The sequence below is a fragment of the Paenibacillus profundus genome, assembly GCF_021369635.1.
GTDB lineage: Bacteria > Bacillota > Bacilli > Paenibacillales > Paenibacillaceae > Paenibacillus_B > Paenibacillus_B profundus.
Genome location: NZ_JAJNBZ010000002.1, coordinates 377,320 through 434,990, shown reverse-complemented (window position 1 = coordinate 434,990; position 57,671 = coordinate 377,320). Strand labels below are relative to the sequence as shown.

At 51.6% G+C, this 57,671-nt stretch carries 48 protein-coding genes (1 of these 48 running past the window's edge); 9 read left to right on the top strand and 39 right to left on the bottom strand.

The annotated features are described in order from the left end of the window. Window positions 1-853, top strand: partial view of a Na+/H+ antiporter NhaC family protein gene (locus LQV63_RS04870; protein WP_233695860.1) — the 3' portion only. The gene continues 503 nt to the left of window position 1, outside the view; the window shows 853 of its 1,356 coding nt (coding positions 504-1,356); its start codon lies off the left edge, out of view; the stop codon is at window positions 851-853. 177 nt (window positions 854-1,030) lie between these two features. Next, on the top strand, window positions 1,031-1,444 hold the full coding sequence (locus LQV63_RS04865) for a hypothetical protein (protein ID WP_019419354.1): 414 nt from the start codon (window positions 1,031-1,033) through the stop codon (window positions 1,442-1,444). 1,000 nt (window positions 1,445-2,444) lie between these two features. Here the strand turns inward: LQV63_RS04865 and nadE are convergent. The 5 genes from nadE to LQV63_RS04840 form a co-directional block, all read right to left on the bottom strand. Continuing rightward, entirely contained in the window at window positions 2,445-3,254 is an 810-nt protein-coding gene (gene nadE, locus LQV63_RS04860) for an ammonia-dependent NAD(+) synthetase (protein ID WP_233695859.1), read from the bottom strand. Window positions 3,255-3,343: 89 nt separating this feature from the next. Next, a complete protein-coding gene (locus tag LQV63_RS04855) occupies window positions 3,344-3,778 on the bottom strand; it encodes a BrxA/BrxB family bacilliredoxin (RefSeq protein WP_019420362.1) in 435 nt (144 codons plus the stop codon). 157 nt (window positions 3,779-3,935) lie between these two features. After that, window positions 3,936-4,055 (bottom strand): hypothetical protein, encoded by a 120-nt coding sequence (locus LQV63_RS04850; RefSeq protein WP_019420361.1) that lies wholly within the window; start codon window positions 4,053-4,055, stop codon window positions 3,936-3,938. A 79-nt stretch (window positions 4,056-4,134) separates the two neighbouring features. Next, window positions 4,135-4,935, bottom strand: a complete 801-nt coding sequence (locus LQV63_RS04845; protein WP_233695858.1) for a hypothetical protein — start codon at window positions 4,933-4,935, stop codon at window positions 4,135-4,137. A gap of 46 nt (window positions 4,936-4,981) precedes the next feature. After that, on the bottom strand, window positions 4,982-6,730 hold the full coding sequence (locus LQV63_RS04840; protein WP_233695857.1) for a two-component system sensor histidine kinase NtrB: 1,749 nt from the start codon (window positions 6,728-6,730) through the stop codon (window positions 4,982-4,984). A 145-nt stretch (window positions 6,731-6,875) separates the two neighbouring features. Here LQV63_RS04840 and LQV63_RS04835 point away from each other — a divergent pair, with 145 nt between their 5' ends. Then, the gene (locus LQV63_RS04835) at window positions 6,876-8,144 is read left to right on the top strand and encodes a BaiN/RdsA family NAD(P)/FAD-dependent oxidoreductase (protein WP_019420358.1); all 1,269 of its coding nucleotides are present in this window, start codon (window positions 6,876-6,878) and stop codon (window positions 8,142-8,144) included. A 116-nt stretch (window positions 8,145-8,260) separates the two neighbouring features. Here LQV63_RS04835 and LQV63_RS04830 read toward each other — a convergent pair whose 3' ends face one another. The 4 genes from LQV63_RS04830 to LQV63_RS04815 form a co-directional block, all read right to left on the bottom strand. Next, entirely contained in the window at window positions 8,261-8,677 is a 417-nt protein-coding gene (locus LQV63_RS04830; protein ID WP_233695856.1) for a DNA/RNA helicase, read from the bottom strand. Between the two features lie 68 nt (window positions 8,678-8,745). Beyond that, window positions 8,746-10,050 (bottom strand): ABC transporter permease, encoded by a 1,305-nt coding sequence (locus tag LQV63_RS04825; RefSeq protein WP_233695855.1) that lies wholly within the window; start codon window positions 10,048-10,050, stop codon window positions 8,746-8,748. Continuing rightward, window positions 10,050-10,748 (bottom strand): ABC transporter ATP-binding protein, encoded by a 699-nt coding sequence (locus LQV63_RS04820; RefSeq protein WP_019420355.1) that lies wholly within the window; start codon window positions 10,746-10,748, stop codon window positions 10,050-10,052. Before LQV63_RS04820 ends, LQV63_RS04825 begins: the two co-directional genes overlap by 1 nt. A 26-nt stretch (window positions 10,749-10,774) precedes the next feature. Next, window positions 10,775-11,770, bottom strand: coding sequence for an NAD(P)H-quinone oxidoreductase (locus tag LQV63_RS04815; RefSeq protein WP_019420354.1), 996 nt, complete (start codon window positions 11,768-11,770; stop codon window positions 10,775-10,777). A 151-nt stretch (window positions 11,771-11,921) separates the two neighbouring features. On the opposite strand from LQV63_RS04815, the gene LQV63_RS04810 reads away from it, so the two are divergent. Continuing rightward, a complete protein-coding gene (locus tag LQV63_RS04810; RefSeq protein ID WP_019420353.1) occupies window positions 11,922-12,395 on the top strand; it encodes a MarR family winged helix-turn-helix transcriptional regulator in 474 nt (157 codons plus the stop codon). Window positions 12,396-12,500: 105 nt separating this feature from the next. Here LQV63_RS04810 and LQV63_RS04805 read toward each other — a convergent pair whose 3' ends face one another. From LQV63_RS04805 to LQV63_RS04785, 5 genes are all read right to left on the bottom strand, one after another. Next, complete coding sequence (locus tag LQV63_RS04805; RefSeq protein WP_019420352.1) at window positions 12,501-14,051, bottom strand: MDR family MFS transporter; 1,551 nt, start codon at window positions 14,049-14,051, stop codon at window positions 12,501-12,503. Between the two features lie 99 nt (window positions 14,052-14,150). Then, window positions 14,151-15,791 carry an ABC transporter ATP-binding protein gene (locus LQV63_RS04800; RefSeq protein ID WP_233695854.1) on the bottom strand — a complete coding sequence of 547 codons (1,641 nt, stop codon included), beginning with the start codon at window positions 15,789-15,791 and terminating at the stop codon, window positions 14,151-14,153. Between the two features lie 15 nt (window positions 15,792-15,806). Then, a complete protein-coding gene (locus LQV63_RS04795; protein WP_051004477.1) occupies window positions 15,807-16,352 on the bottom strand; it encodes an ECF transporter S component in 546 nt (181 codons plus the stop codon). Between the two features lie 195 nt (window positions 16,353-16,547). Next, a complete protein-coding gene (locus LQV63_RS04790; protein ID WP_233695852.1) occupies window positions 16,548-17,285 on the bottom strand; it encodes an energy-coupling factor transporter transmembrane component T family protein in 738 nt (245 codons plus the stop codon). After that, a complete protein-coding gene (locus LQV63_RS04785) occupies window positions 17,267-18,196 on the bottom strand; it encodes a TetR/AcrR family transcriptional regulator (protein WP_019420348.1) in 930 nt (309 codons plus the stop codon). Before LQV63_RS04785 ends, LQV63_RS04790 begins: the two co-directional genes overlap by 19 nt. Window positions 18,197-18,509: 313 nt before the next feature. Here LQV63_RS04785 and LQV63_RS04780 point away from each other — a divergent pair, with 313 nt between their 5' ends. Then, window positions 18,510-20,147, top strand: coding sequence for an MDR family MFS transporter (locus tag LQV63_RS04780; RefSeq protein WP_233695851.1), 1,638 nt, complete (start codon window positions 18,510-18,512; stop codon window positions 20,145-20,147). Window positions 20,148-20,344: 197 nt separating this feature from the next. Here the strand turns inward: LQV63_RS04780 and LQV63_RS04775 are convergent, their stop codons facing one another. The 6 genes from LQV63_RS04775 to LQV63_RS04750 form a co-directional block, all read right to left on the bottom strand. Next, window positions 20,345-20,629 (bottom strand): WGxxGxxG family protein, encoded by a 285-nt coding sequence (locus LQV63_RS04775; protein ID WP_233695850.1) that lies wholly within the window; start codon window positions 20,627-20,629, stop codon window positions 20,345-20,347. 139 nt (window positions 20,630-20,768) lie between these two features. After that, the gene (locus tag LQV63_RS04770; protein ID WP_019420345.1) at window positions 20,769-21,065 is read right to left on the bottom strand and encodes a spore coat protein; all 297 of its coding nucleotides are present in this window, start codon (window positions 21,063-21,065) and stop codon (window positions 20,769-20,771) included. A 13-nt stretch (window positions 21,066-21,078) separates the two neighbouring features. Further along, window positions 21,079-21,285, bottom strand: coding sequence for a hypothetical protein (locus tag LQV63_RS04765; protein ID WP_019420344.1), 207 nt, complete (start codon window positions 21,283-21,285; stop codon window positions 21,079-21,081). Between the two features lie 164 nt (window positions 21,286-21,449). Beyond that, complete coding sequence (locus tag LQV63_RS04760) at window positions 21,450-22,541, bottom strand: cohesin domain-containing protein (RefSeq protein ID WP_233695849.1); 1,092 nt, start codon at window positions 22,539-22,541, stop codon at window positions 21,450-21,452. Window positions 22,542-22,790: 249 nt separating this feature from the next. Continuing rightward, window positions 22,791-24,641: an asparagine synthase (glutamine-hydrolyzing) gene (asnB, locus tag LQV63_RS04755; RefSeq protein ID WP_233695848.1), complete on the bottom strand. Its 1,851-nt coding sequence runs from the start codon at window positions 24,639-24,641 to the stop codon at window positions 22,791-22,793. 151 nt (window positions 24,642-24,792) lie between these two features. Then, window positions 24,793-26,349, bottom strand: a complete 1,557-nt coding sequence (locus LQV63_RS04750) for a cobyrinate a,c-diamide synthase (RefSeq protein WP_233695847.1) — start codon at window positions 26,347-26,349, stop codon at window positions 24,793-24,795. Window positions 26,350-26,523: 174 nt separating this feature from the next. Here LQV63_RS04750 and LQV63_RS04745 point away from each other — a divergent pair, with 174 nt between their 5' ends. After that, window positions 26,524-27,552 carry an alpha/beta hydrolase gene (locus LQV63_RS04745; RefSeq protein WP_233695846.1) on the top strand — a complete coding sequence of 343 codons (1,029 nt, stop codon included), beginning with the start codon at window positions 26,524-26,526 and terminating at the stop codon, window positions 27,550-27,552. Between the two features lie 403 nt (window positions 27,553-27,955). On the opposite strand, the gene LQV63_RS04740 is transcribed toward LQV63_RS04745, so the two are convergent. From LQV63_RS04740 to LQV63_RS04715, 6 genes are all read right to left on the bottom strand, one after another. Further along, window positions 27,956-29,692 carry a DUF4091 domain-containing protein gene (locus LQV63_RS04740; RefSeq protein ID WP_233695845.1) on the bottom strand — a complete coding sequence of 579 codons (1,737 nt, stop codon included), beginning with the start codon at window positions 29,690-29,692 and terminating at the stop codon, window positions 27,956-27,958. A gap of 26 nt (window positions 29,693-29,718) precedes the next feature. Beyond that, entirely contained in the window at window positions 29,719-30,561 is an 843-nt protein-coding gene (locus LQV63_RS04735) for an alkaline phosphatase family protein (RefSeq protein ID WP_233695844.1), read from the bottom strand. A 171-nt stretch (window positions 30,562-30,732) separates the two neighbouring features. Further along, entirely contained in the window at window positions 30,733-32,475 is a 1,743-nt protein-coding gene (locus LQV63_RS04730) for a glycoside hydrolase family 35 protein (protein ID WP_233695843.1), read from the bottom strand. 211 nt (window positions 32,476-32,686) lie between these two features. Further along, on the bottom strand, window positions 32,687-33,961 hold the full coding sequence (locus LQV63_RS04725; RefSeq protein WP_233695842.1) for a methyl-accepting chemotaxis protein: 1,275 nt from the start codon (window positions 33,959-33,961) through the stop codon (window positions 32,687-32,689). A gap of 38 nt (window positions 33,962-33,999) precedes the next feature. Then, window positions 34,000-34,422: a disulfide oxidoreductase gene (locus LQV63_RS04720; protein WP_019420335.1), complete on the bottom strand. Its 423-nt coding sequence runs from the start codon at window positions 34,420-34,422 to the stop codon at window positions 34,000-34,002. Window positions 34,423-34,444: 22 nt separating this feature from the next. Further along, complete coding sequence (locus LQV63_RS04715; RefSeq protein WP_407672887.1) at window positions 34,445-35,161, bottom strand: DsbA family protein; 717 nt, start codon at window positions 35,159-35,161, stop codon at window positions 34,445-34,447. A 243-nt stretch (window positions 35,162-35,404) separates the two neighbouring features. Between LQV63_RS04715 and LQV63_RS04710 the strand changes: the two genes are divergently transcribed. Continuing rightward, window positions 35,405-36,184 (top strand): methyltransferase domain-containing protein, encoded by a 780-nt coding sequence (locus LQV63_RS04710; RefSeq protein ID WP_233695841.1) that lies wholly within the window; start codon window positions 35,405-35,407, stop codon window positions 36,182-36,184. Between the two features lie 49 nt (window positions 36,185-36,233). Here the strand turns inward: LQV63_RS04710 and LQV63_RS04705 are convergent, their stop codons facing one another. Next, window positions 36,234-37,538 (bottom strand): cell wall-binding repeat-containing protein, encoded by a 1,305-nt coding sequence (locus LQV63_RS04705; protein WP_233695840.1) that lies wholly within the window; start codon window positions 37,536-37,538, stop codon window positions 36,234-36,236. Between the two features lie 191 nt (window positions 37,539-37,729). On the opposite strand from LQV63_RS04705, the gene LQV63_RS04700 reads away from it, so the two are divergent. After that, the gene (locus tag LQV63_RS04700) at window positions 37,730-38,272 is read left to right on the top strand and encodes a GNAT family N-acetyltransferase (protein WP_233695839.1); all 543 of its coding nucleotides are present in this window, start codon (window positions 37,730-37,732) and stop codon (window positions 38,270-38,272) included. A 69-nt stretch (window positions 38,273-38,341) separates the two neighbouring features. Here the strand turns inward: LQV63_RS04700 and LQV63_RS04695 are convergent, their stop codons facing one another. The 10 genes from LQV63_RS04695 to LQV63_RS04650 all read right to left on the bottom strand — a co-directional run bounded on the left by LQV63_RS04695 (window position 38,342) and on the right by LQV63_RS04650 (window position 52,864). Next, the gene (locus tag LQV63_RS04695) at window positions 38,342-40,603 is read right to left on the bottom strand and encodes a heavy metal translocating P-type ATPase (protein WP_233695838.1); all 2,262 of its coding nucleotides are present in this window, start codon (window positions 40,601-40,603) and stop codon (window positions 38,342-38,344) included. After that, on the bottom strand, window positions 40,572-41,009 hold the full coding sequence (locus tag LQV63_RS04690) for an ArsR/SmtB family transcription factor (protein WP_019420329.1): 438 nt from the start codon (window positions 41,007-41,009) through the stop codon (window positions 40,572-40,574). Before LQV63_RS04690 ends, LQV63_RS04695 begins: the two co-directional genes overlap by 32 nt. Window positions 41,010-41,650: 641 nt before the next feature. Further along, window positions 41,651-42,388, bottom strand: a complete 738-nt coding sequence (locus LQV63_RS04685) for a DNA-3-methyladenine glycosylase (RefSeq protein ID WP_233695837.1) — start codon at window positions 42,386-42,388, stop codon at window positions 41,651-41,653. 89 nt (window positions 42,389-42,477) lie between these two features. Beyond that, a complete protein-coding gene (locus tag LQV63_RS04680) occupies window positions 42,478-43,425 on the bottom strand; it encodes a PD-(D/E)XK nuclease family protein (protein WP_019420327.1) in 948 nt (315 codons plus the stop codon). Between the two features lie 241 nt (window positions 43,426-43,666). After that, a complete protein-coding gene (locus LQV63_RS04675) occupies window positions 43,667-44,341 on the bottom strand; it encodes an SOS response-associated peptidase (protein WP_233695836.1) in 675 nt (224 codons plus the stop codon). Window positions 44,342-44,529: 188 nt separating this feature from the next. Continuing rightward, window positions 44,530-47,589 carry a DEAD/DEAH box helicase gene (locus tag LQV63_RS04670; protein ID WP_233695835.1) on the bottom strand — a complete coding sequence of 1,020 codons (3,060 nt, stop codon included), beginning with the start codon at window positions 47,587-47,589 and terminating at the stop codon, window positions 44,530-44,532. Beyond that, on the bottom strand, window positions 47,586-49,232 hold the full coding sequence (locus tag LQV63_RS04665; protein WP_233695834.1) for an SWIM zinc finger family protein: 1,647 nt from the start codon (window positions 49,230-49,232) through the stop codon (window positions 47,586-47,588). Before LQV63_RS04665 ends, LQV63_RS04670 begins: the two co-directional genes overlap by 4 nt. A 228-nt stretch (window positions 49,233-49,460) precedes the next feature. Next, entirely contained in the window at window positions 49,461-50,018 is a 558-nt protein-coding gene (locus LQV63_RS04660) for a hypothetical protein (RefSeq protein WP_233695833.1), read from the bottom strand. Further along, the gene (locus LQV63_RS04655; RefSeq protein ID WP_325175851.1) at window positions 50,015-51,106 is read right to left on the bottom strand and encodes a DUF4179 domain-containing protein; all 1,092 of its coding nucleotides are present in this window, start codon (window positions 51,104-51,106) and stop codon (window positions 50,015-50,017) included. Before LQV63_RS04655 ends, LQV63_RS04660 begins: the two co-directional genes overlap by 4 nt. A 528-nt stretch (window positions 51,107-51,634) precedes the next feature. After that, window positions 51,635-52,864, bottom strand: coding sequence for an Ig-like domain-containing protein (locus tag LQV63_RS04650; RefSeq protein WP_233695831.1), 1,230 nt, complete (start codon window positions 52,862-52,864; stop codon window positions 51,635-51,637). A gap of 359 nt (window positions 52,865-53,223) precedes the next feature. On the opposite strand from LQV63_RS04650, the gene LQV63_RS04645 reads away from it, so the two are divergent. After that, window positions 53,224-55,218, top strand: a complete 1,995-nt coding sequence (locus LQV63_RS04645; RefSeq protein WP_233695830.1) for a methyl-accepting chemotaxis protein — start codon at window positions 53,224-53,226, stop codon at window positions 55,216-55,218. An 86-nt stretch (window positions 55,219-55,304) separates the two neighbouring features. Here the strand turns inward: LQV63_RS04645 and LQV63_RS04640 are convergent, their stop codons facing one another. After that, on the bottom strand, window positions 55,305-55,631 hold the full coding sequence (locus tag LQV63_RS04640; RefSeq protein WP_325175850.1) for a Ger(x)C family spore germination C-terminal domain-containing protein: 327 nt from the start codon (window positions 55,629-55,631) through the stop codon (window positions 55,305-55,307). Between the two features lie 35 nt (window positions 55,632-55,666). Beyond that, complete coding sequence (locus LQV63_RS04635) at window positions 55,667-57,208, bottom strand: spore germination protein (protein WP_407672886.1); 1,542 nt, start codon at window positions 57,206-57,208, stop codon at window positions 55,667-55,669. Between the last annotated feature and the right edge of the window lie 463 nt (window positions 57,209-57,671).

Sequence of the window (57,671 nt, the reverse complement as noted above, 5' to 3'; positions counted from 1 at the left end):
CCTCGTCGCCGATTCGACCGGAACGACCGTCGGACGCCAGTATCCGGCGCTTGTTCCCACGACGCTGCTCGGCTTGGCAACCGCCACGGTCATCTTTGTCCTATTTGACATCGCAGGAGGCTGGTCGGTGCCAGCCGAGGCCTTGCGAATGGAGGAATTCCGCAGCAGCTTCACATTCAGTCCGTGGCTCATCTTACCCGCAGCGGCTTTAATCGTTGCGATTTTGCTGCGTTGGAAGACGCGCTATGCCTTCATGCTGGCCATCGTGACGGCGATCATTATCGGCTCTTGGCTGCAAGGAACCGAACCATCCGCCTGGCTGAACGGGATGCTCTTCGGGTACGGAAATGCCGCACTTCCTTCTCTGCATACGAAGGGGGTGCTGCCCATCATTGAGCTTGTCTTGCTAATCGCGCTGGCCGGGGCGTTTAATGGGATTTTGGAATCGACGCGCAGCCTGGAGCCGTATATGGCCGCATTTATCGGAGAGAACACTTCGATGCCCGGAGCGACCACCCGCGTCGGTCTGTACGGACTCGCGCTGGCCCTCGTCTCCTGTACCCAGACGCTGCCTATCATGATGGCGGGACGAAGCGTGCTCCCACTCTGGTCCGAGCGGTTCCCGAAGGAGCAATTATCCCGGGTCGTGGCTGATACCGCGCTTGTTTTTGCGGCAATAATCCCTTGGAACATGCTTGCTGTGCTATGCGGCACCATATTGGACGTTCCCGTTCACTCATATGCGCCATATGCTGTCTTCTTATGGAGCTTACCGCTATGGACGTTAGCCGTGTCTTGGCTGAATCAACGCCGATCGCAGATTGTACGTCGCGCCTCGTCGCTTTCGAGCTAGTCGCGTGGACACAGGACACGTTCTAACCTCTAGAACGGGATAAAGCCATTTCAGGCGATCAAATGTCGCAAATGTGCCACATCCCGTTCGCTTGTTTTTTCGTTTCAGTCTGATAAAATACGGGTAATCTTTCAGATAGGCAGTTGTCTGGGATGACAGCAGCAAGGAGGATACCATATGACAACCATTTATTCGGCTCCAAGCACAAGCATTGTAAGACAGCAATCCATCTTCGCGTTGCAGCAAGTGTTGGTATCGCTTACACAACGTTCAGTGGAACAGTGCCATGTCCGGTTTGTTGAACCTGCCCTGTTTCCCGAGCACAGTATACTGATTTACAGTCAAGATGAATTGAATCATCCCGAATCTCCCCTGCGGTTGAAAAGCACCCTCCATGCGGATGAGATGCTGATTGCCTATATCGATTCCCGTGGTCTGCTCATTACCGCCGGCTCGGAAGCGACTATGGAACAAGCATGCCATCTCGCATGCAAGCTGATCTCTGAGCAATGCGCTTCACCAGCGCAGCGTCCGCGATTAAAAGAATTATTCTGGCGCGGCTCAGCCAGCAGCATATCTCAGGCAGTATAACCATATCAGACTTAATCTCAATAAATGAAATGACATGAACTGCCAATGCGTAGTTCTTTTTCTTTATATCCGCATATCCGCAATGATTGGAAAAACCGTTGCAAGTTCCTGCTCAACCTGCTGTTATGAAAAGTGGCGGAGAATTGAAATTAGTACGGAGCTGCTGGCGATGATCATCCGTATCCAGTCGCGCTTATATCCATTCTGCCCTACACTCAGAAATCCAAGAAACTGGACAGCTAGTATACAGATTGGTGGCCGATTGAGGTAAAAATAGGAAGCTGCTGGCGACGAGCATCCATATCTAGTCGCACTTATGTCCATTCTCCCCTACACTCAGAATTATAAGAGATTTGGAATTCGGACAGGGGAATACGGCTTAAAATTAAACCGTTTTCGAATTTTACATTCGTAGCGGTAGCAACCTAGAAAAGTAACGAAAATAACGAAGAGATGATAAAAAGAGCAAAAAGGAACCCGCTCCTGACGAAAGGGTAGAGTGAGCAAAGGGGGAGTGACAAGAACTACATAGAGATGTGTAGAGATACCTAGAGATATGTAGAGATACGTAGAGATACGTAGAGATACCCAGATATATGTAGAGATATCTAGATATACCTAGAGATATGTTGATATATGTAGAGATACGGAGAGATACAGATAGTTACAGAGGTTTACAGGGAGCTACAGAGAGACACATAAATCTGCTTAGAACTACTTAGGGTTACTTAGGGTTACATAGATCTACTTAGAGCTACAGAGAGACATGTATAATTTTAAATCCCCCTTAAAGCAGCCAGCCAACTCGATATAACTCTCTTTCCACTCGTTAGATTACGCCGCTGCATTCAAATTACTGATTGAATGGGAGAGTGAAGCTAAGAGAGCGCAGCAAACACAAAAGCACCCCGAGGCAGTTGCTTAAGCCTTGGGGTGCTGCAATGCATTCGCCGTCAGATTATGTTCGTCTTCGATCAAATAAAACCTGGGCGACGTCTGACTATATTCCTGGAATCGGCGAGCGCTTGTGCTCTGTCTTGCGGTATTGGCGCTCGATTTTCTCGCGCACGTCATCTGGTACGGCTTTGCCTTCCAAATAGTCGCTATTTTGATCGTAGGAAATGCCGAGCTCCTTCTCGTCTGTCTGGCCGTCCCACAGACCAGCCGTCGGCACCTTGTCAATCACACTTTTTGGAACGCCCATGTGGGCGGCCAATTGGCGAATTTGGCGTTTGTTGAGTGAAGATAGCGGCGTAATATCCACGGCGCCGTCGCCCCACTTCGTATAGAAGCCAGTTAATGCTTCCGATGCATGATCCGTACCTACGACAAGCAAATTCAAGTCAAAGGCAAGAGCGTATTGGGCCACCATGCGGACGCGCGCCTTCACGTTCCCTTTGCCCGGAATGCTGAGATGGCGCGGTTGGTTCAACTGCTTGAAGCCCTGCTCCACCTCAAGCGTCACCTCGTTCACCGCATCTTCAATGTTCGTCTCCACCGTATGCTGGAGAGCGAACGCTTGCGCCACGGCATAGCTGTCCGAGATGTCCGCTTGATTGCCGAACGGTTGAAACACGCCGAGTGTGATGTATTCTTGTCCCGACTCCTTCGCCAGCTCATCCGTCGCTTGCTTGCACAAGCCGGCAACGACTGCGCTGTCTATCCCGCCGCTAATCGCGATAAGAAGCCCTGTCGTTCCGGAGCTTTTCACATATTGCTTCAAGAAGTCTATGCGCTTGCGAATTTCCGCATTCTCATCAATTTGTGGTTGTACGCCGAAACGCTTAATAATGTCTTGTTGCAAGCTCATCGTCTCGTCTCCTTCCTATTCCAGCTGCTCTTTGTAAAAATCCCCGCACCATAAAGGTGCGGGGCTCATCACTGCATGCTTTCGTCTTCTTAGCGGCAGAAGCGATCGAATGCAGCTTTCAAATCTGCTGCAATATCTTCTGCCGAGCGATCTTCCACACTATGACGCTCAATAAAGTGCACCAATTCGCCATCCTTCATCAATGCGATGGAAGGAGAAGACGGAGGAAACGGTGCGAAATATTCGCGCGCCTTCGCTGTCGCTTCTTTATCTTGGCCGGCGAACACGGTGAACAAATGATCCGGTGTCACCTCGTGTTCCAGCGCTTTACGCACGCCCGGACGGCATTGTCCAGCCGCACAACCGCATACCGAGTTCACCACAACCAATGCGGTGCCCTTTGCCGCAGGCAATTTTTCTTCTACTTCCTCCGCTGTCCGCAGCTCAACACAGCCGATGGAAGTCAGTTCATTACGCATCGGTTGAACCATATCACTCATATATTGCTCAAAAGACATGGACATCAGTGCTCACTCCTTACCTTATAAATAATTCCGTTGATAGATTGGTTGAATATAAGCTATCGTTAAATATTTAACCATTTGCAGCGACGTAAAGCAAGGGAAAGCCGAAGATCCCGTAAACAGAATCTTTGCTTTCCCTCGGACAGTCCCGTCACCGTTACGTGGAAGGACGGTTAGGTCCATCCAACTTCTTATCTACGACAGTGCTCTCGTTCGACTTATTTTCACGATTTTTTTGCTGTTGCCGCTCCTGCGCTTTCGAGTCTTGACTGCTCATCGCATGGGCCTCCTTTCCGCTATGTCGCTTCTATAAAGTGCGTGTGAACAACCTCTATTATGCGCATAGAGAAGGAAGCCTATCCTTTCAGATGATCTGCTTCATCAGCCTCCGGTGCTTGTTCAGTCAGGTTAGCCAGTTCAACCGATTCAGTCGGTTCAGCCGCCCCTTGCTTCCCTTGTTCACGGCGGCGCACAGCGACGTAGCCTGCAGCCAACATTGCGGCACACAGCCATTGCTCATACCCCAATCCGAGCCAAAGCGACTCGTACGGCTTGAAGTAGCTGCCCAGCATGCCGATGCTCCCTCCTGCGAGAAAGCCAAGCTCAGCATCTGCAAGCGTACCTAACGGGCAGCGGCGCATCCACATCCCGACAAGCAGGATGAGGCAAGCCAACGTCTCCGCCGGAGGCAGGCCATGAGCCGGAAACCCGCTTGGCAGCGGCAGCGGCGTAAAGCCCGGAGCATTGGACCCGTTCAGCGTATAGAGCCAGCCGTAGGCCGCTACCCACGTGAAGATACCGTGAGCCAACAGATCAAACAATATCGTATATGAAAGTTTGTGCTTACGTACATATATAGTCGTCCATACGGCAATCCCGAGCAGAAGCAGCATATTGCCGTTCGCGGACGTTCCGTTCAAATAAAGCAGCGTACGCGGCTGCTGCCATATAATAGACGGGGAATCCCACAGAAATCCGAGTTTTTCGTTCAAAATAAACAGAAGTGCTACCGTTAGCGCCCAGTCGGTATAATGCCGTAAAGCTTGCCCTTCCATACGTGAGCGAAGTGAAATGATGAATACCGCGATAAGAAAAGAGGCAAAGCTGACAAACAACTCCCAATTGATTGTAATATTTCCGATTTGAAGCACATTCATACGGTCCCCCCCCATATGTCTATCATAACGAACGTTTACGACGGGTTCAATTCAATGCGGGGGCCCCGGCTTCATCATTGAGTGACGGGAAGCTTCCCTCCGAATCAGCGGCATGTAACCGGAACGTCACTTCAAAAACAGTTCCTTCTTCAGTACTGAATACCTCTATCGTCCCCTTATGCCGCTCCATAATGCTCAAACACAAAGGCAAGCCGAGCCCCGTTCCTTTTGATTTGGTCGTATAGAAAGGCTCGAACAACTTATCCAGCTCTACCTGAGGAATACCTGATCCCGTATCACGTACCCGGAGCTGAACGCCTTGCGGAACAAGCACCGTCTCTAAAGTTAATATTCCCTCCGTATCCGAAGCTTCCATCGCCTCCATCGCATTTCGCGCCAAGTTCAGAATGAGCTGCTTCATTTCCTTGGTATTCAAATATAGCGTTGGAATAAGCTCGTGTTCAGCAAGCCGGAATATGATTTGTTGACCGCGGAGATTCGCATCCGCCCAGAGGAGCGGAGACAGTTGCTGAATGATATCGTGCAGATGAATCTGTTCCTTCTCCACGATTCGATTTTGCGCCAGCGCCAAAAAATCATTAATAATCCCGTTGGCACGGTCAATTTCATCCATAACGATATGAAAATAATTTTGTAAATTGTCAGGACTCTTCTCTTGCATCAGCTGCATAAAACCGCGAATAACCGCCATCGGATTGCGAATTTCATGTGTAATGCTTGCTGCCATCTGCCCCACCAGATGGAGCCGTTCCATATTGCCGATTTCGGTGCGCAGCTGGGTTAGCTCTGTGATATCGTGCGCCATACCGACCGCTCCGACGATTTCTCCCGTCTCCTGACTTCGAATGGCATTGGCAAGTATGTAATATTCCCGATCTCCGAACCGGGCCACTTCCCCGTCCACGACGCCTCCCTGCAGCGCCCCCTCTAAAATAATGAACTGATTCGGATTGTCCCCCATCTTTTGCAGCAATTCGCTCAGCGGCCGATCAATCAACTCAGCCCGTGCAACATTGGGCACTTGCAAAAGTATTCCTTCAATCATATTATCGTTAATTGCTGTAATTCTCGTCTCAACATCAATAGCAATTACACAGAGCGGCGCTGTATTCAAAATTTGACTTAGCTTCTCCATTTCTTCCCGATAGCGCCGAGAGACCGTCTGATATCCTTGCTGCAAAAAAGCTTTCTCCCGCGTTTCTTCAATCATATAAATGAGCAGGCAGGCGGTAATCAGAAACATGACGGCGAACATAACCATGAACAGCATCACTTTCGCATCAGTGAACAAAAATAGCCTCCCGTGTGGTGAAGCGGTTGCATAAAACCCGTAATAAAGCATAATTCCGAGCAAAGAAAAGGAAAGATAAATAAAAAGGCGCATCCGCAATCCAGATTGACGGAATTTATTAATGAAAGCAAAAATAAACGGCGTCAAATAAATAAGCGCATCGCCCCACATCATTTGCGGCTGTTGAACTCCTTGGAAGCCGAACATCATTAATATATAGAGCCCAACGATGGCAAGCCCGATACGGTAACCTCCATACCAAATACCGAGCATGTACGGGAGCAAACGGAAATCAAAAGGTTGCGCCGTATCCATATAAAATGAGAACACCATGCAAAGAAGTACGGAGAAAGCCGATGTCAGTCCGATGATAACCGGTGCGCGCGCTACGCGCTCCGGCTTGATGGAGCAGAGCTGCCAAGAGAACGCCGGAATACAAGCAATTAGAACTTGCAGCAGGGTTTCCTTGAGGGCCACGTACATGTTATATCTCCTCTATAAAGTAAGTTAAAGATGCCTTGGTTAAATCATAATTATTCTTTATTAACAATGGAGCAACACAACCTTTTCGTCAAGTTTCGATTTTTGCGTTACAATAGCGTAAGAACAATAGCAGAAGGAGAACGAAATGAAACAAACCGATATTATCGTCATTGGGGGAGGCCCTTCCGGTCTAATGGCCTGCATCGCAGCTGCTGAACACGGCGCGCGGGTGGTGCTTGTCGACAAAGGGGACAAGCTCGGACGCAAGCTCGCCATATCCGGCGGCGGACGATGCAATGTAACTAACATTAAAGACCAAGAGGAACTAATTCGACACATTCCGGGTAATGGTAAATTTTTGCACAGTGCCTTCGCCCACTTTAATAATCGGGATATTATCCGTTTTTTTGAAGGCCTTGGCATCGCTTTGAAGGAAGAAGATAACGGACGTATGTTTCCCGTCTCGGATAAAGCAAAGACTGTGGTCGAAGCGTTAATCGGCGAGGTTCGCCGCCTTGGCGTCACGATACTCGTAAACCAACCGGTCGCCGACGTATTATATCACGAAGGAGCAGTTCAAGGCGTGCGCTTCAAAAACGGAGCAACGCTGCATAGCAACGCTGTCATTATTGCAACGGGCGGAAAATCTGTACCTCACACCGGCTCCACCGGCGATGGTTACGCTTGGGCGACGGCAGCAGGTCATACGATAACGGAGTTGTATCCGACCGAAGTGCCGCTTACTTCAAATGCGTACTTTATTCGAGAGAAACTGCTGCAAGGGTTGTCGCTGCGCAGCGTTCGTGTCGCAGTATGGAATGAGAAAGGCAAAAAGGTGGTTGAACACGAAGGCGACCTGCTGTTCACTCATTTCGGTCTATCTGGACCGACCGCGCTTCGTTGCAGTCAGTTCGTCATCAAGCAATTACAACGTTCGGGACGCGAGACCGTCAATCTGACGATCGACCTCCAGCCAGAGATGTCTCTGGCCGAACTCGAACGGAAATCTTTGCAGCTTTGCGCGCAAGAACCGAAGAAAGCCGTAAAAAATGTGCTCAAGCTGCTGCTGCCCGAGCGAATCATCCCCATTTTGTTACAGCAAGCAGGAATCGATGACACGGTAACCTACGATCATATTCCGAAGCAGCCCTGGCAGGATCTGTGCCGTCTTATAAAAGCATTTCCGATCAAAGTGAACGGAACCCTCTCATTGGAAGAAGCATTCGTAACCGGAGGCGGAGTCCACCTGAAGGAGATTGAACCAAAGACGATGCAATCCCGGAAGATGCACGGGTTGTTCTTCTGCGGAGAGATTTTGGACGTTCACGGCTATACAGGGGGATACAATATTACGGCCGCCTTTGCGACAGGCTATACAGCCGGCAAACACGCTGCCCAAGCCGTTCATGAATAGCTCGATTAAATGACAAACAGGGCAGTCCGCTATCCCCTCTCAGGGGTACAATAGACGGAACTGCCCTTATTTCATAAAATGCACCATTAAATTATGTTCATCGTATATTCTGCGACTCAGATATGAATGCCGCCTGGGAATTGATTGGTCGTCTCGTCATCGATCCAACCAAAGGCTTCTTCCTCCCGATGAGACAAGTCATCATGATTCGGAGTACGCTCCTTCACAGCATATCGATCATCATCAGCCCAATCCTCATTAACGACATGTGCCGGAATCGGAATCCAATCCATGCCGTAAGCCTGATTCATGACGGACACTTCAGTTAAATCCGCTTCCTCTACAAGCTGTCCACCATGCGCCTCTGCTATTTCGAGCGCAGACGTGAGATCTCTTTTTTCCACATGCACATGAAGTTCCGTATGGTTGTCTCCGTCATATGCCGGAGTGTATCCCAATTCCTCCAACGTATCAAATGCCAACATGGCACTGGCGGCGTCCGTGAACCGGAACCGAATGGCTGCTTCTGGCATATTCGTTCCTCCTATTTGGTGAGCTATCCGTTAATATGCCCGAGTCGAAGAGGAACATACCCCGCCCATTATTGCCCTGCCATATCTTCCGCGGCATCTGCCTGCTTGCGCTTCTCTTTCCAACCAGTCATCAGTATGACAATACTGCCGATATACGCAGCGGCCAGCCCTCCGAATGCCGCCAAGCCGATGCTTAGGAGAGGCGTCGTCATAACTAAGCCCCCTGCGAGCGCCCACAGAGCGCCAGGAACTGCACAGAGCACCATTACCATATGCTGCGCTGCTTTATGCAGCTGCTCGGAACGGAATGAGAACATGGCAGGAACATCGCCTTCAATGAACTCTCGCCAGTACATGCTAAGCCAATAACTGAGGATGACGTACAATACAGGCACAATAATGAGAAAGAGCCCGAACTGGGATGCAACGAACGATGCTCCAAGGCCAACCATGGTGAGTTGAATATAGAAAGTCAGATGAGATCTGCTGCGCAGCAAAGATTTGACGGCAATTGCGCCGATTTGCTGGCTGCCATTTTTTCGCTTCATAAAATATCCGGATCTCGGGAATAGGAGTGGGCGCTTGCGTTTGCTCCGCGTCGGTTTCTCTACGCTTCGGGACAGCAGCAACGCTGTCAAGCGCAGCTTTATTTCCCCTTCTACCTCGACATCCCGGTCAAACGTGTGCCGCGCATGGATGCGCCATAGAAAGAGTGGAGTCGCAAGCACTGCCAGTATTGCCGCCCAACCAATACAGATCAGATAATGGAGTTGCAGCACATACAATGTGAATCCGAATGCTGCAATAGACAGTATACCGACGATAAGCGATATCCCCCATCTTCGCCAACCGCCATATGCAATATGGACACGATTGCGCAGCAATGCAGTCAAGACAGACAATACACTGACGGCGAGGCCGAAGCCAAGCAGCAGAGTAACGGGCAAGCCATACCCGCGAACGAGCCATGGAGAGACGAGAAGCAGCGCGAAGCCGGTAACCAGCACACTGCGAATGATGTACCCGAGCAAGCCGAATAGTACCAACCGTTTCCACCATGTCGATTTTTGACGCAAAAATAAGATGTCTCCCCCTTCCGCCCAAGTATGCATCATCCCCATAATGACAGGCAAAATACAGGGCAGAAGAAACAGGATGTACGGCCCAGCAATCCATGAGGCAGGCAGCGGATCCGTCCACCAATCATAGTAGAACTTGAGCCCGAGCAGCAATAGCGGGATGACGATATACAGCCACACCGTCCAATCCAATACGGTGCGCAGCGCCTTCCATTGGTAGACGGCATTCGTCTTCAAGCGCCGCGAAGCCAGTGTCCATGGTTCCATCGCTGTGATAGATCGCTGCTTCGCCATCAGGTCAACGCCTCAAAGCAATCGAATAAAGTGCCCTCAGGCAATCCGCACGCCTGCCGCACCTCTTCAAATGTTCCACGGGCAACAATGCGCCCTTGGTGAATGAGCACGAAGGAATCGCACACGCGTTCGGCTGTATCCAACACGTGCGTGCTCATCAGCACACCTGCCCCGCGCTGTCGTTCCTTGTCGAGCATGCGGAGAAAACGTCGGGTGGCGCGCGGATCCAATCCGACGAACGGCTCGTCCACTATATAGAGAGAAGGACGCAGCAGGAAGGCGATAATAAGCATTAGCTTCTGCTGCATTCCTTTGGAGAAGCTGGTCGGCAGATGATGCTTCTGCTCCGTCATCTGGAACTCCAGCAACAACTCCTCTGCCCGTGCTTCGAACTCGTCACGCGGCATCTCATGCGCTGCCGCAGCCAGTTCCAAATGCTCCCACAATGTCATGGAATCATATAGCACCGGCTGTTCCGGAACGTAAGCGTAGGTCCCCTTGCCGTCGCCAATTCGTACGCTTCCTTGCACATCACGCATAATTCCTAATATCGACTTGATCGTGGTGCTCTTCCCCGCACCGTTCGGTCCGATTAAGCCCACCAATTGGCCGGCCTCGACCTGAAACGTAATATCATGAATTTTTGATTCACCTTTATCGTAACCCGCTGATTGAATATGTGTATCCAGTACAATCAAGAGGAATTTCCCCTTTCAGTTGTGCCTCAAGGCACGATTAGAACTAATTTCCCTACATTTTCATTACGTTCCATACGCCCATGTGCTTCATTTATTTGATCCGGCTGCCATACGGAATCCACGACAGGCATACACTGCCCCGCTTCGAACCGCGGCATCGCGAAGGAAACAAAATCAGCCGTCAACCGGGCCTTGCGTTCAAGCGGCAGCCCGCGGAGCGTGCTGCCAATAATCTGGAGCCGACGCAGCATGACAGACATAAAATCCACCTCAACCTTGGAACCGCCCAGCGTGCCTATTAGCACGAGACGACCGTCCATCGCCATGCATTGAAGGTGGTCCTTCCAATACGGAGCAAGGACCGGATCGAGCACCAAATGTACACCTGCTTGCCCCGTCCATTGTAACACAGACTCGGCAAGCGGCTCCTTGCGGTAATTCACTGCAAGCTCGGCACCGAGCTGCTTGATTACTCCGCACTTCTCCTCCGATCCGGCCGTGGCGGCCACACGCGCACCGGCAGCATGGGCAAGCTGAATCGCCGCCGTTCCTACTCCGCTTGCGCCGGCATGGATAAGCACGGACTCCCCTGCTTGCAGACGGCCAAGTTGAAATACATTCAAAAATGCGGTCAAATAAGCTTCAGGCATTGCGGCCGCCTGTTCCAGCGTCATGTTATCGGGAACGCGCATCGCCATATTCGAAGGAATGGCCGCGTATTGGGCGTAGCCACCTCCCGGCAGCAGCGCGCACACCCGATCGCCTATGTTCCAACCGGTGACGCCTTCTCCGATTGCTTCAACGGTACCTGACATCTCCAGCCCCAATATGGGCGAAGCCCCTGCCGGAACCGGATATTTCCCGCGCTTCTGCAGCAGATCTGCCCGGTTCAACGCCGTTGCGTAGATGCGGACAAGCAGCTCTCCGGACTTCAATGCGGGCTTGTTCCACAATCCCCAATACAGCTTCTGTTCTTCCCCTACTCGACAAGCGATCATTTCAGCGTGTTCATCATTCTTCAATCGTTCCGCCTCCTTTTTACGTTATTGAACGAATTTAAACATTTTAAAATTTTTTTGTTCTTTCTTTCACAAATGTGATAAATGATATTTTAGTCATGTTCGCTTCCGTTATACGATTATTACGCAACTACTAGTATAAGGTGGGATTCGAATGTCTGAGCGAATCGATCGCGAGACCGAAACATCGCTACATCTGTTCCGCGTCTTTTCCAAGGCTTTCAAGAGTGTCGCAGACCATTCCGCCGCGGGATGTAAAGTGGAAGGGTTCAACCCTACTGATTTTGCTGTATTAGAAATGCTTCATCATAAAGGACCTCAGCCTATACAACAAATCGGGGCAAAGCTTCTTCTGCAAAGTGGTAACGTCACCTACGTCATCGACAAGCTGGAGCGCAACGGCCTGCTTCGCAGACATCCTTGCGCCAAAGATCGCCGTGTCATTTTTGCGGAGCTTACCGATATGGGACACGAAGAGATGAATGCCATATTCCCTAAGCAAGCGCAGACGCTGCGGCGCGCCATGAGTGGTCTGACCTTGGAAGAGAAGGAACAAGCCATTTCTTTGCTTAAAAAATTAGGTATACAAGCGGAGAAATTGAGTCTCGTCACGAAGAAAGGCTCTTAATTGACGAAGAAACGGCAAATGAATAAGCGTATTCGCCGTTTCTTCTTCTTTATACGGACAGCATCCAGTTCATTCCGCAGCCTCACAGCGATGCGGATGCATTCATTACGAAGCGGAATGGCTTGCCGAACCTGCAGTATTACCTGCTTGGTTGGTACCTTGGCCAGTCTTTGACTTCGGCATCAGCAGTGTACACCCGAAGCAGATGACCGCGATCGCAGCCATAACGGCAAATACATTAGATAGCCCCGTTTCCAAAAAACCACGTAAAATGTTCATCATATCCGGCGCCAATTGGCTTGCACTCTCGGGGTTCAACAAATTGTTCAAATCATCGCTTGTAATCTGCGAAGAAATTTCCGGTCCCGCCGTGCTGACTAACGAGGCAATGCGGGCATTCAGGAACGTTCCGAAGGCGGCAATACCGAGCGTCTGACCCAACGTTCTCACGAACGTATTCAGCGCCGTCGATGCCCCGCGCATGTTCCATTCCACGGAAGATTGGACAATGATCGTAAAGACGGTTATCGAGAAGCCGAAGCCAAGACCCGATATCGCCATCAACGCAACGATAACCCACACCGATGTCGCCCCGGTAATCATTGCCAGCCATATGGAACCAATGACGATGAAGGTCATCCCTATGGAAGAGGTCAAGCGCGCTCCGCTCTTAATGAGCATCCGCCCCCCAATAATCGAACCGATGAGCCAACCGATCGACATCGGCGTCAAGGACAGGCCTGAGCTTGTCGCATTTTCACCCAGCACCCCTTGAATCCATAGCGGCAAATACGAGTTGATCCCGATGAGAACGCTGCTAATCAAAAATCCGACCAAGTTCGATACGCCGATGTCTCGAATGCGAAACAGCTGAAATGGCACCATTGGTTCCGGCGCTTTGATTTCAATAAAGTAGAACATGACGAGAAAGACAGCTGCGATCCCGAGCAATAGCACCATCCATGGAGAGTTCCAAGCAATGCTCTGCCCCCCGGTAATAATTGCGAACAAGAAGGCCGTCATGCCAATCGTGAACGTGGCAGCCCCTGCGTAGTCCACCGGTTTGTCCTTCCGTTCCACCTTTTCTTTGAAGCAGACGATAATCATCCAGACGGATACGATGCCAAAAGGAACATTAAAGAAAAATATCCAATGCCAGGACAGAGAGTCGACGAAAAATCCTCCGACAAGCGGACCTACTAGTCCCGCAATCCCCCATATGGAGCTAAACAGCCCTTGGATCTTAGCTCGCTCTTCAAACGTGTAAATGTCGGCCACAATCGTGAACGTGACCGGGAGTACGGCGCCAGCGCCTATCCCTTGAATCGCACGAAATATGACCATCTGCGTCATGTTCATCGACAATCCGCATAACATGGAACCTGCGACGAACAAGGCGGAGCCGAAAATAAAAAGCTTCTTGCGTCCATATAAGTCAGCCAACTTACCGAACAGCGGCGTCGATACGGCCGTCGTCAGCAAATAGGCGGCATATATCCAACTGATCAGCTGCATACCGCCCAAGTCAGATACGATCTTCGGCATGGCGGTACTAACGACCGTCACTTCAATAGCTGCAAGAAATGTGGACAGCAGCAGCGCCAGGGTTACCAGCTTGCGGCTGCGACCGGCTTGCATGGTAGCTGTGTTCATCATGATTGTCCTCCCCTTTCCATCTGTAAAATGTATTTTTAAAATGTAACAAGATCGGGCCGCTAAACGGCATTTTCACTGTATTTAGTACATGCTTCGTGATCAAAAGGGGGCTTTTTGAACAACCTCTGTAAGCCTTCCTTCATCCATATATGCCTGACGCATACTCGAATGCCGAACCTGATCCCACATCTGGTCATGCGTAGCCACGATAAGCGCTCGCCCCTGCTCCGCTTGCGCGAGGCACCAATCCCGTACCGCCTCGGCATGGCGGGCATCGAGCGCTGCGGTCGGTTCATCCAGCAATAAGATAGGCGGATCGTGAATGACGGCCAAGGTGAGACTTAAGAGACGCTTCGCGCCGGTAGGCAGATCATGCGGGTGAAGGTGCCGGACCGAACTTAAATCGTTATGCTCGAGCCAGGTTTCCACCTGCTTATCGAGAGCTTGGCTTGTCATGAGGCCGTTATCTGCATCATTGCACGAACGACCGCTGCGCTGCGCCATCAGAACGGCATCACGTATTTCTTCCTCCACCGTATCAGCGAACAATCCGTTCTCCGGATGTTGGGCGACAAAACCGATGCGCCCTGCAAGATCATAAGTGGACCATTGTGAGAATGGGCGCCCCTCGAGCATCACCGTACCGCTCGTATACCCGGCCTTAGACGGCATCCCTCCCGTTAGTATGCGGAAAAGAGTCGATTTCCCTGAACCATTCAGACCGTGCAGGATAACGCATTGCCCTTGCAAAAGTTGAAAGCTGATACTGTGCAGCGCATAGTCACGCGACGAGCGCGAATGGGCTCCGAGGCGGTAGCGGAAGTCGAGCTCACACACTTGAAGTAACGCCCCGGCCGTGTCTGAAGGACATGCGGATTTCGTTGTACACTTAGGTGCTGCACAATCAGATACCAGATTACCCTGCAGCTGGATCGGAACAGCTCCAGAGGGAAGCACTCCTGCCTTGCGGCACAGGCTGACAAGGTTGGGACAAGCGAAGTCATCCTCCGTTACCGACTTCTCAGTCTGTCCGTTCCTCAATCCTTCTGCCAGATGACCGTCGAAGGCAATGCGTCCATCGTGCAGAAGAAGAAGCTGGGCATCATCTAACCAGTTCCAGTCCATCTCATCCAACCGTGACACGGCTAGAATGAGCGTGCGCCCTGCTTGATGCCAGGCTTGCAGCGATTTATCCAGCTGCCGGCGAGCCGGCGCGTCCATATGGCTCCACGCATCATCCATAATGAGAATGTCGGGTTCCAGTGTCAAAACCGAAGCGACTGCCGTCCGCTGCTTCTCCCCTCCGGACAGCTGATGCACCTGCCGATGGCGCAGGGAAGTAAGGCTAGCTCTGCGTAATTGCTCTTCTACCCGCTTGCCAATGACATCGCGCGGCAGGCCCAAATTTTCAGGCGCAAAGGCAAGCTCGTCTTCCACCGTCCCGATAACGAACTGCTCATCTGCCTCCTGCAGAACGAAGCCGACAAGCGGGGATGAATCGCCGTGTGCCGCTGCTGAATTAATCGTTCCGCGCACCGTTCCTTCATATGGCTGCATCGCGCCGGCAAGCAGCTTGCATAGCGTTGTCTTGCCGCTGCCGTTGCCACCGGCGATAAGTGTGACACTGCCGCGTAAAATGCGGAAGCTGCATTCTTCGAGCGCTGGCTCGTTCTCTCCTAAATAGGTAAAGGCCACGCGTTCGGCACGCATGACCTCATCCAGGCTTAACGATTGCCCCATCAGATCGTCTTCCTCCTATCCCTGATGTTCCCGATAGTCACGGCCGAGCGCAAAGGGGCGAACCGCCCGCGTCGGCGCCAAGCGGTCGCCGATTACTTTCGTAAGCGCGCCGCAGAGCAGCATGCCGCTCAGACAGCGGATAAGTAACGTAACGATGAGCACCCATGACTCGTACTGTATGTACCCGAACATGAAGGCGGACACGACGAACCAGAGCGGCACCGCGGCGGTACCGACAAATAACATGGCGCCCCAATTATAATGACGATAGTGAAACAAATAAAAAATCGGCTCGATCACGATTGCATAACAGGCGGCCGCCGCAATAGCCGACCAAGCCCCGTATGCAGTGCCGACGAGAATTTGGATACAAGCGCCAAGCGCATAGGTCATTAGCGCCGCACCCGGTTTGCGAATGATATACATCGCAAGCAGACCGTAAATCATGTATAAGCCGACAAGCGATGACGTGAGCATGGGACCGCCCATAGAATGAAGCAGCTTGTTCACCCATGACAATCCGCTTGTGAGCACGCCATTAGCCGCGGCCAAGAGCGCCATCAGCACCCATTCGGACAACGTTAACGAACGCAAGGAGAAGCGTTCAGCGGGTCTATGTTGCACGAGTATAATTCCTCCATTTCCTTGACAACGTTAACTCTGGAATATCCTGTTTTAACGTTACAAGCCTTATGAAGGAATTGCAAGTAATAATGTTGCGTGGCTAGGGCTGAATGGAACGAGTCTTCCTCTGCCCTAGCCGAACAAGCATGTCGCGGCCGCCGCCACTACGGAGGCGGCCGCGACACCGATTCCAGCAGGCGCAAAGCGCAGCCTGCGCCAGTGCGTGCGCGTGGCGACCGCGCCGAACCGCTTCACTTCCATCGCGGTCGCCACCTCCTGCACGTGGCGGAGCGCATTCGCCGCCACGGTTACCCCGTAGCGGCGAGCAATGCCTAGCCGCTCGCCGAGCCCGCGCGGAGGCGCTAGCTGACGCATGCGCTGCGCGTGGCGAATACGTGCCGCTTCCTCCGTAAGAAGCGGCACGAAGCGCAGCGCAATGGCGACCGCGAACGCAAAGCGGTCTGGCAGCCGCATATGATGCGACAGCGCCACGACCACATCACGCGGCGCTGTCGTTGACGCGTACAGCAGCGATGACAGGAACAGCGTCATCGCTCGGAGCGTCAGCGTCAGCGAATCCCGGTACGCTTCCGCCGTCAAGACGAGCCCGCCTGCGCGCAGCCACGGCGTCTCCCCGGGCAGGACGAGCCATTGAAACAGAAAGAGAGGAAGGCCGAAGCCTAATAGCCAGAGCAGGGTCTTGCCCCATCGGCCGAGTGACCAATCTGCGCCAGACAGGCCGATCGCAAGCACTGCTCCGAACCAAGCGGATTGCCACGACAAGTTCAAGGTGACAATCGCGGCAAGTCCGGTGCTCAGGAGCCATATCCCTTTCGTTATCGGGTCCAAGTTCAGCAGCCACGTACGCACGAGTTGCCTTCACCTTCACCCCAACGCGGAGATTGTAATGTGACGAGCACTTGCTTCGCCGCCTGCTGTATCGATTCTTCCGGCAGTGAACCGAGAAACAACGCCATTGCGCGCGCATTGACTCCACCTGCATTGCCCCGCAGCACCTCGGATTCCAAGGTGGAATATGCCTGCTCCGCTTCCTCTCGCTGCTTGACACCGCAAGGGCTTTGCAGCACCGCATCCTTCAGCTCCCACACTCGCTGCAGCAAATGCTGCTGCTCGTCTGACAGGCCGATTTTCCCTGCCCGGATATAGTCGTTCATCATGCTGAGCGTCAGGACAGGTTCCGCCTTCTTCTTCACCAACGCTTCCGCCGTCGCATCCAGCACGTTAATAATAAAATGATTCACTTTGCCAAAGTCCACATTTTTCCGATCGAAAGCCGCATAATTCATGAACTCGAAGGTCATACCACTAATGATTGTCGCGAGGTCGATCCAATATGGCTCTGTCTCTTTCCCGTATACTTCGGCAGCAACTTGGCGGAAAGCAAAGAACCGTTTGGCCCGGAACTCGAACACCATGTCGCGAATTTCCCGTTTCTGATGCAAGTGCGATTCTTTCCGCTGCATCGTCAGGAACAGCTTGAAACGCCTAAATTGCTCAAGCGAAACACGAATCAACTTCTCCAATTTCTCACGCGGAGGCAAACTCTCAGTCAACGTGTGGCGAAGCATCTCATACATCAATTGATGATAATGGTCGAAAATCGTAATCAACAGTTCTTCTTTTGAACGAAAAAACGAATACACGGATCCTTTGGCAATGCCAATCCGATCCGCAATTTCCTGAATCGAGGTATTATGATAGCCCTTCTCCGCGAATAACGCGAGTGCGGTCTCCATAATCTGGCTCTTCTTATCTTCCATGTCGCGTCCTCCATGCCTAATTGACCGGACATCATTGAGCATTTGACCGTTACGTCAATGACTGCCAAGTCAAGGAGGCAATCATTTAATAAGCTAACCATACCACACATGGATATATGAGTGAAATATTTTAGAAACAAAACATTTGACTTTCGGGTCAACCGGAATTATAGTATCAACATGTCATTTGGTTGACCGGAAAGTCAGCTGTGAAATGGATGCGGATAATTACGATTTATCGCAAGTTATCACTCATAGGTACACAACGGCTGCAGAGGAAAAAACATACTGAACGAAAGCAAGGTGATTGCGAATGACGATGACGAATGACCCCACCCGGTCTCGTCGCAACATGGTTTTATTCGGTCTTATTATGGGGATGTTCTTCAGTTCCCTTGAGCAAACGATTGTCGGTACGGCAATGCCGACCATCATTAAGGATTTAAACGGGTTTTCCATATTTGCATGGGTTACGACAGCGTATATGATCTGTTCCACTGCTGTTATTCCTCTGGCCGGCAAGCTGGCCGACTTATTCGGAAGCCGCTTTATTTATTTGATCGGCTGGCTTATCTTCGTCGTCGGTTCTGGGCTATGTGCGACAGCCACCACCATGGAGCAATTAATCATTTATCGAGCCATACAAGGGATCGGCGGCGGGATGCTGATGCCAATGTCGCAGACGATCATCGGCATGATGTTCACTCCGGAGCAGCGCGCGAAGTGGCAAGGCATCTTCGGGGCGATATTCGGTCTTAGTTCCGTGATCGGGCCGTTCTTTGGCGGATTTATCGTAGATAATATTAGTTGGCATTGGATTTTCTTAATTAATGTTCCATTCGGATTATTATCGACCATCCTTATCTTTATCGGGATGAAGTCCGTGGATGCTCCGCGGGACAAGAGCAAGAAAGTGGCCATCGACTGGTTAGGTATTTTCACACTCATTCCAGGTATCGTGCTGCTTCTGCTCGGGTTGTCTTTGAATCACGATAAATATGGTTGGACTTCGGCAACGAGCATACTTACCTTTGCCGGCGCGCTGCTGCTGTTCGTTCTATTCGTCTTCGTGGAACGTCGGGCGCAAGAACCGATTATCGAGATGTCCCTGTTCAAGAGCCGCGTATTCAATGTATCCGTCGCACTCGGCTTTCTGGTCGGTCTCGGCATGTTCGGCGCCATCATGTTCGTGCCGATGTTCATGCAGGGCGTGCTCGGCGTGACACCGACGCAGGCCGGTTCCACAATGACACCGATGATGATTGCGCTCATTATTGCCAGCGTCCTCGGCGGCCGCCTCGTATTGCGCATGCCTTATCGTTCGGTAATGGCCGCGGGGATGCTCATCACTTCCATTGGCTTCCTGCTGATGAGCACGATGGGCGTCCATACGACGCAGATTACCGCTTATAGCTTCATGATGGTGCTCGGCTTCGGGATGGGGCTTGTAATGCCGATTATAACGATTGTCGTCCAAAATGCGTTCCCGCGTGAAAAATTGGGCACCGTTACCTCAGCGACGACCTTCTTCCGCTCTATCGGGAGCACAATTGGAGCGACGCTGTTCAATGTCATCATGAATGCGGTCATCGCAACCAACATAGCCAAAGCCAAGGCGAGCGCTGATGCGATGACGCAGACTGTGCTGGATAAGACCGGCACCGACTCGAATACGCTGTATCAAATGCTCATTAACAGCGAACAAATTCCGCTTCCTGCAGAAGCAAAAACGAACCTGTTGGATACCGTCAAGGAAGCGTGGTCTTCCTCCTTCTCCACCGTGTTCCTGACCGGATTAGGATTTATCGTGCTCGGCATCTTCGTATCGCTGCTTATCGGCAACGGCCGTATCTCCCGTGACGGGATGGACAAGAAACGCAGACAGGGAGCCGATGACGAGTCAACAGTGGATGGACATTCCCATCCTCAGGCGTCCGCTTCCAACTCATGATGGAAAAACGGTCACCCTCACAATAAAGTCACACGTAAGTTCTTCTCAGCCGCTCCTTCGGGGGCGGCTTTTTAATGAAAAGTATTGGAGACGGCGCAGACATAAAAGATGCACCCCAAGGATATAATGATGTCTCATGTGGGTGCATCTTGCATTTCATATTTACTTTAGAACAGCTAAATATCGAAATTTACAGCTTATGAACGTTGACCGGAATATTCATCGTTTCTTTTACGCAGCCCTGCTAAGCCAACTAGTCCAAGCAGACCGAGCCAACCATAATTGTTTCCTCTGTTGCCATTTACAGCGTTAGTTCTGACGTTGCTTGTGTTGTAATTGCCAGTCGTGTTGGTGTTGTAACCATTATTCGCGTTGGTGTTCATACCGCCATCGTAACTGGAACCATCTACTGCAAAGGCTGGTACGGCGAGAACCATAGAAATGGATGCCATTATCAGAATAGCTGATAATCGTTTTTTCAATTCATTCACCTCCGGTTAGTAATGTTATATCAGTTGTAAGATTCCCATGTAATCCGATCCTTATACGAAACAGTCACGCTTTAAGGTATATTAAAAAGCACCCGTATCTCATGGGTGCTTTGGACTGGGTACGAGTATGTTATTGCTGAAGTCCCAATGCAGCATTGGCGCTTTGCATGTCGATTTGCAACTGTTCATTCACATTGTACGGATGGTAATATCCCTTATTCATCATATAGTTGGTAAGCTTTTCATGACAGGTGATGGCTGTATCTAAATGCGACTTTAATACAGTGCGCACTTCAGGCGTAGCTGACTCGGTAATGGCAACGGCCAGGTCCTTTATGCCGGACTTTGAAGCCAATAACATATCTGTTGCAATTACTTGATCGGATAATGTGCTCATACCCGTCATGTTTTGAACGATTGGATTCATAGAGACACCTCCTTTAAATATAATTTGCTCGCGACAATAGAGCTTGATAATCCTGAATTGCTTTGGCGGAGTTTTGGACATCTTCTTGCATTAATCCCTGCAACTCTTGACATGACACCAACCCCATCATTGTTTTGGTTTTTGTCATGCAAACATTTTTAAAGTTCAAAAGTTCATGCACTTCCAACATTTCGTGCGTACCTAGTTGTCTGTTGTTCATAGCTACACCTCCTTGGCAATCAAGGATTATTTTGTGGAGTACAGTCGCTGATTATTCAGCGGCATCCGTAGGTGTTCGCTTCCAACTCATATGTCGGAAAATGAGAAGAAGCCGCAGGCCGTTTTCACAATTTCTTTCGAAAACAACTTGCAGCTTCCTTATTGTTAGGATTTCACATTATAATGGGGATTCGATAAAATCGATTTGACGAGTTGGGTTAAATCAACTTCTCCAACCGTTCCTTGACCGCCGACCACATTTTGAAGATTTTGCGGTAATTTGGCTTTGTCATCTTCATAATAATAGGCAAGCACGCCTAAATGCTTCAGACTGAATTCTGAACTGCCGACGACCGTAAAGGTTCGTCCTCCTAAATTACCTGATAGCAGGTCGATTTCCCGCGTTCCATTATCTGCAATCTTTGCCTGCACGGCTTGAATCTTCCCGTCTCCCAATCCAATCGCTCTAAACTTCAAATTAACGAGCTTACTTTTTCCGTGAATCCCGTTATATTTCCCTTTGCTCGCCGTAATGAGCCGCAACAACGCGCCTGTGTCGCTTTGATGCGCTAGCATTAATTTATTGTCGACTGCAACCTCTTCCAGGCGGAAGCGTGTTTTGTCATATTGTATCGTAAAGTCTTCCGCATAAATGTAGTTCACATTATCGAGTGAAATCTGAACGTCGAACGTCTGATTCAAATATACTGCATAGGTAACCGATGTAACGCTCAGCTTAGGGCTGTTGATGGCATCTGGATTATATGGCTTTAACTGACTTCCCTGCTGAAGGTCAATCGCTGTCAGCAATATATGCTTGTTGCTTTGATTGTTAACGAATTCAATCGTATGCTCGCCATACTCAAGCCCACTGAGTTCATATGCCAGTCTTGAATTATAATAATCATATGGAATATCTTGCAATGATAATTTACCGTTAATTTTGCCGTCAACGATAACTGAAATATTGTCCGAAGTGTCTACATATCCATAATTTTGCGTAATGATTCGGAATGATGTGCCTTCAAAATTAAACTTGAATGAAGCATCCTTATTGGTGCTATGTTTTGCGACATTCCCAACCCACCAATTTCCTTCATAGGTTATTTCGGGTGACGTATACGAATATCGATCCCAGCCCTTTTCCGGATAATTAAGCGGCTCCCCTATTTTAGCAGCTCCAAACACAGTCGTTACAGAAAACACAAAAATGAGTACCAAGGCAAACAAAGACGCGGGAACTATTTTTTTGTACATACGCGATGACCTCCATATCAATATTTAATAGGTTCACCTAGTACTTTAATATAGATTTTCAGCATTTCCCAAACATTACTTTCTATATATGGCAATATGGGTATTATTTAACATGTATAATTGTCGATATTTGCATGAACAAGCGAAAAAGCACCTCTCCTATGGAGAAGTGCTAATCTTGTCGACAACCCGAATTCATGCAAAAAACAAGAATGGCGGGTATCCGTCTCATTACTCTATAATTCGATGCTACTGCTTTCTCATATATGTCCGGTACCACAGACCGAACACATACAATACCCAAATTTTACGCGAGTAGTCTCCTTGACCGTTCTTATGCCGGCGGAACATATCCTCGACCGACGTCAGGTTAATGATGTGATCGATGCCGCTGGAAGACAACTCTTCCCACATAATGTTCGCGCGCTCTGTACGCAGCCAATCCCGCATTGGAACCGGGAAGCCGAGCTTCGGACGATGCAGGACCGAATCCGGAATGATGCCTTCCATCGCTTTGCGCAACGCGTACTTCGTCGTCCCTTCCGCAATGCGGTGTTGAGCCGGGATGCGGCGGGCGATATCGAATACTTTGCGGTCCAGGAACGGCACGCGCAGTTCGAGCGAATGAGCCATCGTCAGCTTGTCCGCTTTCATTAGAATATCTCCTGGCATCCACAGGTTCATATCGATATACTGCATGCGGGACACCGGATCAAGGTGCCGCGTCCGGTCATAATATTGACGTGCAATATCGAACGGCTTCGTGAAGGATGACATTTCGTCTGCGCTTGCCCGCAACAGCTCTGTCTTCGCATCATCCGTCATAATGTTCGCATTGCCTAAGAAACGCTCCTCAAGCGGAGTCGTTCCGCGCAGCAAATAATTTTTCCCGTAGAACGAGAACGGAACGGAACGCACAATACGGTTCATCACGCGCTGCATACCTTCCGGCATCCATGACAAGTAACGCAATGAATGCGGTTCACGGTAGATGCGGTATCCCCCGAACAGCTCATCGGCCCCTTCGCCCGACAGTACCACGGTGACATGCTCCTTAGCTAGGCGCGCCACCTCGTATAATGCGATCGCAGAAGGATCAGCTACCGGCTCATCCAAATGCCAGATGGCACGCGGCACCGCATCGAAATACATCTCCTGCGTAATTATGCGGTCATAATGCTCCGTGTCTATCTGTCTGGCCGTATCACGTGCAATGATCGTCTCATCGTTCGGACCTTCAAATCCGACGCTAAATGTTTTAATCGGTTCGATGGAGCGCATCAAAGTCGACGTAATGGTCGAGTCGATACCACTAGAGAGGAAGCAGCCGCGCTGTACTTCGCTATGCAGATGATGCTCCACAGAGTCGCGCATAACATCGCGGATTTCCTCGATAATTTGCGTCAGCGGACGCTCCACCGGCTCGAACATCGGGTCCCAGTACTTCTCAATGACCGGCTTGCCACCGAACGGAATCGTAATGCAGTGTGCGGGCGGCAGCTTGTGAATACCCGCATACATCGTTTCAGGATCAGGCACATATTGAAACGTCAAATAATTATACAAGCCGTTCATATTCACTTGACGCGGTACACCCGGTACGGCCAAGAGGCTCTTAATCTCCGAACCGAAGACGAACATCTCTTCGTTCATGAAATAATAGACCGGCTTGATACCGAAATGGTCGCGCGCAATGAATAGCTCCTGCTTGTTGCGGTCCCAGATCGCAAACCCGAACATGCCGCGCAGGTGATTCACGCACTTGGAGCCGTGCTCTTCATATAGGTGAAGAATAACTTCCGTATCGGTATGTGTCTTGAACTGGTGGCCGCGTTGAATCAAATCTTCGCGCAGTTCCAAATAGTTATAAATCTCACCGTTGAATATAATCCATACCGAGTCGTCCTCGTTGCTGAGCGGCTGTGCCCCAACGGCAACGTCAATAATGGATAGACGGCGAAATCCGAGACCGACGCGATCGCCGATCCACAGCTTTGCATCATCCGGTCCGCGATGATGAATTAAATCCATCATGCTGCGGACGATATGTTCAGAAGGTTGTTGATCATGAAAATGATATATACCGGCAATGCCACACATCTGTTCCAAATCCTTTCGCTTATCAGCATAACGTAACGTTCATTGTCTAAGTATTTAATAGAGGTTGTTTACCACACTAGTATGAAGCTTGTGAATTCTTATTCATGAACAGTGGAAGACCCCGCATGCGCGGGGCTCGTCCTAGGATACATTATAAACGTTTTTGACGAAATGCGACACAGGCTTGCGCCCAATTTGTCACAATGGCGGAATTCGACCCGAAGTGGATGTGCGTATAGCCGGCCACGAGTTGAAGTCGATCCTGATACACCGCTCCTTCGGGCCGCTCTCCGGCCAATCCGCGGGAACGGTATGCCGGAGGGAGCGCTTGCGCCTCCTCCACGTGAACTGTCGAATAATGGAACTCATGTCCGCGCGCCATCTGCTCCATTGGCAGCAGGAAATTACCTGCCTCCCCTGTCACTTCACGGTAACCGAGTGCAGCCAGCTTCGTTCCCATGCGCGTCTCGCCTGGGAGGATGCCGATGAGCGGATAGACGCTTCCATCCGTTAACACAAGCCGCTCGGTCAGAAGCATATAACCCCCGCATTCAGCAAATGTCGGTGTTCCTGCCTCAATAACTTGGCGGATGGAAGCCAATGCGCGGCTGCACTTCGCTAATTCCGGCGCGAACGCTTCTGGGAAGCCGCCGCCAATATACAAGCCGTCGACACCATCCGGTACCGGCTCATCTGCCAGCGGCGAGAAGCGGACAAGCTCGAAGCCGCACGCTTCGAGCAGCTCCATATTGTCCGGATAGTAGAAGTGAAATGCCGCGTCATAAGCAAGCGCCAAACGCAGCGGCTCCTGAGTGACGCCGAGCTCTTGCCCTGCCTCTCGTACGGAAGAGAAGCTGCTCTGCTTGCTCGGAATATCGTTGCTATCCGCTGCGCCTAAGCTCAAGTCGTCCATGTTCCGCAACGGCGCTGACTCTGCGATCCGAACGATCTCATTCAGATCCGTATGCGCTTCGACTGCATCAGCCATACGCTCGAACAGTGAGTCAAGCGTTCCCCGTTCGATGGCTGGCACCAACCCCAGATGTCGTTCTGGAACGGCCAGCCCTGTATCACGCAGCACAAAGCCGATCAGCGGCACGCCGCATGCGGACTCAATTGCTTCGCGGAGCAGCTTGCCATGCCTCTCACTGCCGACGTTGTTAGCGATCACTCCGGCAATGCGAACCTCCGCATCGAAATGTTGAAAGCCAGCTACCATAGCAGCAGCGCTTCTAGCCATGCCCGAAGCATCAATGACGAGCAGCACCGGACAATCCATCTGCTTCGCAACGGAAGCAGAGCTTCCCTCGTCGGAGTCTGCTCTACGTCCGTCATACAATCCCATGACGCCTTCCATAATGGCAATGTCCGCTCCGTTCGCTCTCCGGACGAAGATGTCACGCATGCCATCTGGACCGCACATCCAACTGTCAAGATTGCGCGACGGTACGCCTGTCACTGCAGTATGATAAGTGGGGTCAATGTAATCAGGGCCGCACTTGAATGGCTGCACCTTCCAGCCATTGCGAGTTAGCGCCCTCATAATGCCGAGTGTAACGGTCGTCTTGCCGACGCCGCTCCCCGTTCCAGCGATAAGCAGCCTGCGTGCCGGACTTGGCCAATTCACCACCGTCCCCCCCACACTGCCCTTTCGTTCACATGCACTGCGTTCTTCCTGAATTACATGCTCTTCCGAATTCAATGTCATCCCCCGTTTTCATTCCTTATGTTCTCATTGTACAAAAACTGAACATCTTCGCCAACCTGCACCATGTTGTACGTGAGTAGAATGCAGTCGAATGACAAGTGTAAATTGGGATGAAATTGCACACCCTAATAGATACAAGAAGACAAGACTACGTAGACTAAGGAGAGGATTGACATGTGGATTCCGATAGCAGGCGGCATCATTCTGTTCATCCTGTTGTCCATCTGGATAATTCCGCATTTTGCCGTTTTTCAGATGACGCGGATGAAGAGCTCCACCTATGAGCAATGCCTCGATTTGCTTGAACAGCATAAGGTGTTCCGTAAGAAGCAGTATGACGATTGCGATAAAGAGGAGCTGTTCATCCGCAGCCATGATGGCTTAGCGCTGCACGGGTATTATATCGAATCATTTCCTGCATCCAAACGTGTCATCATCATCGTGCACGGCTATACGTCGGCACTGACCTGGTCCGCCCAATTCATGGCGATGTTCTTCAAGCTGGGCTTTAACGTTCTGCTCGTAGATCAGCGCCGTCACGGCCAGAGCGAGGGGCAGTATACCACCTTCGGATTTAATGAAAAAAAAGACGTGCAGGCATGGGTAGATTGGGTCATCGCCCGTAAAGGGGAAGACTGCGCAATCGGTCTGCACGGCCAGTCGCTGGGCGGCGGAACCGTACTCGAGTATGCCGCCATGCACCGTCCACAGGTCCGGTTCATTATTGCGGATTGCCCGTATTCGGACTTAACGGAGCTAATCCATCATCAGGTCACGAAGCTCAATCATATGCCCGCCTGGCCGATTATGCCGCTCATCAATCGCTTGTTAAAGCGCAAAGCCGGATTCGAGCTTGAGGACGTAAGCCCCATCCGCGTCATGAAGACATGCAGACTGCCGATTATGTTCATTCATGGCAGCAAGGATATTTTCGTTCCGACCTACATGAGTGCCGACCTGTACAACGCAAAGCCCGAACCGAAAGCGTTCATGCTGGTGAATGGGGCCACACATGGTGTTTCCTATTGCATAGATAAAGAACGGTATGAAGCTAATGTTACGGACTTTGTCCTGCAAGTGGTTGGAAAACCTCAATCAGAGGAATTGGAGCAGCCAGCTTCCGCGAGAATGCCAGTATGCGATACACTACCGGAGCAGTTGGCCCCTAATGAAGGGAGTTCGGTCTTGCAGGGTGCCACGTAAGTGATTGCAGCCATGCAGACTACATCATGAGAAAACCTCTATCGAATAGCAAAGCATGACTCTGCAATATTAACGAAAAGATCCGTTCGTGCAATGATATGATGCGAACAGAGCGATTCGATTCATCGGCCCCTTTGTTCCATTCTCCCCTTTCTTCAGAAGGTGGCATGTCCAATGATAATTATAGTTAACTCCCATTAACTTACATCATATCAGCCGCTTCATGCAATGGTATCTATTCGAAGCTGCATACTCCTTGCCCTTAACGTTATCCTGCCTGATTATATGAGAGAATGGACATAAGGACTATTGAACGGAAGCCCGTCAATCTGTTCTCGTTTTAAAAGAAAAGGGGCTGACCCTTGGTCTGTGTGACCATTGGAACAGCCTCTCCATTTATAATTTATACTCGCTCTGTTACACCGAGAAGCAGTTCGTCATAGTCTGCCGCGCTCAAGCTATACATCGCCTCTGCATGTGCACGGCGGTCGGGATCGCAATCTGCAATCTGCTTATAGCGGAATACGCGTGTCAAGGCCGCCTTAACCCGTTCGCCTTCGCCCTGCTCCTTCAGCAGCTGCATGAGCTCGAAATCGCGGATGCCGCGCTGCAGCCATTTGTAGCGCAGCGACAAGAGCGGCTTGCCGAGCGGACCCGGATAGACGAAGTTCGTATCCCCGGCTTTCCAAATCTCTGAGCGGTATGCTAACTTCTCGAGAGGATGATCCGGCCATACGGTATAATTCCAGCGCAGGAAGCCGTCCAGCCCAAGCTGCTCAACATACCACGCGACGAGTCGGCTCTCCAGCGCCGGGGAGCCAAGGAACGTGTTCGGGCGGTCCGGACTACAGCAGACGTAGTACAACAGCGTTCCGTCAATCGACGGGCGCTGCTCCATCAGCCGCTCATGCTCCTTCACGACACAGTAGAAGCTCGGCACGTAATCGGACACGCCTTCCATTCCTTTTTCCACGAACTCGACGTGATTGATGGCGACTTTATACTTGAAGGCCGGCGCCGCCTGGCGCAGCCAAGAGAGCTTCTCATTGAAGAGGTCGTAATCCGCCGGTTCGTCCGCCAAAATCCGCACTCGCTCCACCCGTCCCGTAGCCGTAAAGTGAGCCTCCAGCGCTTGAACGTAGGCGCGCAGTTCGCTCTCCCCGCGCATGAAGCGGTATGTGCTGCTCGCTTCGTCATAGTAACGGACACGAATCGCATCTGATACGCCTTCGACCAGCGCACCATATCCTGCATGCGTGTCCTGCCAAATGTTCAAAAGGCCGAACACTTCGATTTCACGAGTTATGCCGTGCTGCTCGCCGAGCTCGATATAGCGTTCCAAGGCGGAGAAATCGTAACGGAACGCCCCATCCGCCGCCTTCTGCACGGATACGATGCTGTATTCGAACAAGTCCGACGGGTCCCGGTCGTTATGGGACATTTGCCCAGACCATGGAACTTCGGAGACGACGACCGTGACGGATTTCTGCCCCAGTTGACCCATACTTTCTAAATAAGCATCCAATACGGCAAAATGCTCTGCTGTCCAGAGGCCGGTGTTATATTTCCGTGCGATATTCGAGCTATGCTGCCACAAATCCAGATAGAAGCGGTAATCCTTCGCTTCAGGAAGTGTCTCTTCCGCCACGATCCATTCAAACGTGCACTCGCCGACACACTGCTCATCCTCGAACATTTGATGAGTGAACAGGCGGACACGGCCATGGTACGTTCCTGCCCTCATCGACTCTCCCGCTGGAAGTTCCACCCATACCGGCTGCACTTGGCGCGCTTCCACCCGTATATGTGAATCTTCAAGCAGCAGATCTGCCTTCGGCGTTCCGTCGTCGTCCCGCATGAATCCGATCAGCTTCACGTCCGGATGAACAGATGCTCCTGCAATGGCAACCTCCACGCGAGCAATGTTCAGCGCTCCACCCTTCCAGAACAGCGTATCGGCATTCTTCGCGAGCAGGAACGGCTCGTCGCTCGATACCAATACTTGAAACGCTGCGCTATCCCGCTTGCAGCTGACAACGCGCTGATGCCGCTTCTTCGCGAGTGTCGTATACCGATTCCATTCATTGTAGCTGCGCACTTCCTTGTGGAACATATCTGTTACGCCTACATACATCGTCATACCGTGTATCCCCCCTTTTTTACCGATTACAGAATGACTTCACGTACGAACAAATCCTCTGGCAACCGTGCATCCCAAGCTGCCGGAATCGGCAATCCGAGCGCCGTCGCCACGACAGCTGCCGTGTCTTTGAACGTCAAGCCGTCCAGGCGGGCTGAACGGTTCACCCCCGGACCCGCGCAACCCCAAAATATCGTCTGATCCATCGGATGGTCGCTGCCGTGACCTGTCGCCACCGCCCCGCCGCCACCATGATCCGTGACGAACAGAATGAGGCTGTCTTCCAGCCATCCTCTTGCTTCAATCGCGTTCAGCACTTGACCGAACATCTCATCCGCTGCCCCGATCGACTCCACGTGCTCTGCAGTACAGTAACCATAACGGTGTCCTGCGGCATCTGGCAGGTCAATCGCGAAATAGAAAATATCGATATCATCAACTTCGCGCAAATATTGGATTGCGAGTCGCGTCAGCTCTTCATCATTGGCAGAAGCTTTATAAATGTCCAGGCCGTCCTCCACAAGTCCGAAGTTAATCGGCACCCATGCCGTGAACGAGGCCAGCTTCATCGTGGCATCCGCTTCCCGCGCGACGCGGAAGAACGACGGATAAGGAGAATTCTGCGGAAACGGGGTTTCCGCCACAATATCGTTGTTGACGCCGTGCCGATCCGGTGTCACCCCATGCAGCATCGAACCCCAGCATTGGGCGCTAATCGTCGGCAATTCCGTCTGTGCGTGCTGCGTCATGACACCCGCTTGCTTAATAATACGGTCCATATTCGGGGTGGAGGCTTCCTCGTTCCAATTGCCTGCCCCGTCCATGCCGAGAATAAATACGCGTGTGGCGATACGTGTGCGCTTACTCATTCAAGTTCTCCCCTTATGTTGAAAAATGGCTTTCGGATTGAAACAGTATCAGCAGCATCCGACATTTCGTACACAGACAACCGTCGCAAAGACAACTGTAGTAAAGGCAATCAAGGGATGCCCGCAGGAAACAGGCACCCCCTTCGCATTCATTTTTCGTCCGCCCCGGCCTTACAAGGAAGGCTCCGCTTCGAAGCGAAGCTGATTTCCCGCTGCGTGCAATTCAAACACGACGATGTCGTTGCCGCCCTTGCGCAATATCGGCGCAGGCACGAACAGCGTCTGCTGGGGCCCCACTTCCCAATAACGGCCCAGGTTGAAGCCGTTGATGAAGACGACGCCTTTCTTCCATCCGTCGAGACGCAGGAACGTATCTTTCGGCGTCCCCTCAATCGTCAGCGTTGCTTCATAGAAACCCGGCTGCTCGCCTTCCAGCTCTGAAGCCGGCGCATCGAAGCGCAGGCCGTCGAGCGTTTCCAGCTCCAGATTGCGCACTTCCCAGTGGAACAGGAATTGCCCATTCAAGCGTACGCCGTGCGTGATGCCTTTGCGGTCATACAGCTCTGGACCGTAGTTGACCCGGCCCATATTTTCCACGAGAATGTCGAGCTGCGCGCCGCCTTCCGGAATGACGACCGGAATGGACTTCGGATCCCAACGCTCGACGACACCGACCAGCTTCCGATCCAGGAAGACAAGGGCGCGGTCGCGCACGTCTTGAATCGTCAGGCGGCTCTCCGGACGAGGCCCCGAAATACGCGTGGAGTACATAATAAAGCCGTAGTTCTGCCCGTATTTCTCCATCGGTTCTGGACATACACTTGTCTTCGCATCGGCCATCGAAGCGAGTGTGTCGAACAAGCTGACACGTCGTGACACCTGTACAGCGCCATAATCCGCTTTAGGCGTATTCGCCGGCAATTCACCTTCCGGAAGCTCCGCGTACTTCCCAATCACTTCACGGAACGCATAATACTTCGGCGTAAGATCGCCTGCTTCGCTAATTGCCACGTCATAGTCATAGCTCGTGACGGTCGGCTCGTACTTGCCACCGTGGTTCGCCCCGTTCCAGAAGCCGAAGTTCGTTCCGCCATGCGCCATGTAGAAGTTGACCGATGCCCCGATGCGCAGCATGTCGTCCAGCACATTGGATGCGTCTTCGATATTGCGGGTGTGATGCTGCTCGAACCAATGGTCGAACCAGCCGTTCCAATATTCCATGCACATGAGCGGCGCATCCTGTTGATATTCCTTCAGCTTATCGAAGGCTTCCTCCACGCGGGAGCCGAAGTTGACTGTCGCCAGCACGCCTTCCGCCATGCCGCCTTGCAGCATATCGTCCTGTGGTCCGTCGGAGGTGAACAGCAGCACGTCTACACCGCGCTCGATAAGCATCTGGCGCAGTGACTGCAAGTAGGCATGGTCATTCCCGTAGCTGCCGTATTCGTTCTCGATTTGCACCGCGATAATCGGACCGCCTTGCGTAGCGAGCAGCGGCGTAAGTTGAGGAAGGAGCGCATCATAATAAGCGGCTACTTTGTCCAAATAACGCGGATCGCTGCAGCGGAGACGCATCTCGTCCTTCAAGAGCCAAGCCGGCAGACCGCCGAATTCCCATTCCGCGCAGATGTACGGGCTTGGACGAACAATGACATACAGTCCCACTCTCTCAGCGACACGAACGAACTCGGCTACATCCGCCATCCCTTCGAAATTGAACTGTCCTTCCCGCGGCTCGTGCATGTTCCACGCAATGTACGTCTCCACACAATTGCAGCCGAGCGCCTTCAGCTTAAGCAGCCGATCTTCCCAATACTCCGGCACGATACGATAATAATGAACGGCGCCCGAGATAAGTTGAGTTGGCTTGCCCTCTACAAAAAACTGCTTGCCTTGGTACGAAAGCGTTGTCATGAATCTCTCTCCTTCATCTGTATCATTATGTTCCTACATAGTCGTAAGGAAGAAATAAAGAACTTTTCCATTGTATCTCCATGATAGCGTTTTTTTCGAGATTGAACATGCATTTTATTTACCTCTATATGCACAAATGTTGCAAAAAATAACCTGCATCACTCAAAAGTGTGCAGGTCGCAATCATTCTGTATGAAATTATAGCTTATAATCAGCTTTTAAACACTTCAATTTGCGCTTTCAAACGGCTCGCTTGATCACGCAAAACGTCGGAGGAAGCTGCCATTTCTTCCATGACAGCCGTCTGCTCCTGCGTTGCGCTCGCCACTTGGCGCGTGCCTGCCGCCATTTCATTGACGACGGCGGCCATTTGCCGCGTTTGTTGCAACGTGGACGCGAACCGTTCCGTCTGTTGACCGACCGACGTCGCAATGTCATGCACGGCTGTCGACGCCTGCTTCGTTACCTCAGCAATCGTATTGAGCGCACGCGCAGCATCATCTTTTTTCCCGGCTTCCAGACTTACCGTCTCGACCTGAGCCGTAATGTGCCCCACTGCTTCCACCACTTGGGACTGCATATGGACAATCCGCTCGTTGATGCTGCTGACAGCTGCCGCGCTCTGTTCCGCCAGCTTCCGGACTTGGGACGCAATGACGGCAAAGCCTGCCCCCTGCTCTCCTGCGCGCGCCGCTTCAATGGAAGCGTTCAGGGCGAGCAAATGCGTCTGGTCCGCAATTTCACGCACCGCGATCGATATATCCCCGATCTGCTCAGCCTGCTCGTTCAACCGCTGTACCGAGTTAATCGAGGCTTGTCCGGCTTCCGCGGCATGCAGCATGCCATCGATGATCGATTTCAAAATATCTTCGCTCTCTGCCAGCGTGTCCAGCGTATCTGCCGTCATGCGCTCGGTCTCTCCTGCTCGTTCCTGTACGGCGACGGCAGAGGCATGAATTTCTTCTACCGATGCAGCCGATTGCGCCGTCCAGGTCGCTTGCTGCTCCGCCCCATGGTTCATATCCTCCGCAGTGCGTGAAATATGCTCAATTTGCTCGGCCGCATGCGTCATCGCGTCGCTGAGCATGGAAGTATTGCGAGTTGTAATGTCTACACTACTCTTAATTTCTACAATCATCCCTTGAAGGTTATGAATCATTTTGCCGAAAGAATGGGTCAAGACCCGAACTTCATCCTGAAAGCGATAGGTAGGCAGCGTCACGCTCAATCGGCCTTGCGCCGCTTCGTCCGCCGCTTTCGTCAGCTGAATGAGCGGCTTTACAATCAAGCTTGCGGCCAACCATCCGAGCAGGCACGTCCAAAATATGCCGAGCATAAAAATAATCGCATCATATGCTATATCGCCCATATTCGGGGCAATATACGGCTTCAGTACGAAGATAAAGAAACCGCTTGTCGCATAGGTAACTCCAGATACGATAAGCATGCCGAACACCATTTTCTTCTGCAGTCCGAATTTCATCATTCTATCTCCCCCATGTGTTGATGATAACCCGTCGCACTCTATTCTTGTGGTTCGTGCTTACGCGCAAGGAGCAGCAATATCGTGATGAACAAAAAAGCAACGAATGCCAGAAGCGGTATCGTAATCCATCCGTATGCATCCACATAATCCGTATTGCAAGGGATGCCGGAGCGACAAGGCGATGTGTTGGCCATTGCAGGAATTTTTTGCACCATGTAATGATAAGTCGAAATCAATCCTCCGACTATCGATAACGGCAGGGCATAACGAACTACACTGCGGTCATTCCGGTAAGCGGCAATGCCGAGCAGAATCACCATCGGGTACATGAAGATGCGCTGAAACCAGCACAGCTTGCACGGCTCCCACAGTAAAATATCACTCATATACAAGCTCCCGCCTGCCGCGACAAATGAAACGAGCCAAGCGAAATGCAAGGCGTAACGCCGGATAACCATCATATAGCTTCCACGCCCCCATCCATTATTTCGCTTCGTTCAGCGCCGTCTCAACAAACGCTTTCAATTGACTGTAATTATCCCATTGTCCCGTAAATTCTTTGCCGTTCACGAATACGGTCGGCGTGCCGTTCACTCCGGCTTTGTGAGCCATCTCTTCATCGCTTGCTACCTTGCCTTGCATCGTGCGATCGTTTAAAGCCTGCTCAAGCTGGCCTGCGTCAATATCGGGCACGACACGCTTCGCTAAATCAACAAGGAACGGGACTGTTACCCAATCCTTTTGCTCACTTTGCTGGGATGTATACAATTCATGATGGAAGGTCCAGAACGATTCCGGGTTTTGGCGAAATACTTCTTCTGCCGCTTCGGAAGCCAGCTCGGATTTAGGAATGACCAGCTTGTTCATAAATGTAAACGTAGCCTTGCCCGTATCCACGAAATCCGCTTTTAACTTCGGATAAAGCTGATCCGTCCAAATTTTGCAGGCCGGGCACTTGTAGTCGCCGAACTCCACGATCGACACCTTCGCGTCCTTTGAACCAAGCGTCGGCTGGCCTTCAAGATTGAATTCTACCGCTGGCTTGTTCGCCATTTCGTCCGTTTTAATTTTCTCTCCTTGTTTATTTAACACAAAAATAATACCGAGCAGTACGATAATGGCAATCGGCAGCATAATGAGAAACATGCGTTCGTTTCCTTTTTTACCTTTGCGTGATGATGACTTTGCCAATACATTCACCTCTTCTAACTTTTTTTCACCTAGTTTAAATGTACTGGAAAGCTCGTCATATTTCCATTTCTTTTGTCAAAAAAAACATTTAAAATCGTGACTTACGCCATTATTTGTTAACATCTCCCATGTTATATAGTTGTACCCTATAATAGGGATAGGTATTATATATTTGTCCTATAATCTAAATTCTGCCATACTACAATAAACATTAGGGACTTTTTGAACGACTTTACACGCGAGGTGATGAATATGCCGTCTCATAATGAATGGAAACCCGAGCTGTATGATGATAAGCTGCGCTTCATTTCCGTCTACGGCAAAGACGTTGTCGATCTGCTTCGCCCCCAGGAGGGGGAACGCATTCTTGATTTGGGCTGTGGCACTGGGGATCTTACTGCACAGATTGCCGCTTCGGGCGCTCATACAGAGGGTATCGATAAATCAGCGGACATGATTGAACAGGCACGCCGAAAATATCCAACGCTGTCCTTTGAGATCGCCGATGCGGAGAACAGTCTTCCGAACCGGTTCACCTCATCATTTGACGCTGTCTTCTCCAATGCCGCGCTTCACTGGATGAAAAACGCAGACGACGTTATCCGTCACGTATATTCCTCACTGCAGCCAGGCGGCAGATTCGTGGCGGAATTCGGTGGGCGGGACAATGTCGGAACCATTCTGCACGGAATATCGCACGTGCTGTCATCCAAATACGGAATTGACGCAGCTGCGCTCAGCCCCTGGTATTATCCGACCATAGGCGAGTACGCCTCGCGCTTGGAGCAGGCCGGGTTCCGCGTTGATTACGCCGTCCATTTCGACCGTCCCACTCCGCTGCCGGATGGGGACGACGGCCTCAGCTACTGGCTGGAGAGCTTCGCCGGGGACTTTGTGCAGGCACTGCCAGCACAGGAACAAGGCCGATTCTTCGAGCTTGTCACAGAAGAGTGCCGCCCGTTCATTTACGTACAGGAACAATGGGTTGCGGACTACAGGCGGCTGCGCTTCTCTGCCTTGAAGCCGGGCTGACATGACGAGAGCTTAGCCATGTCAGTCCACAGCTAAGCTCTCTAACTTGTTACCCATGATGTCCCGCGTGAGGGCTGCTCTTGCTCCCAGCCTTCTTAGGCTCAATCTCAAGCAAGGCATCGATCTCGCTTTGAACGCTCGGCATTACGCTCCCTTCGGCTCCCGTAAGCCAAGCTGCATTATAAGGCCCTTCCACCGGCGTTGTATTGTACCTTGGCCGGACGGACTCGAGATACGTCCGCACATCGTCCGGAACTTGCCCCCCGCTCATCCATAGCAGCGGCGCATGCTTGCCCAGATGCGCGAACGGAGCCTGTGCAATCGCCAACCATTCATTCCCCTCCCGCACGAAGGAGAAGTTATGCCCCGCCGTCGTAATGCCCCAGCCGAAGCCCGTCTTGTTATCTTTATACTTGGCGAACGCAATCGCTTGCTGCATCGGGTCCTTCCCTTGAATGCGCACGACTCTGCCGAACACTTCTAGCTCCTTGGCCACGTCTTCAGGCACCGCTTGCTCTGGCCCGATTACATACATGACCGCTTGCTTGCGCCGCTTCGCCAACGCATCGGCTGTCGCCTGTGGGATCCCCTTATTGCTGACGTAGAGCACCGGCTCCGGCATATGGGCAATCCAGTTGACAGCCGGCAGAGCGAACTTCGCATCATCTGTCGATGCAATGACGACCGATTTCGGCTGTTCCTTGTTCACCCGTGTATAATATGCATCGATATCAGCGGCAACCTTCGCAGGCTGATCGCCTTTAATGACATCAACCTGCAAACCGAGCTCCTTGATTTCTTCCGTGACGCTGGCATCTACATCACCGACCACGATCGCCTGCACCCCGCCATTTTCTGGGGAACCTTTCGGTTTTAGCCGTTTTAGCTCAGATAGCGTTTCGTCAGGAATGCCATCCTTCTTAATATAAAGCACTGGTCCGTTATTCGGAAAATGAATTAAATCAGCTGCCGCCATGGCAATCGCCCAGTCGTCATTCGGTACGAGCACCACTCCATTCGGCCGCTGGTTATCGTCAGTCGCTGGCCATACCGTCCGTGAAATGGTTACAGCCGCTTTGACCGGGTCGTTCGTATTGACGCGCACCGTGTTCTTTGTTGCAATCCAAGGCGCATGTATGACTTGCTCATTAACAAGCGGCTCTCCTGCATGAAATGCCGCTTCTCCTGTGGAGGCAGACATCGTATCGGTGCAACCTGCCAGCAGCAGCACCGCAAGGACGCACGCCAATCGTCTGGCATAGGTTGTTGTGACGGCATATGCCCGGTTCGGCCGTTCCTCCGGCCGCAGATGTGCCGTATGGTCTCCCCGGCCATCGGTGCCAATGGAATTCATCGCTTCGCCCACTCCTTAACAGTAACAGTTAGTTTATGGTGTTAAGGTTGCCCGGCGATCCAACTTTTTACTCCTGATTGCGGTATCATTCCATCCTGACATATTTGACGCCAGCACTTTGTCGTCCTTGCAGGATTGCGCTAAAATAGCATTATTATGGACGCAGCGAAACGTACGAGAGGAGTGGAGATATGAGTGAATTCACTATAAAAGAAGATATGATTGCTGACGACATTGCAGCGGCTCAAGCAACACCAGAAGATACGAGCGCAGTGATGTCGCTGTTGGTACAGACGGCCGAATGGCTGCGAAGCAAAGGCTCTAGCCAATGGAGTGGATTATTGGAAGGTGAAGACACACATAATATGACCGGCGCGATTGCAAACGGAGACGTGTTCGTCTTCAAGCAGGGCGATCAGATAGCCGGTGTCATCATGATGCTGCAGCAGCCGAGTGAATGGGACTGCTCCCTATGGGGAGAAGAGGGGCACGAGAGCAGCATTTATTTGCATCGACTGGCCATTCATCGCGCTTATTCCGGCAGACGACTCGGCGCAGCAATGATGAGATGGGTGGATCAAGGAATCTCATTCGCTGGCAAAGACCGGCTTCGCTTGGATTGCATCGCAAGCAATGATGCGCTGAACGCCTTCTACCAGAGTATTGGATATGAGTATAAAGGGAGCCATTCGAGCGGATTTAACATCTATGAAAAAACAACTTCCCCAATGTAGCTTCGCTGCGAAAAAGGCCGCTGCTCCGCCCGTTAAGGAGGGATAGCGGCCTTCTATGTTATAAGATGCTTATTCGCGATCTTTGCCAAGCAGAATCGTAAGTCCGAGCAGTGTCACTAAGATGGTCGCGCCCATATCGGACAGAATAGCGATCCAAAGCGTCAACCATCCTGGAATGGTGAGCAGCAGCGCAACAATTTTAAGAACCAATGTAATGCCAATGTTCCAGCGGATGATCCGGTTCACCTTGTGGGAAATACGAATCGCAATCGGAAGCTTGCCAAGATGATCCTGCATCAGCACGATGTCGGCCGTCTCGATGGCGCTGTCTGTTCCTTTGCCCATCGCGATTCCAAGCTGTGCCGAAGCCAACGCCGGCGCATCATTGATGCCGTCGCCAACCATGGCGACACGGTATTGCTGCGACAGTTCCTTAATCTTCTCAACCTTCTGCTGCGGCAGCAGCTGCGCATACCAATCGGTTACGCCCACATTATCTGCAACTTGCCGTGCCGATTGCGCATGATCTCCAGTCAGCATGACCGTATGCTTGACGCCTGCTGCATGCAGCGCTGCGATCGTATCTTTGCTCTCTTCGCGAATTTCGTCTGCGAGTCCGAACAATCCGAGCGGCTCTTGCGTATGCTCGGAGACGACTACGACGAGCGTCAGACCGCGCGCTTTCAGCTGTTCCGCTTCTTCACGCGCCTTCTGCACGCGCTCCGCGGCCTCTCCTTGCGGCGCCAATTTATCCAGCACGCGCTCGCTGCCGACCCAATACGTCACTCCGTCGATGATGGCACGGATGCCTTCACCCGGAACCGTCTCGCTATGCGACGGTTCTGGGAACGCCGCTTCGCCCTTCGCTTCTAAGTATCGAATAATAGCTTTGGCGAGCGGATGCAACGAGGCTTGCTCCACCGCACCGACTATTTGATAGAATTGGTCCGGCTGGTAAATCGATTCCGCCTGCACAGCGGGTTCCCCTTTGGTCAGCGTACCCGTTTTGTCGAAGGCGAGTGCTTCAATCTTGCCGAGCTGCTCCAAGTGAACGCCGCCCTTTACGAGAATACCGTTGCGGGCAGTGCGGGTAATCCCGCTCACAATGGCAATTGGCGACGATAGAATGAGCGCGCACGGACAACCGACAATGAGTACAGCCAACCCTTGATAAAGCCACTTGTACCAGTCTCCATCGAACAGCAGCGGCGGTACGAGAATGACAAGCGCAGCCACAATCATAATAATTGGTGTATACACCTTCGCAAAGCGGTCGATGAACAATTCCGTCGGCGTCTTCGTATCCTGCGCTTCCTGAACGAGATGCAGTATTTTCGCGAGCGATGAATCCTCGTACGCCTTATCAATCCGCACCTTCAAGACGCCGTCTGTATTCACGCTGCCACCAAACACCACGTCGCCGTTCTGTTTCGATACCGGCAGCGACTCCCCTGTAATAGCCGCCTCATTAACGGCGCTATGCCCTTCAAGCACCGTACCATCGGAAGGAATCTTCTCTCCGGGACGAACGAGTACTGTATCGCCCATGACGAGCTGTTCAATCGGGATCGTCACCGACTGCCCATCCCGCAGTACTGTTGCCTGCTTCGGCGCTACTGCAAGCAGTGCTTCCATCGATTGGCGCGCACGCTCCATCCCATAGCCCTCAAGCAATTCGTTCAGACCGAACAGAATGGCAACGAGCGTCGCTTCCTTCCACTCTCCGATCAACACCGCACCGGTCAAAGCCACCGTCATCAGCGTATCCATGTTGAAGCGAAGGCGGATCAGGTTGCGCAAGCCTTTCAGGAACGTCACATGTCCGCTTAACAGCATAGCCAACAAATATACGGCGATAAGAAACGCGCTCGGAATCCGGCCATCCAACAAAAAGGTAGAGATAAATAAAATACCGGAGCTGCCGAGGAACCACTTCATCTTCTTCATATCTCCGTGGCTGTGGTCATGCCCGTGACCATCGCCATGTTCATGCCCATGGTCGTGATCATGGCCATGAGCGTGATCGTGACTGTCGGCGTGTGAATGATTATGTCCCTCAGCATGAGAATGCCCTTTCGACTTCGAGCTTGCCCCAGACCCTGACTCGACAATTCTAGCTCCATCCGTTCGCAATATACGCTTCACTTTGGCCATATCAATGTTGCGGCTCAGCTTCAGCGTGCCGCTGTTATAATTCAGGACGGCATTGTCTCCATGGTCAAGGCGGCGTATTTCCTCCTCCAGACCCTTCGCGCAGTTGGCGCAAGACAGCCCTTGCACACGATATGCGGCTCGTTCATCAGTTTGTTGTGGAATGCCCCGTGTCGTCATGGCAATGCTCCTCTCTGAGATGCTCAAGCGTCATCCGAATCAGCGTACTGATATGATGGTCGTTCAATGTATAAAAGACGTTCTTCCCTTCCTTGCGCGACTTGGCGATGCCAAGCGACTTCATCAAGCGCAAATGATGGGACGTCGTCGCTATCGATTGTCCAGTCAATATCGCCATATCACAGACGCACAGTTCCTCACCTTCATCCAGCAAGCACGCCATTTTCATGCGTGTCGGATCGGACAGCGCTTTGAACATCTGCGCCATTCCCTGTACTTCGTTATCCTCTACACGCCCTTTTAAGGAGTTAATCTTTTCTGTATCGTAGCATACGATTTCACATACGTCGTCTTTCACGTGGTCAAGCCCATTCTCGTCAGACTTCATTATTTTCCGTGCAGCCATTTGCGTCACCTCACCAGTATATTGTTGTAAAGTTGATTAAATATTAAGCATGTAAATTGAAAAGCGGAACTGCATTTGCAAGATAATCGTAAACATTACAATAATCAAACTAATGTTTGAATGTTTATATATTTGTAGTATACAACGACTCGTTCGTAAATTCAAACGAATATTTTAATGTTATGAAAAAACTTTATCGGCACCTTACAAAAATGAGCGGCAGTGTTTGAATGCCTCTGTAAAATTGTAAGGCATGGACACTTCATTATTAACGAAATGTTCTGTTCGTGCAGTGATGCATTCACACTGAAGGGGATTCCCCCAACCGTCCCTTTGCATCACTCTCCCCTTCCATCAGGAGACGACACGACCTATGACAATTCTGGTTCACTGTCATCATAATCGGCTGCTTATTGCCATGGTATCTATACCTAACAGCATGTGCCATATCCCTGTCAGTATCCTCCCTGACTGTATGGGAGAGTGGACGTAAGGACCGTTGCACAGTAGACCGACAACATGTTCTCTGTTGAAAGGATATGGAAAAAAGGCGCATCCCCTTTTCGGCATCTTCATTACCGACAGGATACACCATAGATTACCGTCTTACCGTCGCTCCCTTTAGCCTAACGCTTGTCCAATCACTCTGCTTCATACAACGCGCTCCAAGCCGCCGTCAACGGCACGGCCTGCTTATCGTTAACCGACACGTACGGATCATCCTGCACATAGAACCGCCACAGCTTGCTCTCATATTCTTGCGCATACGGAATGTTGATGCGCGGCGCACACACAATCCTGTCCGCCCCCGGCCATGTCCCGCCTTCCATCCACAGATCATCGCTATGCATCATATCTATGCCGTTGCATTGCTTATCGATCTGCAGCGCCTGACAGAGCTTTCCCGGACCGTTGCATAAATCCGCCGCTTTCCGCGAACGAATGCGGCGGAACTGCTTCATTCTCGCTTCATCGTCGTCCGTCAGCGGCGCGATTGCCCGGATAAGCACCGCTTCCGGCTTGTCCGTTGCGTTCGCCACCACGTTCAGGCAATGATACATGCCGTAAATGAAATAGACATAGGCCGTTCCGCCGTCATGGAACATCGTCTCCGTCCGCGCCGTCCGCCGTCCATTATAAGCATGGCAGCCTTTATCTTCAGGACCGGCATAAGCTTCCGTCTCAACAATTCGGCTCCTGATGATGCCCGCTTCCGTCCTGCGCACCAGCACACTGCCGAGCATCATCATGGCCAGCGTAACTGCATCGTGCTGATACGTGCCACGGGAATACCGCCCATCTGGCGGCAGCGGCACAAAAAACGTCGGTCCCGTAGAGTCCTCTACCTGTTCCGCCCCCCTATTCACCTCTTCCGTCATCTGTCCATCCCCCTTCCTTTTCCATACTGTTGCTTCAGTTTGGTTCTCCTTTTGTTCATGCCACTCGATTTCTGACGACGGCGCTAAGCTCAAGAGGCGGAGGAAGTGTCTTCCGACCGCTGTCCATACTCACATATTTCAAGGAATGCGCAGCGGCGGCAGCGGCGAGCATTCTCTGTCGGCTCGAAGGAATCTACCGATAACGGGCGGTTGATCGCCGGCTCCGCCAAATAATCTCTCATCAACTGAATGCTTGTGACCACGTGCCGCTCTAACTCCGCCATCTCTTCACCTTCGACCTGATCCTCGTAACATTGTCCGCTCAGCAAATACTCCGTTCGTATATCAAGACGTTCATACGGCACTTCGTACATCCGATGCACGTACAGACCATACAGCCTCAGCTGCGTCTTGTTCCGTTCGTCTTCCTGTCCCGTCTTCCAATCCACTATGACGTGCCGATTATCTTGGCGGAACATGAAGTCAAGCTTCACATACACTTTCGTACCCGCTACCTCGATCGTATTGAGCCGTTCGATTTCCAGCAGGCGAGCTTGCTGCTCCTGGACGAACTGCTGCAGGCTGCGGCTTCCTAAAAATCGGTCCGCAAGTATCGGAATGCGGCGTTTAATCGTGTCGGTTACATGGTGCGGAAGCTCGCCGTCATAATACATCTCATGCAGCATCGTGCGCTTCTTCGGCTGCTCCCGCCATGCCGCTTGATCTAATGAATCCTTATACGCTTGATTCAACAAGTTGCGCACTCGCCGCGTCAGCTCATCCGCTTCCAGCAGGCGCCCTGCCTGATTGAACTGCATCAGCGTCGTCTCCGCCATTTTATGCATCGCATCTCCAAATACCAGATACAGGTTCGTCATCTGCTTCAGGCGATACGCCTGCTTGGCTAGCTCCGGCGCATCGGCCAACCAGCCGTTATGCGCAGCATAATAGTGATAGTAATATTTGCGGCGGCACTCTTCGAACAACGTATGCCGCGACGGCGACCACGACCATTCCGGGTAAGCATTTCGCTGCACGGATATATCCACTCCTTTTATCGTTCACACAGCTTCCCGCAGCACCTTGAGCCTCTTCCGCGGTGAAGGAACGACTTCTTTGCATCTTGAATCTATTATACCGTCCGGTATTCGATTGTAAAAAACGTTCATGCATGACAACGATACTGCCGGATAACTTCTATATGTCTGCCCTCTCCAATTCACCGGGATCAACGAAGCCGCTTACCCGATAGGGCAGCGGCTTCGGATTTGCGTGCTTTCAATTTTTTACCCATGCGACTTTCAAATCCATCTCTTTGATGCAGTCCGAAGTATCATACAAGTCGTTATTGACAAGCGGCGACACCGGGTAGACATTCATTCGCGCCGGGCTGTAAGGACGCAGCATGCGGGCCAACGCCTCTACTTCTGTCGTCTCACTGTTCAGCCAGGCCTCCGCCTCACTCTGCTCCAAAATCGCTGGCATCCGCGCATCAAATTCCGCAATCAGATCATTGGCCCGGGTCATGAGTAGTGTACAGGTACGGTACTCCTCGCCGCGCGAATCCTTCCATATATCATACAGTCCGGCCACTCCGAAGATTCCTCTCGTCCGCAGCACCGCACGCATCGGATAGCTCTTCTTTCCTTCCTGCCGCCAATAATAGAACCCGCTGCAAGGAATAATGCACCTTTGCCGCTCAACGACTTTCCAATAGGCAGAATTCTCATGTACCGCATAAATGTCCGCATTCAGCGAGTCTTTGCCCCAAAACGGGACCATTCCCCACCGGTACTCATCCAGTATTCGTTCGCCGCCTGTTTGCAGCACGACCGGAACCGTCTGCGTCGGGCTGATGTTGAACCGGTGCTTGTAATGGAACATCACTCTGTTAATTTGAAAATATTGCGTAACCTCCGGTAAATCCGCCGTTAATGAAAATCTCCTGCACATCCTCATCATCCTCCTGTTGAAGAGGTTGTTCAAAAAGTCCCCTTTTGAACACACACTTGAATCGTATTGTTTGTAAAGAAAGGAATATTATTCAAGACAGGAGGGGTATCATTGCAAAAAGAAGCACAACCGCCGCAAATAATTGCGATGTGTGCTTCTTTATTTCGATTCCTATATCTTTCATTTGCTCAATCCATCCACTGGCTGCGCAGCGCGAACAATTCCCTAAGCTCGGTCGTGGACATCTCCGTTATCCATTTGTCGCCGGTGCCAATAATTTGCTCGCTCAACGCCTGCTTCTGCTCGATCATATCATCTATCCGCTCTTCCAATGTACCGAGGGCGATCAGCTTATATACTTGCACGTTGCGGGTCTGCCCGATACGGTAGGCGCGGTCAGACGCCTGATTCTCGACCGCGGGATTCCACCAGCGGTCATAATGAAATACGTGATTGGCGGCCGTCAGATTCAGCCCCGTTCCCCCAGCCTTCAAGGACAGTATGAACACGCCAGGACGCTCATTTTCAGGCAACGTATCGTCCTGGAAATGCTGCACCATGCTATCTCGATCCGCCTTCGGCACTCCGCCGTGAAGGAAAGGTATTTTCTCCCCCAGCTCCTTCGCAAGAACGGATTGCAGCAGTCGGCCAGTCTCCGCATATTGGGTAAAGATGAGACTGCGCTCATTCTCAGCCCTGAGCTCGGCGAGCATCTCCAGCAAACGGATTAGCTTCCCGGAACGTTCCGGTCCCGAACGGGCCGCCGCTTCTTTATTAAGCAGCCCCGGATGATTGCATACCTGCTTCAGCTTCGTCAACGCCGCAAGAATACGCCCTCTGCGTTCCATCGTCCCGAGCTGCTCCAGGTCGCCGAACAACTGCTGCAGTGTCTGTTCATATACGGACGCTTGCTCCGCAGTGAGCGGCACGTAAACCTTGGATTCATTTTTATCGGGCAGATGCAGTTGAATCTCTGGGTCTTTCTTCAAACGGCGCAACAGGAATGGCTGTACGAGCCGCTGCACGAGCATGGTCCACTCCGCATCTTGAGTCCGCTCAATCGGATTCACATACGTTCGCCGGAACTGTGACAGCGTGCCGAGATAGCCCGGATTGAGAAAGTCCATAATCGACCACAGCTCGATTAGGTGGTTCTCCATCGGCGTCCCCGTTAAAGCGATGCGGTGCTGCGCGTTCAGCTTGCGAATCGCAACGGACTGCTTGGCATACGGATTTTTAATATTTTGCGCTTCATCGAGACAGAGTGAATTCCACGTTGTCATCCGCAGCTGCTCGCGGTCCAGCAGAGCGAGCGTATAGGTCGTGATAACGACGTCGGCATCTCCAATCTCATTCAAGAAGCCAGCCCCTCTAATCCGAGTGGGCCCGTAGTGCAAGCGGACGCGCAATTGGGGCGCAAAGCGCTGCAGCTCCTTCTGCCAATTGCCGATAAGCGATGTCGGGCAGATGAGAAGCGAGGGCCCTCCTGCAGGCGCTTCTTCCTTCACACGCAGAAGATAAGCGATCCACTGTATCGTCTTCCCGAGTCCCATATCATCGGCAAGACAGGCCCCGAGGCCGAAGCGCCGCATGAACATAAGCCAGGAGTACCCTTCGGCCTGATAAGCGCGCAGCGTCCCTTGAAGCGCGGCTGGCGCTTCGCACTGCGGGACCGACGAATGATGCTGCAGGTTGCCGATGAGTTGCTGCAGCTGTTCGTTCAGTTCCATTTCCAGCTGCATTTCATTGCCCCGCTGTAGCGCATCCTCGCCCAATTCCTCCTCGAGCCGCGCCCGCTCCGCGTTTAAATGCAGCTCCAGCACTTCGCCCAAGGTGACTCCTTCGCTACCAACCTTCTTCATCATGCTGCGAATCTGCTCTACTTCTTCCGGATTCAGTTGAATCCATTGACCGTGCAGACGCACAAGCCTGCGATCTTCTTCAATCAGCGTTCGGAATTCGGCTTCACTTAATTGCAAATCCCCGACCGCCAGCTTCCAATCAAACTGCACCATATGCTCCAGGCCGATCATAGACACCGATGAGAGGCCGGCGGAAGAAGTTAATTTGGCTTTGAGCCGCGTCTTCATCTGGCGCACCCTCTGCCACCAGGCAGGTACTACGACGTGGAAACCCGCTTCCGCCAGAAGCAGGCTCCCGTCAGCGAGAAATTGCCATGCCTCTGTCTCGGTCAACCGCGTCTTCATGCGGCTGCTTCCTTCGTCGTTCGCCAGCCAAGGCAAAATCTGCAGCAGCTTGTCGACATCCCGCTTGAGCCGAGGGCCGATGAACGGAAGCCATAGTTCCGGGAACGAGCCGATGACTGGGGAGACTTGCTCTTCTGTCTCCTCATCAGCTTGTATGTCCGAATGGTCCATATCGCCTTCTGCTCCCACTTCCGCAGCACCTGTTGCAGCAGTTGCAACGCCTTCTGCAATTCCCTTCGCTGCCTGCCTCGCCTCTTCGCGAGCAGCCTCTCCCGCTATGCGGTCAAATTTGCATGCAAGCTGATGATCGGCATCATTCTTGTCTTGCAACAGCACATGCAAGCTCCAAGGACCGCGATCTTCTTCCGGTTCATCCAAGCGCAGCACGACACGGAATGGAGTGTCGTCCTGCTCCCATCTGATGGAATTCAGCCAATCCTGCTCATCCCACCAAGGAGAACGCTCTACAGGCAAGCGCAGAGCCTCTAATTCCGGTCTGGCACTTACTGCCTTTCGCCACAATACCGAATATTCAACATCACGCTGCTGCAGCAGTTCTGCCATCAGGCCGTCGAACCAATCTGACAATCCTGCACCATCATCCCCCAACAAGCAGGCTTGTTCGTGAAGATCAGTCCATTCGGTTTGTTCCGTCTCCGTCAATAGCAAGTCCCACCCGAACGACCCTTGCTTCCATTTGGTGTAAGAAGGTTGAAATCGCCCCTCGGCAACTATCTTCCCGTAAAGCTTGGCGCTCTGTGCCGCAATGCGGAGGCTGCCGCCCTGCGCCACTTCCGCCCAGCGAGCCGTAGCCGGCTGCGTTACCATCTCAAGCAGCTCTGATGCTGTCACCACGATTCCTTCTTTACGATCGTCCTCTTCCGTGCGAAGCATCGTGCCGTAGAAGGAAGGCGCGTGCCAAGCGAACAACATATGCTTAAGCGCCTGTATATCGCGCAGTAATCCAGTATTGAACAAAAAGAAGCTTCCATCCCCGCGCCTGCGGATTTCCACCATCCAAGACAACGCTCGTTCTATCATACAATCAGCGCCCCTCTTTTGATTTCCTCCTGCAGCGCCCTCAGGCGGGAGTAGCGATCGAAGAGACCGTCCATATACCGCTCCCATACGGAAAGCGAGTGAATGTTCTCATATAATCGATGCATGCGCTGCAGAAGATGCACCGCAGCACGGTAATGCTCGCGGCTGCGCTCCTCGATATGCCGCTCCACAGCTTGATGGTACAGCGGCAGCACCACTTCTGGCGCGGCACGCTCCACGATGTCCAGCTCTGAAGGCGCCACTTCTTCCGGAGAGATGCGCTGCAGCAATTGGATTTCCGCCCAATCCCGGTAGCGCTGCCGATCCAACAGAAAGGCAGACAAATAAGGATATACGCCTGGCATTAACGTTAAGATAAGCGACTCCATTCCAGCCTGGTCCTGTGCCAGTTCATATACACACTCCCAAAATTCCCAATATTGCTTCATATCTTCACGGCGGCCTGACTGGCGCACGAAAGGCGCGAGCGCCTCCAACCAGATTGCGAGACGATCCAGCCGATTGTGCCGCACGTGCTCATGCAGATACATCCAATAACGCCCCGGCTCCTTATAATACGTCAGCTCGTTCAAGCGCTTTACCGCCTGCTCTTCGTATCCGAGCATCACCTCAAGATGAAGGAGCGCGGCACGGATGGCATCCCTCCTCCGCGGCCGCAACGCGGATATAGGAGCAAGCATCGTCTTGAGCCGCTCACAAGCTTCCTCCATCCATTCACGCCGATTGAGCACCGTCGACCATAGCACAGCGAACGGCTCCAGCCCGTCCACTGGCGATTCCTCTTCCGAGAAAGCAATCGCCTCAGCCATCACGCCCAAGTCAGATACATGCTTCTCGTAGACAGACGGTATAGATGAGAGCACGAAAGATTCCGCCAAGGATTGCAATTGATTCAGGCACGGCGCCACGACTTCTGCAACGGGAGCATCCCTGCCTTGAATTCCCGTGGTGCCTCCATGGCGATAACGGATGGACAGCTGTTGAATGAGGAACAACAGCACATGCATATGGTACAAGGGCACAATCGGCTTCGGCAGCACGTCGGCAGCACGATACAGCTCCTCCTTCGTCCATTTCACAATGCCGGTCACTGGCGAATGGAAGTCGGTGAATGCCTTGCCATACTTTTTATGAAAAAAATCATGCCATTCCTTGGCCGGAGCCGACGGTGACAAGGTCATCTGCCTTGCCTGCTTGCGGCGCTCAAGCTCCGCCTTCTGCTCCGCCCGCTTGCGCGTAGCCGCTCGGTGGCGTTCCTCGTCGATATATACTTGACGGAATTCGGCCAAATACAATTCTGGCTTGCCGCCGGTCTGCTCGCACAGCTGGAAGAACACGGCAGCCATATGTTTGCAATATCCACCGTCCGGACATGTGCAATCGCTTCGCTTTACTTGCTTCACGTTGAAGCGGACACGGTAGCGCTTCGTTTCATGCACCTCCGCCGTTATCCACTGCTCCTTGCTTGACTTAACCTCTGCATTCACCTCTGCCTGCATCCCGGACACGGCTTGCTTGCGGTAATAACGCCAGCCCTGTTCCAGCGTGGAATAGCTGAAGTGACGCTTCATCTGTTCGGTTAAACGGTTGAATTCATTAACGGACAGTCCCAGTTGTGACAACCACAAGTACCTCCACTTTGACGGCGTTCTACCCTGAAAGCCGCATTCTATATCCTTTCAGTTTACACAAAATAATCGGAATATAGAAGAAAAGACAACGAAAAACGGGCTGCTGATTTAAATCAACAACCCGCTTGGATGAACAATTCCATTCACAGCAACGTACTATTACAGAAATGCCTCACTTTTATTTGCGATTGTTACTATCCACGGCCAGATGAATTCGGCTCAGATTTCCCTGTTCGGACTGATGACGACTTCGAGCACCTTGTTGCTCTCTGCCCCGATCGTCACGGACTGAACCGCTTTTTGCGCCTTCTTCCCGCCTTGCCGCGCGCTCCCGTCGACGGCCATATTACGGAACTCCAATATGTTGATAGGCCCGTCCTTGTAATGAAAAACATCTTGGAAAGGAAGTTCATTAGCTTGCGGCATGTTCTTTACGGTTTGCTCCGCCAATTGCTTCATCTTGGCATCCGCTTTGGCTAATCCGGGGAACAAGAAGTAACCGGCCACTTTGCCCGTTTTCAAATCTACGCTGACAAGATTAGGCTGTATAAATACTTCTCCCTCCTCTTGCTTCATGCTGAAGGTCATAAGCTCTTGCCCGTTGCCGCGATTGTAGTAGTAGCTTACCGAAGCAAACACCTCCTTGTGCGTACCCATCTGTTGCTTATATTCGGCTTGCGCGGTCTTCAACGCCTCCGCGTAATTGTCTGGCAAGTCAGATATGTCGTAATTCAAACTAACCGTCAGCACTTCATTTGTCGTTGCGTCCACGCTCACGATAGCGGCACGGCCTTCTGCTTCCAAAAACCAGCGCGTTTTCGCTGATCCAGCCGCTGATCCAATTCGAGAATGAATCCCCGTCCTTTCAACTCGGCCTTGGTATTGCCATAAGGGACTGGCTCCGCCGCTTCATCCGTCTTTTTGCGCACTCTGAACGTAAGCTGCTTGCCATCATAGTTCTTCTCCAGCGGATGCCCGAGTAGTTCCTCCGGCGAGAAGGTGACGACAAAAGGCGTCTTGACCGGATTCTGCGTGTATACCGCATCCAACTCCAGCTTCAGACCTTTGGCATCGCCGAAAGGAAGGAACGCATGACGGTAGAGCATCCGGCCCGTGGTGCCTCCTCCGCTGCTTTGCTTAAGGAGCGCATTTTTGCTTTCAAGACTATAGGTCATGTCGTTAATACCGTCCCACGCCGCCACAACCTGCCCTTGCTCGTCCTTTATGCGGTACAGGAATTGCGGTCCCAACGTCCCATATTGGTTCCTCCAAGCCTGAGATTCGCGAATGTCGCCGAGCAACTCCGACTTGCTCGGCCCATGCCGGAGCTGGAGAAAGTCCAGCTTGAAGCCAAATGGAGACTCATAGCGCTTGTTCAACGGAATGAAGTTGGTCGCGCTCTTGGCTGGGGCCAGCGATACCGGAACCTTCAACTGCCACTTCCTCTTCGTCTCCCCAAGCAGATTGATGTCGAAATGAACGACGATCGTGTCCGGAATATCCTTCGGAGAGCGAATGAAGTACCCTTGTGTCGGGTCATCAATCCCGACCTCGAGAATCGCGTTGTCGCCATGGGTACGCGCTAGCGGCAGATTGACGCCTTTCAGATCATTTCCGTCCAAGTCGGTAACCACATAGTTGTTTATGTACGGATCCGTGTCAGGCTTCATTGACATGAAATCGGTAAACAACAGATCCGGATTAATCGGCTTACCGTCCTTCTCAATCCCGTACATAAGCGATACGCGGAATGGATCGACCATCACTTCCCTCACCCTGAGCGTAATGCCCTGATCCGTCACTTCCAGATTGACGGGCTGGGAATACCCTTGCTCTACCCTTTCCCTTTCCCCGTTAGAGGTTATTCAAAAAGTCCACTTTTGATCACGAAGTATCTCAAGAATGCCATTCGACATCGAATCTTGCATTCACTCTCGAAGAGCTTATGCTTCCGAAGCATGTTTCCTTTGGAAACATTTCAGGTGCTCATGTAGCCTCGCCTACACTCCGCTCCTCCTTCTTCAAGTTCTTGCAACCTTCTCGGTGCTGAAAAGTAATCTTTTCGAATACGTACTATTAGACAGACGGCGGTCGGTTTTGGCTTTCCTTTTTTTAATTTCCTCATAAAATGATTCCGCTGCGCGTGTTCCGCACATGACAAAAGGCACAGCACTCGCTGTTACGCGAAGCTGTGCCCGTTATTATGATTTGTTGCCATCACACACATCATTGTGCCTCGATGCTACTCTATCGTGATACGCAAGGATGCTTTTTTGCCGCCGTATGTAAATGTAATGACGGCCTTGCCTTTGCTCACCGCAGTGATCGTGCCCTGATTGGCGGTTGCTTTCCCATTTGACTTGGCTTGGGCGAGCGACGTTACATCGGTGCTGTTACCACTGACTGGACACGGCCTGTACCCGATAAGTAGTTGTTTGATACGGCGCGAGCTTTGAGCTCGATGACGTGACCGTCAATTTCTGCAGCTTCGGCGTGACCTGAACTGGAATTTCAAACGTGCGGTCACCGTAAACGCCGACGACTTTCGTCGTGCCTTCCGTCAGCCCCTTAACGCTGCCACCCGTCACTTTAGCGATTTGCCCATTTCCGGATGTCCATGCGACCTTGCTCGCAAGCGACACCTTTTTTCCGCTGGAATAGGTGCCGATCACTTTGATGGGCTTAGAGGCTCCGGCCCCGATAACGAGAGACGTCGGTTGCACCTCGATGCTCGCCAAGCTCTCCTGCAGGCTGACAGGCAGCGATACTCCCTTTCCTCCATAATACAGTTTTACGCTCGCACTGCCCTTCGACTGACCTGCAGCCGTAACGGTGCCATTGCTCACTTGAATGCCCGTGCCGGAAACTTTAACAGTCACCTGCGATGAGACATCCACCTTGCGCCCGCCTTCATAAATGGCTTGAACGGAATAAGCGGCTGATTTACCGGGTGTCAGAACCAGCTTCGCAGGCGTTACGGTTAATTTTTTAATCTTCGGTGTAATCTGCACGGGAACTTCGAACTTTTGCTCGCCAAAAACGCCCGTCACGGTCGCACTGCCTTCTGCCACTCCTTTTATCATAGCGCCGCTTACCCTCGCAACTTGCTCATTTCCGGATTTCCATTGGATTTTATTTGCGATCGATACTTTCTTGCCACTGGAGTAATAACCCATTACTTTAATCGGCTTGGAGGACCCCGCACTTAATGTGACGGAAGATGGCTCCACCCCATACTTCACGAAGTCCTCTTGAATGCGTACGGGAACGGTAACCGTCTGATTGCCGTATGTGCCTTTCAGCTTCGCTGAGGCGCCATATCTGCCGCTCACCTTGCCTCCAACGATAGTCAACACGTCCGAACTGGACTGCCACGTGATGGATCCGGTAACATCTTCTATTCTGCCGTCCTTATATACAGCGTTCACCTTCGGCACGTCGGCTTCCTTGCCAATGACAAGATATAAGGATTTGGCTTGAGCCTTCAATTTAAATGAAGCTGCAGCTGTATTGCCTTGAGCATGCATGCTTGCCGGCCATAATATGGTAAGGATCAGCATGGCACATGCGAATAGCAAGATGAATCCGCAGCGGCGTTTGCCTGGTTCAAATACTAACTTCATAAGTTTCTCCTCTCTCAACTGCCTAGCTGAATAATTTGATTCTCCGTTCTGATGCCTAACAATTAGAGTTTCTAAACAATACGAAAGGTTCACATGATTTAGAAAGTCTCTATTCCTTATAACGGCTGTTGATGAGAAAAAGTGTTGCTTTTTGATGAAATCAGGCAGTTCAACCTAGTACAACCGCTTTCACACACGCCTCTATGCACATTAATTTCTTCTATAATCACCTTACCAATATTTACATTAATATTGAGAACGGTTACCATATTCACTTTTTTCTCCAGATACCGATAAATACTTTTGCCACAACATGATCTTCATTATCTTTTCATCCTAGAGAGGAGTTACCACTCATTATGAAAAAGTTATTTGACCGTTATAAAGCATCCTTGACCAAACAGATGTTGCTTCTTCTCATTGCGCTTGTCGTCATTCCTTCTGTTGTACTAAGCTATACGTTGACCCATCTAGCCCGCAACCAGCTGGAGCGCGAGCTGCTGTCCCAAGTCGACGAGGTTACCACGATGATGAACCAAGTGTTTAATGAAACGCAACAAGATTTCTCCGTTACGATAAGCAGTCTTGCTGACCTCAGCATTCCCCCTGGGCAGAACCGCGACACCTACATATACGACCGCATTCGCAACGTGGCGAAAGATTCGGATAATGTGCTTGCCGCATTCGTATCTTCAAAAGGGAACTTCTACACCTCTTCCGAAAATGAAAAAACCGACTATGATCCGACTACACGCGGTTGGTACAAACAAGCTATGAAACAGAAAGGGCAGCTGGCCATGACGGATCCTTATATTGACGTCATGAGCGGCAGCTATGTCATTACCTTTTCCAAAACAACAGCAGACGGCTCCGGTGTAGCCGGCATCGATGTCGCGATCGATAACTTGAATGAGATGGTCGGCTCATTCACGATCGGAGATCGGGGATATGTAAGTTTATTCGACCGCAACAATGTTACGATGTCCCACCCGCACTTTACAAAGGGTGAGCCCGTGAAGGGCGAACAATTCGAGGACATGCGCAAGCAGGAGCAAGGAACGTTCATGCTCGCGGGTGAAGGCCGCAAGGAATATTACAGCTATGACAAACGGAATGCTCTCGGATTGAACGTCGTCTCTGTCCTGGACTCGAGCGAAATTGCAGAGAAGACGAGCAAGCTGCAGTGGATTGCAGGCTTGTTTATCGCCCTTTTGCTCGGACTGATCGGTTTGTTTATCTGGATATTTATGAAGCGGATGATCGTGCCGATTATGCGCTTAAAGACGGTGACCGGTACCGTCGCTCAAGGGGATTTAACCGTTCGTATCAATGAGAATGGACGAATCGATGAAATCGGTCAGCTTGAAACGAATTTCAATGCAATGTCGCGTTCTCTGTCCGATGTGCTGATTGAAATCAGCACCCATTCCGAGCAAGTATCTGCTGCTTCACAGGAGCTGTCCGCTAATTCGGAGCAGAACGTCAGCACGATCGAACAGGTGGCCGCCTCGATGCAGGAAGTATCGGCGAAGTCCTCCGATATGAACAGCAGCGTGCAAGCAGTCAAGCAGACTTCGGAGATTACCCGTAGAGAGCTGGAGAATACGCTCCGCATCGTACACGCAAGTACGGAAGCGTCGCAGCATATCAATGAATTGGCGAATACCGGTGAGGAGGCGCTCAGCGCGGCCAAGCGGCAAATGATTGCCATACTCGACCATTCCAACCGCTCCAAGGCAGAGACGGAGACCTTGAACCAAGTGGCCGAGGAAATTAGCGGCATTACCGGCTTCATCCAAGCTATCGCCTCGCAGACGAACCTGCTCGCTCTGAACGCCGCTATCGAGGCTGCGCGAGCGGGCCAAGAAGGACGCGGCTTCGCTGTCGTCGCTCAGGAGGTGCGCAAGCTGGCAGACCAGGCGGGAACCGCTGCCAGCAAGATCGCATCACTTATCGGTGATATACAGGAGCGGGCCCGTCTCATGCTGCACCGCATGGAGGAAGGCGTGGAGTCCGCCTCAGCTGGAAGCGAGCTGACGCAGTCCGTCGAACATTGCTTCGCTGACATGTACAGCGCAATTGCCAACATCGACACGCAGCTCGGGCAGGTAGCTCACGTGGGCGAGCAATTGTCGCTGTCCAATGAAGCGATGATTGTCGCTTTCGACGAGGTCAGCGTCATGAGCCACGATACCGCCAACGAGATGGACATGGTGGCTGCCGCCAGCGAGGAGCAGAACGCATCGATGGAGGAGATTGCCGCATCGGCGATTCATCTGTCGAGCATCGCCGATGAGCTGCAAGCATTGGTTGCAGGCTTCAAGCTAAATATGGAGCCGAACGGCAAACGATAATGCCTGCGGCAGACGGGCAGCTTAAAGAAGAGGACGTAAGGATATATTCCTTACGTCCTTTATTTTGAGTGATTCCTGCCTGTTCGTTATTGTATTTTGATACTCGTTGTGCCGAACTCTTTCACTTTCGCCTTCACGCTATACCGGATGGATGCATCAGCGAAGATGTCATCCCAATCCCCTTTTATTTTTTCCCACACCCGCGGATAATGAATTCTCACTTGTTCGCCCAGTCCGATGACATCTGCGCGATATTCCTTCTGCACCTTGTGCAGCATCTTGCCTATCCGCTGCTTCACCCGCTTGACGGTATCCGCCTCCACCTGCCTGATGAAGCGGTTGTCGAAGTCATTCCCGCTCGTCCATTGTTCCCCGATACGGCCATCCGATTCAATCTGCACATCGAAGGAAATGCGGTTTCCATTTACATGGGGGCGAATCTTGCTCTTTAACGATGATTTCGTATACGATCACCTTTCCGGTCCGTGAGTCGTATGTTTTGACAACACCGCCCTGCCCGCACGAGGTAATCCTTCCAATCCTGAGGACGATATGGAGCTGCCGGACTAATGTAAGGCACCCCGAAGCTCTTCAGCTTGACCAGATGACTGCACAGCATCAAGAAGAACAGCACTACCCCGTACAGTCCGAATACAGCTGCGAAAATCATGGCGATGAAACGAAGAACCCTTAACGAAATGCCTGCATTGTACTGGGGAATCGCGAACGAGGATATAGCGGTAACCGCCACTACAATAACCATGATAGGACTGACGATCCCGGCTTGTACCGCGGCTTCCCCGATAACCAGCCCGCCAACGATTCCAATCGTCTGACCTATGGGCTTGGGTAATCGGAGCCCTGCTTCCCGCAAGATCTCCAGCGCCACTTCCATAATCAACACTTCAATCAGCGATGGAAATGGCACTCCCACCCGGGTATCCGCAATCGAGAGCGCCAGCTTCGTCGGTATCAGCCCCTGATGAAACGAGATGAATGAAATATACAACGACGGGCCAAAAGTGGAAATAAATGCGGCGAAGTAGCGCAGCAGGCGAACCAATGTCCCCAGAATCCACCGTTCATAATAGTCCTCCGGCGATTGCAGCAGCATGTTGAATGTCGTCGGGACGGTCAAGACGAAGGGAGTTCCATCCAGCATAATCGCAACCCGCCCTTCCATTATTGCGCTGATGACGCGATCAAGCCGTTCCGTGCTCTGAACTTGCGGAAACGGAGACAGGAAATTGTCCTCAATAAACTGTTCAATATATCCGGTATCATCAAGGTTAATCCGCTCAATTCTTTCGCGAACCTCTTGGACCAATTTTTCATCGGCAATATCCTCGACGTACGCTATAACGAGTTCCTTCGTAACGCGTTGCCCGACACGGAGTTGGGTTATGGTCAAGTTCGTATTTTGACCATGTTGCCGCAATAGCGTTGTATTATCGCAAATGCTCTCGTTAAAGCCAAGCTGGGGGCCCCTAACCAGTATCTCCGATGGCGGTTCCTGCGCGCTGCGCGTAATCTCCTTCCTCGTGCCGAGAATAATGACCTCCGGGCTGTTGTCTAGAAACAACGCGGTATGACCCCGCAGCAATTCGGTTGATAAATCGGCCAAGCAATCGACTTCTTTCAGTATGCCGACGGACAATATGTTGTTTTTGATATATTGTGCCGTGTAAGACGGTGCAGGCAAATCCGGGGAATGATCATGCCCCGTCAACGCGAGGTCGCCCATGAGCGATTTCAATATATGCTTATCAATCAAATCCCTGTCGGAAATGCCGTTCACAAATAAAATCGCTGCCTGCTGATTGGTATTGCCCAGACAAAACGTTCGAAAATTCAAATCTGATTGATGTCCGAATTCGGTTCGCACCCGATCCAAATCGATATCCAGCTTCCCTGTAAAGTCAAGCTGTGGAGTTTGATCCACGGCTTCTTGTCCTGTCTTTTCATCGATGGGTTGTTTGGTCTTGGACATTATCCTTGAAAGGCCATATGGAATGGACACCGCAATCACAGCCTGAAAGAGAACGCTCCAGCTCGGAAGATAGGAAACAAACATATTCCACATTCATGATCACCTGTTCAGTAATATGCGTTTTAGTCAAACAGCCTCTGCACTGGCATAGCGTCGATCCTGTTAGTCATGCTTGGCCATGATAACGCTAACCGTGTATGTGCAAGCGTACAGCTTATGCAAGTGATTTGCCGATGGAAGCCCCTCATTCGTTACCGCTTCTGTGACCTGAACGCTTATAGTCTCCTTCCAAGCCCTTAGCTTCACTCTCCCATAGAGTCAGAAGTGGCCACCTTTGTGTGACAACAGCATATTCCGAAACAGCTCTGTACCGCTTGCCGACTCTGACTCCATCTCCAGAAGAGTTCTGTTTCTGTCCTAGGTTCTATTCCTAAATCCGTATCTAAGTCTGTATCTAGGTCTG

Excerpts from the sequence above, each read along its gene's own strand:
- LQV63_RS04865 (WP_019419354.1), top strand. The coding sequence starts at position 1,031 with ATGACAACCATTTATTCGGCTCCAAGCACAAGCATTGTAAGACAGCAA.
- nadE (WP_233695859.1), bottom strand. The coding sequence starts at position 3,254 with ATGAGCTTGCAACAAGACATTATTAAGCGTTTCGGCGTACAACCACAA.
- LQV63_RS04855 (WP_019420362.1), bottom strand. The coding sequence starts at position 3,778 with ATGTCCATGTCTTTTGAGCAATATATGAGTGATATGGTTCAACCGATG.
- LQV63_RS04850 (WP_019420361.1), bottom strand. The coding sequence starts at position 4,055 with ATGAGCAGTCAAGACTCGAAAGCGCAGGAGCGGCAACAGCAAAAAAAT.
- LQV63_RS04845 (WP_233695858.1), bottom strand. The coding sequence starts at position 4,935 with ATGAATGTGCTTCAAATCGGAAATATTACAATCAATTGGGAGTTGTTT.
- LQV63_RS04840 (WP_233695857.1), bottom strand. The coding sequence starts at position 6,730 with ATGTACGTGGCCCTCAAGGAAACCCTGCTGCAAGTTCTAATTGCTTGT.
- LQV63_RS04835 (WP_019420358.1), top strand. The coding sequence starts at position 6,876 with ATGAAACAAACCGATATTATCGTCATTGGGGGAGGCCCTTCCGGTCTA.
- LQV63_RS04830 (WP_233695856.1), bottom strand. The coding sequence starts at position 8,677 with ATGCCAGAAGCAGCCATTCGGTTCCGGTTCACGGACGCCGCCAGTGCC.
- LQV63_RS04825 (WP_233695855.1), bottom strand. The coding sequence starts at position 10,050 with ATGGCGAAGCAGCGATCTATCACAGCGATGGAACCATGGACACTGGCT.
- LQV63_RS04810 (WP_019420353.1), top strand. The coding sequence starts at position 11,922 with ATGTCTGAGCGAATCGATCGCGAGACCGAAACATCGCTACATCTGTTC.
- LQV63_RS04805 (WP_019420352.1), bottom strand. The coding sequence starts at position 14,051 with ATGATGAACACAGCTACCATGCAAGCCGGTCGCAGCCGCAAGCTGGTA.
- LQV63_RS04800 (WP_233695854.1), bottom strand. The coding sequence starts at position 15,791 with ATGGGGCAATCGTTAAGCCTGGATGAGGTCATGCGTGCCGAACGCGTG.
- LQV63_RS04795 (WP_051004477.1), bottom strand. The coding sequence starts at position 16,352 with ATGGCGCTCTTGGCCGCGGCTAATGGCGTGCTCACAAGCGGATTGTCA.
- LQV63_RS04785 (WP_019420348.1), bottom strand. The coding sequence starts at position 18,196 with ATGGAAGATAAGAAGAGCCAGATTATGGAGACCGCACTCGCGTTATTC.
- LQV63_RS04780 (WP_233695851.1), top strand. The coding sequence starts at position 18,510 with ATGACGATGACGAATGACCCCACCCGGTCTCGTCGCAACATGGTTTTA.
- LQV63_RS04770 (WP_019420345.1), bottom strand. The coding sequence starts at position 21,065 with ATGAATCCAATCGTTCAAAACATGACGGGTATGAGCACATTATCCGAT.
- LQV63_RS04765 (WP_019420344.1), bottom strand. The coding sequence starts at position 21,285 with ATGAACAACAGACAACTAGGTACGCACGAAATGTTGGAAGTGCATGAA.
- LQV63_RS04760 (WP_233695849.1), bottom strand. The coding sequence starts at position 22,541 with ATGTACAAAAAAATAGTTCCCGCGTCTTTGTTTGCCTTGGTACTCATT.
- asnB (WP_233695848.1), bottom strand. The coding sequence starts at position 24,641 with ATGTGTGGCATTGCCGGTATATATCATTTTCATGATCAACAACCTTCT.
- LQV63_RS04750 (WP_233695847.1), bottom strand. The coding sequence starts at position 26,349 with ATGACATTGAATTCGGAAGAGCATGTAATTCAGGAAGAACGCAGTGCA.
- LQV63_RS04745 (WP_233695846.1), top strand. The coding sequence starts at position 26,524 with ATGTGGATTCCGATAGCAGGCGGCATCATTCTGTTCATCCTGTTGTCC.
- LQV63_RS04740 (WP_233695845.1), bottom strand. The coding sequence starts at position 29,692 with ATGACGATGTATGTAGGCGTAACAGATATGTTCCACAAGGAAGTGCGC.
- LQV63_RS04735 (WP_233695844.1), bottom strand. The coding sequence starts at position 30,561 with ATGAGTAAGCGCACACGTATCGCCACACGCGTATTTATTCTCGGCATG.
- LQV63_RS04730 (WP_233695843.1), bottom strand. The coding sequence starts at position 32,475 with ATGACAACGCTTTCGTACCAAGGCAAGCAGTTTTTTGTAGAGGGCAAG.
- LQV63_RS04725 (WP_233695842.1), bottom strand. The coding sequence starts at position 33,961 with ATGATGAAATTCGGACTGCAGAAGAAAATGGTGTTCGGCATGCTTATC.
- LQV63_RS04720 (WP_019420335.1), bottom strand. The coding sequence starts at position 34,422 with ATGATGGTTATCCGGCGTTACGCCTTGCATTTCGCTTGGCTCGTTTCA.
- LQV63_RS04710 (WP_233695841.1), top strand. The coding sequence starts at position 35,405 with ATGCCGTCTCATAATGAATGGAAACCCGAGCTGTATGATGATAAGCTG.
- LQV63_RS04705 (WP_233695840.1), bottom strand. The coding sequence starts at position 37,538 with ATGAATTCCATTGGCACCGATGGCCGGGGAGACCATACGGCACATCTG.
- LQV63_RS04700 (WP_233695839.1), top strand. The coding sequence starts at position 37,730 with ATGAGTGAATTCACTATAAAAGAAGATATGATTGCTGACGACATTGCA.
- LQV63_RS04695 (WP_233695838.1), bottom strand. The coding sequence starts at position 40,603 with ATGACGACACGGGGCATTCCACAACAAACTGATGAACGAGCCGCATAT.
- LQV63_RS04690 (WP_019420329.1), bottom strand. The coding sequence starts at position 41,009 with ATGGCTGCACGGAAAATAATGAAGTCTGACGAGAATGGGCTTGACCAC.
- LQV63_RS04685 (WP_233695837.1), bottom strand. The coding sequence starts at position 42,388 with ATGACGGAAGAGGTGAATAGGGGGGCGGAACAGGTAGAGGACTCTACG.
- LQV63_RS04675 (WP_233695836.1), bottom strand. The coding sequence starts at position 44,341 with ATGTGCAGGAGATTTTCATTAACGGCGGATTTACCGGAGGTTACGCAA.
- LQV63_RS04670 (WP_233695835.1), bottom strand. The coding sequence starts at position 47,589 with ATGATAGAACGAGCGTTGTCTTGGATGGTGGAAATCCGCAGGCGCGGG.
- LQV63_RS04650 (WP_233695831.1), bottom strand. The coding sequence starts at position 52,864 with ATGAAGTTAGTATTTGAACCAGGCAAACGCCGCTGCGGATTCATCTTG.
- LQV63_RS04645 (WP_233695830.1), top strand. The coding sequence starts at position 53,224 with ATGAAAAAGTTATTTGACCGTTATAAAGCATCCTTGACCAAACAGATG.
- LQV63_RS04635 (WP_407672886.1), bottom strand. The coding sequence starts at position 57,208 with ATGTCCAAGACCAAACAACCCATCGATGAAAAGACAGGACAAGAAGCC.